Origin of the sequence: Pseudomonas sp. KnCO4 (assembly GCF_045344305.1) — a bacterium.
GTDB lineage: Bacteria > Pseudomonadota > Gammaproteobacteria > Pseudomonadales > Pseudomonadaceae > Aquipseudomonas > Aquipseudomonas anuradhapurensis.
The window spans coordinates 2,367,700-2,420,914 of sequence record NZ_CP174199.1 but is presented as its reverse complement, the minus strand read 5'-3'; the positions used below and the strand labels follow the sequence as shown (position 1 = coordinate 2,420,914).

59 protein-coding genes and 2 pseudogenes (2 of these 61 running past the window's edge) are annotated in these 53,215 nt (G+C 64.2%); 23 read left to right on the top strand and 38 right to left on the bottom strand.

All coding sequences use genetic code 11. From position 1 onward, the window contains the following. The 10 genes from ACJA3S_RS11440 to ACJA3S_RS11395 form a co-directional block, all read right to left on the bottom strand. Positions 1–100, bottom strand: partial view of a DUF6482 family protein gene (locus ACJA3S_RS11440; protein ID WP_170029598.1) — the start only. 206 nt of this gene lie to the left of the window's left edge; 100 of the gene's 306 nt are visible here — the first part of the coding sequence; the start codon lies at positions 98–100; the stop codon falls past the left edge of the window. Beyond that, positions 97–633, bottom strand: a complete 537-nt coding sequence (locus ACJA3S_RS11435) for a DUF3833 domain-containing protein (RefSeq protein ID WP_406821914.1) — start codon at positions 631–633, stop codon at positions 97–99. The genes ACJA3S_RS11440 and ACJA3S_RS11435 overlap by 4 nt, the downstream gene beginning before the upstream one ends. A gap of 14 nt (positions 634–647) precedes the next feature. Continuing rightward, positions 648–1,163 (bottom strand): chalcone isomerase family protein, encoded by a 516-nt coding sequence (locus ACJA3S_RS11430; protein WP_406821913.1) that lies wholly within the window; start codon positions 1,161–1,163, stop codon positions 648–650. 108 nt (positions 1,164–1,271) lie between these two features. Next, complete coding sequence (locus ACJA3S_RS11425; protein WP_406821912.1) at positions 1,272–3,710, bottom strand: TonB-dependent siderophore receptor; 2,439 nt, start codon at positions 3,708–3,710, stop codon at positions 1,272–1,274. A 76-nt stretch (positions 3,711–3,786) separates the two neighbouring features. Beyond that, the gene (locus tag ACJA3S_RS11420; RefSeq protein WP_406821911.1) at positions 3,787–4,614 is read right to left on the bottom strand and encodes a FecR family protein; all 828 of its coding nucleotides are present in this window, start codon (positions 4,612–4,614) and stop codon (positions 3,787–3,789) included. Beyond that, positions 4,611–5,135 carry an RNA polymerase sigma factor gene (locus ACJA3S_RS11415; RefSeq protein ID WP_406821910.1) on the bottom strand — a complete coding sequence of 175 codons (525 nt, stop codon included), beginning with the start codon at positions 5,133–5,135 and terminating at the stop codon, positions 4,611–4,613. The genes ACJA3S_RS11420 and ACJA3S_RS11415 overlap by 4 nt, the downstream gene beginning before the upstream one ends. A 93-nt stretch (positions 5,136–5,228) precedes the next feature. Continuing rightward, positions 5,229–5,900, bottom strand: a complete 672-nt coding sequence (locus ACJA3S_RS11410) for a DUF2238 domain-containing protein (RefSeq protein WP_406821909.1) — start codon at positions 5,898–5,900, stop codon at positions 5,229–5,231. Positions 5,901–5,964: 64 nt separating this feature from the next. Beyond that, positions 5,965–6,189, bottom strand: coding sequence for a DUF2188 domain-containing protein (locus tag ACJA3S_RS11405; RefSeq protein ID WP_406821908.1), 225 nt, complete (start codon positions 6,187–6,189; stop codon positions 5,965–5,967). Between the two features lie 14 nt (positions 6,190–6,203). After that, positions 6,204–6,362, bottom strand: coding sequence for a hypothetical protein (locus ACJA3S_RS11400; protein ID WP_406821907.1), 159 nt, complete (start codon positions 6,360–6,362; stop codon positions 6,204–6,206). 65 nt (positions 6,363–6,427) lie between these two features. Then, a complete protein-coding gene (locus ACJA3S_RS11395; RefSeq protein WP_406821906.1) occupies positions 6,428–7,180 on the bottom strand; it encodes a gamma-glutamyl-gamma-aminobutyrate hydrolase family protein in 753 nt (250 codons plus the stop codon). Positions 7,181–7,333: 153 nt separating this feature from the next. Here ACJA3S_RS11395 and ACJA3S_RS11390 point away from each other — a divergent pair, with 153 nt between their 5' ends. After that, positions 7,334–8,029, top strand: coding sequence for a type 1 glutamine amidotransferase domain-containing protein (locus tag ACJA3S_RS11390; RefSeq protein WP_406821905.1), 696 nt, complete (start codon positions 7,334–7,336; stop codon positions 8,027–8,029). 197 nt (positions 8,030–8,226) lie between these two features. After that, entirely contained in the window at positions 8,227–8,637 is a 411-nt protein-coding gene (locus ACJA3S_RS11385; protein WP_406821904.1) for a response regulator, read from the top strand. A gap of 59 nt (positions 8,638–8,696) precedes the next feature. On the opposite strand, the gene ACJA3S_RS11380 is transcribed toward ACJA3S_RS11385, so the two are convergent. The 4 genes from ACJA3S_RS11380 to ACJA3S_RS11365 form a co-directional block, all read right to left on the bottom strand. Then, positions 8,697–9,503 carry a DUF3618 domain-containing protein gene (locus ACJA3S_RS11380; protein ID WP_406821903.1) on the bottom strand — a complete coding sequence of 269 codons (807 nt, stop codon included), beginning with the start codon at positions 9,501–9,503 and terminating at the stop codon, positions 8,697–8,699. Next, on the bottom strand, positions 9,500–9,928 hold the full coding sequence (locus ACJA3S_RS11375) for a phage holin family protein (RefSeq protein ID WP_406821902.1): 429 nt from the start codon (positions 9,926–9,928) through the stop codon (positions 9,500–9,502). The genes ACJA3S_RS11380 and ACJA3S_RS11375 overlap by 4 nt, the downstream gene beginning before the upstream one ends. Then, on the bottom strand, positions 9,928–10,527 hold the full coding sequence (locus ACJA3S_RS11370; protein WP_406821901.1) for a hypothetical protein: 600 nt from the start codon (positions 10,525–10,527) through the stop codon (positions 9,928–9,930). The genes ACJA3S_RS11375 and ACJA3S_RS11370 overlap by 1 nt, the downstream gene beginning before the upstream one ends. 175 nt (positions 10,528–10,702) lie before the next feature. Then, complete coding sequence (locus tag ACJA3S_RS11365) at positions 10,703–10,951, bottom strand: hypothetical protein (protein ID WP_406821900.1); 249 nt, start codon at positions 10,949–10,951, stop codon at positions 10,703–10,705. A 179-nt stretch (positions 10,952–11,130) separates the two neighbouring features. Between ACJA3S_RS11365 and ACJA3S_RS11360 the strand changes: the two genes are divergently transcribed. Beyond that, complete coding sequence (locus ACJA3S_RS11360; protein ID WP_406821899.1) at positions 11,131–12,351, top strand: zinc-dependent alcohol dehydrogenase; 1,221 nt, start codon at positions 11,131–11,133, stop codon at positions 12,349–12,351. Continuing rightward, a pseudogene (locus ACJA3S_RS11355) lies at positions 12,348–12,632 on the top strand (short chain dehydrogenase); the annotation flags it as partial. The gene ACJA3S_RS11360 and the pseudogene ACJA3S_RS11355, both read left to right, overlap by 4 nt. A 182-nt stretch (positions 12,633–12,814) precedes the next feature. Here ACJA3S_RS11355 and ACJA3S_RS11350 read toward each other — a convergent pair. Further along, positions 12,815–13,339 carry a hypothetical protein gene (locus ACJA3S_RS11350; protein ID WP_406821898.1) on the bottom strand — a complete coding sequence of 175 codons (525 nt, stop codon included), beginning with the start codon at positions 13,337–13,339 and terminating at the stop codon, positions 12,815–12,817. Positions 13,340–13,479: 140 nt separating this feature from the next. After that, the gene (locus ACJA3S_RS11345; protein ID WP_406821897.1) at positions 13,480–13,713 is read right to left on the bottom strand and encodes a PLDc N-terminal domain-containing protein; all 234 of its coding nucleotides are present in this window, start codon (positions 13,711–13,713) and stop codon (positions 13,480–13,482) included. Between the two features lie 188 nt (positions 13,714–13,901). Between ACJA3S_RS11345 and ACJA3S_RS11340 the strand changes: the two genes are divergently transcribed. Genes ACJA3S_RS11340 through ACJA3S_RS11330 form a run of 3 tightly spaced genes read left to right on the top strand, consistent with a single transcriptional unit; the run spans position 13,902 to position 15,379 of the window. Next, on the top strand, positions 13,902–14,405 hold the full coding sequence (locus ACJA3S_RS11340) for a CinA family protein (RefSeq protein ID WP_406821896.1): 504 nt from the start codon (positions 13,902–13,904) through the stop codon (positions 14,403–14,405). Between the two features lie 11 nt (positions 14,406–14,416). Next, positions 14,417–14,923 (top strand): hypothetical protein, encoded by a 507-nt coding sequence (locus tag ACJA3S_RS11335; RefSeq protein ID WP_406821895.1) that lies wholly within the window; start codon positions 14,417–14,419, stop codon positions 14,921–14,923. 12 nt (positions 14,924–14,935) lie between these two features. Beyond that, positions 14,936–15,379 carry a DUF421 domain-containing protein gene (locus tag ACJA3S_RS11330; RefSeq protein WP_170029576.1) on the top strand — a complete coding sequence of 148 codons (444 nt, stop codon included), beginning with the start codon at positions 14,936–14,938 and terminating at the stop codon, positions 15,377–15,379. Here ACJA3S_RS11330 and ACJA3S_RS11325 read toward each other — a convergent pair. Together ACJA3S_RS11325 and ACJA3S_RS11320 are read right to left on the bottom strand one after the other, a co-directional pair. Further along, on the bottom strand, positions 15,363–16,433 hold the full coding sequence (locus ACJA3S_RS11325) for a M28 family peptidase (RefSeq protein ID WP_406821894.1): 1,071 nt from the start codon (positions 16,431–16,433) through the stop codon (positions 15,363–15,365). The two genes, ACJA3S_RS11330 and ACJA3S_RS11325, sit on opposite strands and share 17 nt — an antisense overlap. 69 nt (positions 16,434–16,502) lie before the next feature. Continuing rightward, a complete protein-coding gene (locus ACJA3S_RS11320; protein WP_170029574.1) occupies positions 16,503–16,799 on the bottom strand; it encodes a DUF6555 family protein in 297 nt (98 codons plus the stop codon). 192 nt (positions 16,800–16,991) lie between these two features. On the opposite strand from ACJA3S_RS11320, the gene ACJA3S_RS11315 reads away from it, so the two are divergent. Together ACJA3S_RS11315 and ACJA3S_RS11310 are read left to right on the top strand one after the other, a co-directional pair. After that, the gene (locus ACJA3S_RS11315; protein ID WP_170029573.1) at positions 16,992–17,456 is read left to right on the top strand and encodes a hemerythrin domain-containing protein; all 465 of its coding nucleotides are present in this window, start codon (positions 16,992–16,994) and stop codon (positions 17,454–17,456) included. Between the two features lie 51 nt (positions 17,457–17,507). Further along, complete coding sequence (locus tag ACJA3S_RS11310) at positions 17,508–17,753, top strand: hypothetical protein (RefSeq protein ID WP_406821893.1); 246 nt, start codon at positions 17,508–17,510, stop codon at positions 17,751–17,753. Between the two features lie 11 nt (positions 17,754–17,764). Here the strand turns inward: ACJA3S_RS11310 and ACJA3S_RS11305 are convergent, their stop codons facing one another. After that, positions 17,765–18,493, bottom strand: a complete 729-nt coding sequence (locus ACJA3S_RS11305) for a DUF72 domain-containing protein (protein ID WP_406822238.1) — start codon at positions 18,491–18,493, stop codon at positions 17,765–17,767. A gap of 146 nt (positions 18,494–18,639) precedes the next feature. Between ACJA3S_RS11305 and ACJA3S_RS11300 the strand changes: the two genes are divergently transcribed. Beyond that, positions 18,640–18,783: a hypothetical protein gene (locus ACJA3S_RS11300; protein WP_406821892.1), complete on the top strand. Its 144-nt coding sequence runs from the start codon at positions 18,640–18,642 to the stop codon at positions 18,781–18,783. A 3-nt stretch (positions 18,784–18,786) separates the two neighbouring features. On the opposite strand, the gene ACJA3S_RS11295 is transcribed toward ACJA3S_RS11300, so the two are convergent. Further along, positions 18,787–19,083 carry a hypothetical protein gene (locus ACJA3S_RS11295; RefSeq protein ID WP_406821891.1) on the bottom strand — a complete coding sequence of 99 codons (297 nt, stop codon included), beginning with the start codon at positions 19,081–19,083 and terminating at the stop codon, positions 18,787–18,789. Positions 19,084–19,387: 304 nt separating this feature from the next. On the opposite strand from ACJA3S_RS11295, the gene cyoA reads away from it, so the two are divergent. From cyoA to ACJA3S_RS11270, 5 genes are read left to right on the top strand one after another with little or no spacing between them, the layout of a single operon-like run. Further along, positions 19,388–20,227, top strand: coding sequence for a ubiquinol oxidase subunit II (gene cyoA, locus ACJA3S_RS11290; RefSeq protein ID WP_406822237.1), 840 nt, complete (start codon positions 19,388–19,390; stop codon positions 20,225–20,227). Between the two features lie 5 nt (positions 20,228–20,232). After that, positions 20,233–22,206, top strand: coding sequence for a cytochrome o ubiquinol oxidase subunit I (gene cyoB, locus ACJA3S_RS11285; RefSeq protein WP_170029567.1), 1,974 nt, complete (start codon positions 20,233–20,235; stop codon positions 22,204–22,206). 3 nt (positions 22,207–22,209) lie between these two features. After that, positions 22,210–22,821 (top strand): cytochrome o ubiquinol oxidase subunit III, encoded by a 612-nt coding sequence (gene cyoC, locus ACJA3S_RS11280; RefSeq protein ID WP_170029566.1) that lies wholly within the window; start codon positions 22,210–22,212, stop codon positions 22,819–22,821. Further along, positions 22,821–23,159: a cytochrome o ubiquinol oxidase subunit IV gene (cyoD, locus tag ACJA3S_RS11275; protein WP_170029565.1), complete on the top strand. Its 339-nt coding sequence runs from the start codon at positions 22,821–22,823 to the stop codon at positions 23,157–23,159. Before cyoC ends, cyoD begins: the two co-directional genes overlap by 1 nt. Positions 23,160–23,204: 45 nt before the next feature. Beyond that, entirely contained in the window at positions 23,205–24,329 is a 1,125-nt protein-coding gene (locus tag ACJA3S_RS11270; protein WP_406821890.1) for a mechanosensitive ion channel family protein, read from the top strand. 34 nt (positions 24,330–24,363) lie between these two features. On the opposite strand, the gene ACJA3S_RS11265 is transcribed toward ACJA3S_RS11270, so the two are convergent. After that, positions 24,364–24,582 carry a hypothetical protein gene (locus ACJA3S_RS11265; RefSeq protein WP_406821889.1) on the bottom strand — a complete coding sequence of 73 codons (219 nt, stop codon included), beginning with the start codon at positions 24,580–24,582 and terminating at the stop codon, positions 24,364–24,366. Positions 24,583–24,965: 383 nt separating this feature from the next. Between ACJA3S_RS11265 and ACJA3S_RS11260 the strand changes: the two genes are divergently transcribed. After that, the gene (locus ACJA3S_RS11260; protein ID WP_170029562.1) at positions 24,966–25,475 is read left to right on the top strand and encodes a ferritin-like domain-containing protein; all 510 of its coding nucleotides are present in this window, start codon (positions 24,966–24,968) and stop codon (positions 25,473–25,475) included. A 42-nt stretch (positions 25,476–25,517) separates the two neighbouring features. Here the strand turns inward: ACJA3S_RS11260 and ACJA3S_RS11255 are convergent, their stop codons facing one another. From ACJA3S_RS11255 to ACJA3S_RS11235, 5 genes and pseudogenes are all read right to left on the bottom strand, one after another. After that, positions 25,518–26,396 carry a manganese catalase family protein gene (locus ACJA3S_RS11255; protein ID WP_289131267.1) on the bottom strand — a complete coding sequence of 293 codons (879 nt, stop codon included), beginning with the start codon at positions 26,394–26,396 and terminating at the stop codon, positions 25,518–25,520. Positions 26,397–26,456: 60 nt separating this feature from the next. Next, complete coding sequence (locus tag ACJA3S_RS11250) at positions 26,457–26,876, bottom strand: general stress protein (RefSeq protein ID WP_170029560.1); 420 nt, start codon at positions 26,874–26,876, stop codon at positions 26,457–26,459. Positions 26,877–27,102: 226 nt separating this feature from the next. After that, positions 27,103–31,235: pseudogene (locus ACJA3S_RS11245) on the bottom strand (CheR family methyltransferase). A 307-nt stretch (positions 31,236–31,542) separates the two neighbouring features. Further along, on the bottom strand, positions 31,543–32,340 hold the full coding sequence (xth, locus tag ACJA3S_RS11240) for an exodeoxyribonuclease III (RefSeq protein WP_406821888.1): 798 nt from the start codon (positions 32,338–32,340) through the stop codon (positions 31,543–31,545). Continuing rightward, positions 32,337–32,579, bottom strand: coding sequence for a hypothetical protein (locus ACJA3S_RS11235; protein WP_186674449.1), 243 nt, complete (start codon positions 32,577–32,579; stop codon positions 32,337–32,339). The genes xth and ACJA3S_RS11235 overlap by 4 nt, the downstream gene beginning before the upstream one ends. Positions 32,580–32,735: 156 nt before the next feature. Here ACJA3S_RS11235 and ACJA3S_RS11230 point away from each other — a divergent pair, with 156 nt between their 5' ends. Both ACJA3S_RS11230 and ACJA3S_RS11225 read left to right on the top strand, forming a co-directional pair. Continuing rightward, the gene (locus tag ACJA3S_RS11230) at positions 32,736–33,155 is read left to right on the top strand and encodes a low affinity iron permease family protein (RefSeq protein WP_406821887.1); all 420 of its coding nucleotides are present in this window, start codon (positions 32,736–32,738) and stop codon (positions 33,153–33,155) included. 78 nt (positions 33,156–33,233) lie between these two features. Next, complete coding sequence (locus ACJA3S_RS11225) at positions 33,234–35,021, top strand: thiamine pyrophosphate-requiring protein (protein ID WP_406821886.1); 1,788 nt, start codon at positions 33,234–33,236, stop codon at positions 35,019–35,021. A 146-nt stretch (positions 35,022–35,167) separates the two neighbouring features. On the opposite strand, the gene ACJA3S_RS11220 is transcribed toward ACJA3S_RS11225, so the two are convergent. From ACJA3S_RS11220 to pedF, 10 genes are all read right to left on the bottom strand, one after another. Continuing rightward, the gene (locus ACJA3S_RS11220) at positions 35,168–36,892 is read right to left on the bottom strand and encodes a NahK/ErcS family hybrid sensor histidine kinase/response regulator (RefSeq protein WP_406821885.1); all 1,725 of its coding nucleotides are present in this window, start codon (positions 36,890–36,892) and stop codon (positions 35,168–35,170) included. Further along, entirely contained in the window at positions 36,876–38,039 is a 1,164-nt protein-coding gene (gene ercA, locus ACJA3S_RS11215; protein ID WP_170029553.1) for an alcohol dehydrogenase-like regulatory protein ErcA, read from the bottom strand. Before ercA ends, ACJA3S_RS11220 begins: the two co-directional genes overlap by 17 nt. Positions 38,040–38,128: 89 nt before the next feature. Next, positions 38,129–38,401: a pyrroloquinoline quinone biosynthesis peptide chaperone PqqD gene (pqqD, locus tag ACJA3S_RS11210; protein ID WP_406821884.1), complete on the bottom strand. Its 273-nt coding sequence runs from the start codon at positions 38,399–38,401 to the stop codon at positions 38,129–38,131. 50 nt (positions 38,402–38,451) lie between these two features. Further along, positions 38,452–38,523 carry a pyrroloquinoline quinone precursor peptide PqqA gene (gene pqqA, locus ACJA3S_RS11205; RefSeq protein ID WP_003243383.1) on the bottom strand — a complete coding sequence of 24 codons (72 nt, stop codon included), beginning with the start codon at positions 38,521–38,523 and terminating at the stop codon, positions 38,452–38,454. Positions 38,524–38,794: 271 nt separating this feature from the next. Then, on the bottom strand, positions 38,795–40,315 hold the full coding sequence (locus ACJA3S_RS11200; protein WP_406821883.1) for an aldehyde dehydrogenase family protein: 1,521 nt from the start codon (positions 40,313–40,315) through the stop codon (positions 38,795–38,797). A gap of 161 nt (positions 40,316–40,476) precedes the next feature. Next, positions 40,477–42,261: a PQQ-dependent alcohol dehydrogenase PedH gene (gene pedH / locus ACJA3S_RS11195; protein WP_170029550.1), complete on the bottom strand. Its 1,785-nt coding sequence runs from the start codon at positions 42,259–42,261 to the stop codon at positions 40,477–40,479. Between the two features lie 272 nt (positions 42,262–42,533). After that, the gene (locus tag ACJA3S_RS11190; protein ID WP_406821882.1) at positions 42,534–43,466 is read right to left on the bottom strand and encodes a quinoprotein relay system zinc metallohydrolase 1; all 933 of its coding nucleotides are present in this window, start codon (positions 43,464–43,466) and stop codon (positions 42,534–42,536) included. Positions 43,467–43,507: 41 nt separating this feature from the next. Beyond that, complete coding sequence (locus ACJA3S_RS11185; protein ID WP_406821881.1) at positions 43,508–44,269, bottom strand: quinoprotein dehydrogenase-associated SoxYZ-like carrier; 762 nt, start codon at positions 44,267–44,269, stop codon at positions 43,508–43,510. An 81-nt stretch (positions 44,270–44,350) separates the two neighbouring features. Continuing rightward, on the bottom strand, positions 44,351–45,226 hold the full coding sequence (locus tag ACJA3S_RS11180; protein WP_406821880.1) for a substrate-binding periplasmic protein: 876 nt from the start codon (positions 45,224–45,226) through the stop codon (positions 44,351–44,353). A 5-nt stretch (positions 45,227–45,231) separates the two neighbouring features. Then, positions 45,232–45,693, bottom strand: a complete 462-nt coding sequence (pedF, locus tag ACJA3S_RS11175) for a cytochrome c-550 PedF (protein WP_170029546.1) — start codon at positions 45,691–45,693, stop codon at positions 45,232–45,234. A gap of 253 nt (positions 45,694–45,946) precedes the next feature. Here pedF and exaA point away from each other — a divergent pair, with 253 nt between their 5' ends. Both exaA and ACJA3S_RS11165 read left to right on the top strand, forming a co-directional pair. Beyond that, positions 45,947–47,827, top strand: a complete 1,881-nt coding sequence (gene exaA, locus ACJA3S_RS11170; RefSeq protein ID WP_406821879.1) for a quinoprotein ethanol dehydrogenase — start codon at positions 45,947–45,949, stop codon at positions 47,825–47,827. A 64-nt stretch (positions 47,828–47,891) separates the two neighbouring features. Further along, positions 47,892–48,551, top strand: coding sequence for a pentapeptide repeat-containing protein (locus tag ACJA3S_RS11165; RefSeq protein ID WP_406821878.1), 660 nt, complete (start codon positions 47,892–47,894; stop codon positions 48,549–48,551). Between the two features lie 66 nt (positions 48,552–48,617). Here ACJA3S_RS11165 and ACJA3S_RS11160 read toward each other — a convergent pair whose 3' ends face one another. Together ACJA3S_RS11160 and ACJA3S_RS11155 are read right to left on the bottom strand one after the other, a co-directional pair. Beyond that, the gene (locus tag ACJA3S_RS11160; protein ID WP_406821877.1) at positions 48,618–49,256 is read right to left on the bottom strand and encodes a response regulator; all 639 of its coding nucleotides are present in this window, start codon (positions 49,254–49,256) and stop codon (positions 48,618–48,620) included. Next, positions 49,253–50,530: a histidine kinase gene (locus tag ACJA3S_RS11155; protein WP_406821876.1), complete on the bottom strand. Its 1,278-nt coding sequence runs from the start codon at positions 50,528–50,530 to the stop codon at positions 49,253–49,255. Before ACJA3S_RS11155 ends, ACJA3S_RS11160 begins: the two co-directional genes overlap by 4 nt. 157 nt (positions 50,531–50,687) lie before the next feature. Between ACJA3S_RS11155 and ACJA3S_RS11150 the strand changes: the two genes are divergently transcribed. The 3 genes in view from ACJA3S_RS11150 to ACJA3S_RS11140 are tightly spaced (at most 32 nt apart) and all read left to right on the top strand, a layout consistent with a single transcriptional unit that may run on beyond the window. After that, positions 50,688–51,881: an ABC transporter substrate-binding protein gene (locus ACJA3S_RS11150; RefSeq protein WP_406821875.1), complete on the top strand. Its 1,194-nt coding sequence runs from the start codon at positions 50,688–50,690 to the stop codon at positions 51,879–51,881. 32 nt (positions 51,882–51,913) lie between these two features. Continuing rightward, a complete protein-coding gene (locus ACJA3S_RS11145) occupies positions 51,914–52,903 on the top strand; it encodes a YVTN family beta-propeller repeat protein (protein ID WP_406821874.1) in 990 nt (329 codons plus the stop codon). After that, a protein-coding gene (locus tag ACJA3S_RS11140) for an ABC transporter ATP-binding protein (RefSeq protein ID WP_406821873.1) crosses the window boundary here: on the top strand, positions 52,900–53,215 show its 5' portion. Its footprint extends 425 nt past the window's final position; the window shows 316 of its 741 coding nt (coding positions 1–316); its start codon is at positions 52,900–52,902; its stop codon lies off the right edge, out of view. The genes ACJA3S_RS11145 and ACJA3S_RS11140 overlap by 4 nt, the downstream gene beginning before the upstream one ends.

Sequence of the window (53,215 nt, the reverse complement as noted above, 5' to 3'; positions counted from 1 at the left end):
TCAGGGCCCGCAGCACATAGAAACCGCCCTCCAGGGACAGCAGCTCGAGTTCGTTGACGGCGCCGGCGGCAGCCAGCTCGGTAAGGCGTTGCAGGTTCATGGTGTGGCCTCCGGCATGCGGCGAAAGAACAAGGTAACCTGGCCAACCTCCACGCCCAGCTTGCTCATGCTGGAGCGGTTGATCAGCGTGTCTTCATCCATCAGGTACATCCAGTCGTCCAGCTCCACTTCCCAGTGCCTGCCGTCTACCGGCAGGTCCAGGCGGTAGCGCCAGCGCAACGCGTTGCCCGCCACCTGCCCGCGAGCCTCACCGATCACGTCGCCCGCCGTGCCCCGCCACTGGCCGCGGCCGTCCGGCACCAAGGTCCAGGTGCGCTGTTGTCGGGTACCATCGCTGTAGGTGAAGTGCTCGTCGAGGATCAGCCGCTCACCGTCGCGTCGGCTGTCGATGCGCACATGAAAGCGTTTCACCACTTCGCCGGAACGCTTCTGGAACATGCCCCAGGCATGTACCGGCCGCGAGAAGAAGGCCGCCAGGTCGAGGGCTGGCGTTTCCCGGGCGTAGTGATCCACGTCGACATTGCCGCAGCTGGCCAGCAGCAGGCAGGCGGTCATCAGCAGCACCTTGTACATGTTCACCCCCATGGTTAACGGCCCAATAGGCGGGCGCGCAATTGCTGGTCCCTGGCACCCTCGCCCAGCCAGATGGCGAAAAAAGCCTTGGCGAAGGCGGTGTCGCCGATTTCGTGGTGCAACCTGTCATCCACGTAGAAGCGACAGCCGAGGCCTGGCAGGTACACGCCAGTGATACGCTGGCCTGGGCGAACATCGACAAACGCCGCCTCCAGCCAGCCACGCCAGGCATCCAGTTGCTGCGGGGCAGCGCCAAGCCTGCGCATTTCCTTGAGGCTGGCCTGCACCAAGGTGTCGCGGGACAATTCGACGTGGTAGCGCAGTTCCAGCGCGAACGGCTGCTGGCCACCCTGTACAGGCCCGCTGGACCAAAGCCGGGCGCTGTACAGGCGCACTCCAAACCAGGTGAAATCACCGCTGCCGGACAGCTGGGCAGCAGGGACTGCCGAGCGCCAGTCGGCGGCCACCGGCCCGGCGAGCAGGAGCAACAGGGCCAGCCAGGCCCAACGCGCTGCGGTTGACGTCGCCATCGCTTCGACTCAAATACTATACAAAATAAAATTATTGTACAGGTATAGCCGAATTTCTATACAAGGCGACTACCATCGGTCTCCACCCGCCTGGGCCAGCGCTGCGGATTACCAATTGTGCGTATAGCTGGCGGTCACCACCGCGCCTGGGGCTGGCAAGTGGCTGGTATTGTTGTTGTTGCGCAACAACTGGCTGTAGAGCGGGTAGTAGTCCCGGTTGAACAGGTTCTGGATGCCGACGCTGACCTTGTCGTCAGCAGAGACCTGGTACTGGCTGATCAGGTCGACGGTCGTATAGCTGCTCACCTCATGTCGGCCAAAGCTGTCCAGGCCATCGAGCCTGTAGTCCTTGCCATCGAAGAACGTGGCTTGCAGGCGGTTGCTCCAGTCCAGGGTCGGCTTGTACTGCACATAGGCAGTCAGCTTCAGCGGCGGCACCCGGTAGCCGGTCATGTCCTGCCAGCCTTTGCCGTCCGGCTTCTCGCGCCCGCGCATCCAGCTCGCACTGCCGCCGGCCCCCCACACCGCATCGTCCGACAGCCAGTCGGCGCTGGCTTCGACCCCATAGATGCGCTCTTTGGTGCGGGTGAGAATCAGGCCATTGTTGAAGCTCTGCACGTCGCCCAGCTTGGAGGTGGTGTAGAACAGCGCCAACGTGCCGAGCGTGTTGCCACCCAGCTCACCGCGCCAGCCGAGCTCATAGTTGTTGGTCTTGACCGGCTCCAGGTTCGAGGCGCCAAGGTCGAAGCCGCGCCGTGCATTGCGCAGCTGGATGCCCACGTCAGGCAGCTGGAAGCCCTGGCTGAAAGAAGCGTAGAGCTCCTGGCCGAGCACCGGCGAGTAGACGATGCCGAGGTTCGACAGCAGCGCATCGTAATGGATCTTGCCGCCCTCCACCGCCACGGGCGAAGCCGCCCTGGATTCGGACAACGGTACGAAATCATCGAACTCGGCGGTGGAGTACTCGTAGCGCAAGCCGCCGTCCACCGACCAATGCTCGTCGAAGCGATGCTGCAGCTGGGCGAACGCACCGGCGCTGCGGGTCTTGAGCGGTGGCATGTAGGTCAGCTTGCCGATCTTGTCGAAGACCAGGCCGCCGCTGGCATCGTAAGCCGCCGGGTCGAACACATCGATCGGCATGTCGCTGCGTTCCTGGTTGTAGTCGCCGCCCCATACCAGCTCGGTGCTACCGCTGTCGCCGAGCGGTGTGCGCAAGGTCAGGCGGCTGCCGAACACTTCACTGTTCTGCATGATCTGGTCGACATTGCCGCCACGGGTAGCGACGGCGCGGGCATCGAACGGCGTGAAGCGGGTGAAGTAGTCGCGGTAGTACAGCTGGGCAGAAAGCTTGCTGCCGAGGATGTCGAGGTGCTCGTACTCCAGGTTCAGCAAGGTGTTGCGGATATGGTTCTGCTCGTCCAGGTCCAGGCCCTTGATCGCGTTGGCCGGCAGGGAACCGGCCGGGTACCTGGCGACGCTGGGGTCGGTGGCATAGTCGCTGTCCTGGCGTGCCTCGTAGTGGCTGGCCGCGAGCTGGATACGCTGGTCCTCGTCGAGGTGCAGCCCCAGCTTGCCGCCAACGTTGTAGATATTCGAGTCGAACAGGTCGCCCTGGCTGGGCTCCGGGGCGATGCGGTCGCCGTGTGCGTCGTATGAAGCACCGATATGGCGGGTACCGAAATCGAAGGCATAGTCCACCGCGCCCTGCGAGCCTGCAAGGTACTGCTGGAACTGCCCACCCAGGCCATCGCTGCCCAGGCGGGTCAACGGCGAGGTAGCGCTGAGGCTGGTTTCAGCCCGCGTTTCACCACCGGCAGGCCGGGTGGTGATGGAGATGATGCCTCCCGTGGCGCCGCTGCCATAGATGGCGCTGCTGCCACGGATGACTTCGACCCGTTCGATCAGTGCCGGGTCGATGTTGGCCAGGTTGCGCGACGAGTCGCGGTTGGTGTTGAGCGGCACGCCGTCGACCATGACCAGCAGGCTGCGCCCGCGCAGGGTCTGCCCATACTCGGTGACGGTGCGGCTGGAATCGGACATCCCCGGCACCGCCTTGGCCAGTACCGTGGCCAGGCTCTCCGAGCCCTGCCGTAGCTCCTGCAATTGCTCATGCTCGATGACGGTGGACTGCCGCGTGGCGGAAACCAGGCTGCTGCTGGTACGCGAAGCGGTGATTTCCATCTGCGCCATTTCCACCGGTGCAACCTGGGTTGTCGGCATGGCTGTGGGTGAACCCTGCGGGACGATGACAAAGGTGCGTTCATCCCTGGCCTCGACTTGCAGGCCGCTGCCCTTGAGCAGCGCCTGAAGTGCTTCGTCGGCGCTGAAGCGCCCCTTCACCGCTGGGGTCTGGCGGCCTGCAGCGAGATCACTGGCGAACAGGATCTGTACCGAAGACTGCTGCGCCAGGGCGTTGATGGCCTCACCCAGCGGGGCAGCAGGCAGGTCCAGGTTGACCCTTTCACGGGCTTCGGCCGACATTGCCAGGAGCATGCTACTGGCCAGCAGTGACCGGCGCAGTTGACGATTGCAGAGCGGAAAATGCACTTCTCGAGATCCTTTGTGGGTAGGCTTTCTTGTGTAGCCGCCACGGGTATCGAGCAACCCTACCTGCGCCTGAGAATTATTTTGCTCCTGCCTTGCGCCGGATCTGCACGCTGCCATCGCCTTGCTGCTGCACGGAAACCGGCAGGATGCTGGGTAGCAGCGCCAGCAGCCGGTCGACATCGTGCGCGTCGAACACCCCGCTCAGCTTGAGCGCGGCCAGGCTCGGGTCGTCCAGGCGAATGGCTGCCTTGCGATAGTGGCGCAGCAATGCCACTGCTTCAGCCAGCGGCGTCTGCTCGAACACGATGCTCCCCTGCTTCCAGGCCATCGCCTTGGTGGCGTCAGCTTGCGTCACCGGCAGCAGTCGCCCGCCAATCGCATCAACTTGCTGCCCTGGCGTGAGCCTGACAGGCGTTTGCCCCGCAGCGGCGACTTGCACCCGCCCGCGCGCCAGTGTCACCCGCACCTGGTCGTCATCCAGGCGGCGCACATTGAACAGCGTGCCTAGCACCTCGACTTTGGTCAGCCCCGCTGACACCACGAACGGCCGGTACACCGCCGGGGACACATCGAACAGGACCTGCCCGTGCATGCTGGCTTCGCGGCTGCGCAAGCGCCAGCTGACATCGACACGGGAGCCGCTGTCGAGCAGCAGCTTGCTGCCGTCGCCCAGCAGCACGGCGCGTCGCTCACCAATGGCGGTAGCAAACCGCTCGGTCCTGTACACCGGGTTCAGCCAGGCCAGGGCTGCCACGGCGAATGCAAGCACCAGCGCAATACCCGCCGGCTTTGCCGCTTTCCCTCGTGCAGGCCTGGGCGGCGGAACGGGGAACAATTGCCGCAGCTGATCACGATGTCGCCCCAGCGCCTCGTCCAGTGGCAACTGTTCCGCTATGCGGGTCATGCACACACCCCGTCACGGCCAAGCCGCTCCTTGCACGCCGCCACCCCGAGGCGCAGGTGCTTTTGCACGGTCTTGATGGAGATACCGAGGTGTGCGGCGACCTCGGCCTGGGGCATCTGGTGGATCTTGTGCATGATGAAAACGGCCTGGCAGCGCGGTGGGAGGCTGGCGATAGCGTTGACCAGCAGCTGTAACTCGCGCTCGGCATCATACCTGCCTGCCGGCGTCGGTGCCGGGCAGACCACCTCCGGCAGTTCGGCAAACGCCTGCACCCAGGCGCCGCGGCGACGATCGCTACGATAGCGGCTGATGGCGGTGTCGTTGGAAATCTTGCGCAGCAACGCCAGTGGCGCCCGAACGTGGTCTTTTTCGTCGCGTTCGAGCAACTGCACGCACACGTCATGCACAACGTCGCGGGCCATGCCTCGGTCGCCGAAGCGTCGGCGAATGTGGTCCACCAGCTCGTCGTAGTGACGGACCAAGGTAGACAACAGCGTCGGTTTGGCGGGCTCGAATGACACGATACATCCTGCAAGAGCGCTAGGCTGCGAAGAGAGGCGCCAAGTGTAAATGAGAAATAATCGCGAATAAACACCCTGTTCGCTCCTGCACGCCTAGGCCGCCGGCCTTGGCCGTTTGAATGCTGCCAATCGCTGGAGCAACAAACACACGACAGCGCCGAACAACGCCAGCGCCATGTCCTTCTGCGCGTCCCATGGGTCTTTCTGGGTGGCCAGGAACGCTTGTGCCCGGTCTTCGCCCAGGTACTGGCCGCCCACCCATTCGAACAGCTCGTACAGGGCCGACGTCGCCAGCACCAGCGACACTGTGCCCAATGCCAGCCAGGCACCATTCAAGCCCGCCTTTCGTTGCAGCAGTTCCTTGATCGGCCAGACGAACAGCAGGCCGTAGCTCAGATGCACCAGGCGATCGAACTGATTGCGCTGCCAGCCCATGGCGGTATTCAGCGCATGGCCGGTGAACGCTTGCAGCCAAGCATCGTAGGGCACCTTGGCATAGGTGAAATGCGCACCCAGTTCGTGAATCGCCAGTAGCACGACGATGGCCAGATAGGCCGCTGGCGAAAACCGCCAGCGCCGACAGGTCAGCGCCAGGGTCAGCAGCAACGCTGCCGGCAAGACGTTTTCCACCAGCCAGTCTGCCCGATCCAAGGGTGCAACCCCGGAGGCAAGCACCATCACCGTGGCCACTGCCAGCCATGCTGCGCTCTGGCGGGGTGTGGCCGACGGGGCGCAACTGGCGGGCACCCTCACCTTCTCGTTCATGGCTTTGCGCTCGGGCCAGCACAGGTGACCGTGTCGTGCCGATCACCTGTGAGCCGTGGCCGGGTCAGCCCGTGGAGCGCCTCGGGTCGGCGGCGCGCGGGTAGGTGCGTTCTTCTTCGATGCTGCCGTCGGCCTTGTGAATTTTCACCGAGGCGGTCTGCCCGGCAAAAAGCTCAGGTAGCAGGCCCAGCAACTCGGCTTTTGTCGCACTGCGCCTGGAGGCCTTGTCGGCGCCGGTTTTTTTGAGTTCCCAGCCATCACCTGCCGGGCTGACATGATAAGTGTCCATCGCACTGCTCCTGTTCAAAGCGGCTCACCGTCGTCCTGGATATCCTGCTCGGTTTCGGCTGCGTCCGTGGCATCCGCATCGTTCAATGGGGGCGACGTAGGCTTGAGCGGGTCGTTGATGAACGGGACCTTGCCCGGCCCTTGCTCTTCAAGCCCTTCGGTTTCTGGCTGCATGATGAATCCTCCAGGTCACCTGCCATTGGAGCGGGCGCGCGCGGCAATGTTCAGTTTTACCCGCCTCACCTTGGCCGCTGTGCCGCGCGCGCCCGGCAGGCGGCGCCGAAGGCCTGGAAAATCGCCAGGTACTGCGGGTAGAACAGCACCTGCCATTCCGGGTGCCATTGCACGCCCAGGGCAAACGCCCGGCTGCCTTCCACGGAAAGCGCCTCGACCAGCCCATCCTCGGCCACGGCTTCGATACGCAGGCCCTGGCCGACCCGCTCGATACCTTGGCCATGCACCGAATTCACTTCGATCTGCTCCGGAAACCCCAGCCGTTGCAGCACGCCCCCCGGCCGGACCGCCAACAGGTGGGCCGGTGCGTACTGGTCTTCGACCGGTTCATTGCTGGGCGGCTCATGTTTGGCACCGGGCTGATGCAACTGTTGCACCAGGGTGCCGCCGAAGGCCACGTTCATTTCCTGAAAACCCCGGCAAATGCCCAGCACCGGCAAACCCGCCGCAACCGCTGCCCGCCACAAAGGCAGCGCGAGGTGGTCGCGGGCGGCATCGTGCTGGGTGCCTGGCGGGCTGGGCGGCCCATCGTAGTGGTGCGGTTCGATGTTCGAAGGCGAGCCGGTGAACAACAGCCCATCCAGGGCCGCGATGATCTCGGCACGGTCGAGCAGTTCGGGGAACATCGGCAGGATCAAGGGCAGCCCTTGGGCCGCGCAGGCCACCGCTCGCGCATTCTTGTCGTCGTTCAGCTGCACCGCATGCGGGCCGACCGTGTAGGAACAGGCGGTGACCCCGATGATCGGAAGACGTGACATTGCAACCCCCGGTAGACGCTCACGCTACATTCGGCAACGCCACCGATGCTGCGGTTCCTGCAACGTCATGGAACGCTTTGCTGTGCGTAACCCTCCCAGAGTAATGCAGGGCGAGCCGCGCACTGCCCATTCACCCTCGGAGGACATGCTTGCATGAAGAACATCCTGATGGTCCTGACCTCTCACGACCAACTGGGCGACACCGGCAAGAAAACCGGCTTCTGGCTGGAGGAATTCGCCGCGCCCTACTACGTGTTCATCGACGCCGGTGCCGATGTCACGCTCGCCTCGCCCAAGGGCGGCCAGCCGCCACTGGACCCGAAAAGCGACGAGCCCGACGCGCAGACCGAGGCGACCCGGCGTTTCGCCCACGACACCGAAGGGCAAATGGCCCTGGCCGACACCGTACCGCTCGGGGAAATCGACCCCTACCACTTCGATGCGGTGTTCTACCCCGGCGGGCACGGGCCATTATGGGACCTGGCGGAGGACGCAGATTCACGGACCTTGCTCGAAGCGTTCTATGCCGCTAACAAGCCGATTGCCGCGGTGTGTCATGCACCGGGCGTGCTGAAGGAGGTAAAGGCACCGGACGGGCACCCGGTGGTCAAGGGCAAGCGAGTGACCGGCTTCGCCAACAGCGAAGAACAGGCGGTGGGGCTGAGCACGGTGGTGCCGTTCCTGGTGGAAGACATGCTCAAGGCCAACGGTGGTGAATACTCCAAGGCTGCCGACTGGGCCAGCCATGTGGTCGAGGACGGCCATTTGATCACTGGCCAGAATCCCGCGTCATCCGAGGCGGTGGCCCGGGCCCTGCTCAAGCGCCTGGGTCAGGAACCCGGCGCCTGACCTGGCCGGTTACCCCGGGCAATGCCAACGCGTGGTGCTGCCCGGTGTGCATGACTGCACAAAACCTGTCAGCAAAAAGGAATTTTTGGCAATCAGATGCTGTCGCATGATAGCGCACTGCCACCGCCTGCATTGATCTTCGCAAGCTGACCCGGACGTCCCTTCTTTCCACCCGTGCGCGATGTTTGAGTATTGCCATGAACACCTACGAGTCATCCGCTGTTCACCCAACCATCCTGCTGGTGGAGGACGAGCCGATCCTGCGTGAACTACTGACCTGCGCCCTGGAAGACCTCGGCGCCTCGGTCTTCCCGGTGGGTACCGCCGAAGAGGGCCGGCGGCTCTCGCTACGGCAGACATTTTCGCTGCTGCTGACCGACGTCAGAACGCCCGGCCCGTTGAACGGGCTGGCGCTTGCGCAGGAGATCCATGAGCGCCAACCGGCGACCCGGATCATTGTCATGAGTGGTTACCACGAGGCGGCAAGCACCACGCTACCGACGGGTGCGGTGTTTCTGCCCAAGCCCTGGGCGCTTGACCAGTTGCTCGCGGTCATTGGCGACCAGCTGGAAAAGGTCAAACCGCCGATCGTCAGGCCTGCCGCCTGACGCCCGGCAGCGGCCCCTTCAGCGCATGCCGAAGGGGCTGGTGCGCAAGGTGCCGCAGGTCAGGGGTTGAAGCCCAACCCTGATGACAGGTCGGAGCCGTCAGCGCCCCGCCCCGGGCGGGCCGGCGGTTTGTCGGCCCCCTGCTCAAGCGACTGCGCAACCGACGCCTTCACCTCGCTGCCTTTGGCCTTGAGCGTGTCGGTCAGGCGGTCGCTGCTGGCGCCCATGAGCTGGTCTTCCTGGCGGGTACTCGGTAGCGCCGCTCCTAACGCAGCACCCAGGGCAATGCCCAGCGCAGCCAACACCAGCGGCTGTTCTTGCAGCAGGTGGTCGAACGAGCCCTTGAGTGCCGTTGCCTGATCGCCGACCTTGTGCGCGGAGCTGCGCAAGGTATCGGCAGAGGCACCCATCGAATCCCGCGCACCGCTGCCCAGGTCACTGGCCCGGTCACGCATGTCATGCGCCTTCATGCGCACTTTCTGGCTGGCATCGTGCATCGCCTCGCCTGCCGAAGCGAAGGCGCCCTTCACGCTATCCACCGCCTCGCCGAGCTTGTCGCCCAGCCCCGGCCCGTGGTGCGCCGGCCCCGGATTGAACGGGCGGTTCTGGTTGAGCCCGAGCCACGCCAGGCCCAGCACGGTCAAGGTGGCAGGCACTGGGTTGTTCTTGAGGGTGGTGCCCAGGTTGGTGAAGAACTCACCGCCGTTGCCCTTGGCATAAGCCAGTACCCGGTCGACCATCTGGCCCGGGCTCAGCCGCTGTTCCAAAGCATCCACCAGGTCACTGATATGCTCGCGCTTGGCATTGATTTCCTGTTCGAGCTGCTCCGGGTCCTTGTGCGCCTCATGTTCGAAGGAAGTAGTCATGGCAGTTTCCTCGTCAGCGTGTCCTTGTCCTGTTGCATGGCATGCAGGGTACGGTCAGGGGCCAGGTGGCCAGGCTCGAACTGTTTCTTGCCCGACTGCAGCATGATGAAGCCGATCACCACCGTGACCGCGCCCACGATCAGCGCCGCCAGCCAGGGCTGAACCACCAGGGCCAAGGCGTAGACTGCCGCCAGCAACAGCATGATGAACCCCGCCAGGACCACGATTGCCCCAGCCGCCACGGCTGCAGTGCCGGCTTTCAGGGTGGCCAGGTTGTGCTGCAGTTCAGCCTTGGCCAGGGCCAGCTCCTTGGTGAACAGCTCCGGTACTTCGCGCATCAGCTGACGCAGCAGGCCACCGACGCCGACCGGGTCATCAGCCGCAGTGTGCAGCCCTGGGGTAGTGTGCAAAGGATCTTTGTTCATCATTCGCCTCCTTTGAGCGGATCGCGTTCGAATGGGCTGCCACTGACCGGCGTGCCGGCACCGGGCCCGATCGGGTCGACCGGGGTATAGGGTTCACGGGTGGATACGTCACTGCCCCGATCAGGCACCATTGGCTGCGTGGCCTGTGGCACGGTGAAGCCATGCGCGGCCGTATCGGAGGGTGTGCCCGCATGGGTTTCGCTGGCGCGCATGAAGCGCGAAATGGCAAAGCCGACGGCCACGCTGCCGGCCAGGAACAAGGCCGGATTGCTGCGCGCCAGTTGCGTGCCGCGTTGCAACAGGCTTTCGGCGCTTTCGTGGCGCACCTGCTCGGCAAACTCGCCCATGCACTCCGCCGCCTGGGTCAGGTACCGCGACAGGCCGAGGCTGTCATTGCCTTCCAGGGCCGCTGCGGCCGAACGTGCGCCTTCCTGGAGGGAGTCGAGCTGGTCGGCCGCACTGTCGCGGTAATGCTCCAGCTGCTCACCACCTTTCTGCCTGGCCTCGCCCAGCAAGGCCCCGGCTTCTTCACCAATGGCATGTACGTGGTCCGGGTTGCGGTTGGGCGGAGAGGTCGAGCTTTGGTCGGTCTTTTCCATCATTACGTCCTCGAAGCGGATTGTTGGAAAAATGCCGGATTTCTGCAGGCATCCATTCGAGGGACGTAACCACGGCTCGCCGAGTTCAGTCGTGATGATCTGTGACATTTACCCAGCGGGCCAATGAACCGCGCACCGACAACCCGCGGGGCGTGCATCTGGTGCAAGGGTTTCATCAACCATGGTAATCAGCGCCGGCAATGGCCTTGAGGAACGCGCGGTCGGCCAACCGTCGCAGGTCGCGCCATTGCTCCCAGGACACCAGGCCGAGGCGGTCCATCTCGTCGACCTGACGGAGCAGTTCCTCGTGATGGCTGCTGGGGCACTCGCGCCGTCGCTCAAGATCATCGAACAGGCAGAACCAGCGGTTGATGGCCTCGAGCCGGCGCTGCTCGATGCTGATCTGCCCGGTAAGCGCATTCATGTTGGCCGCCCTCCATTGTTTGTCAGTCGAGCCCTGACGACGGAACAAGGTTCACTCGATCGCGTTCACCGAAGCGCCTGGCTCGCCACTGAATGATTCCACCTGAACTTTCCCTCTCCCCCTGGCTTCCCCTGCATAGAGCAGCATCAACACCATCCGCCACTGCAGGAGCTGAACCCATGAGAGCATTGACATACCACGGGGCCCAGGACGTCCGGGTCGACAATGTCCCTGACCCGGCCATCCAGGACGAGGACGACATCATCCTGCGGGTCACCGCCACCGCTATCTGCGGCTCCGACCTGCACCTGTACCACGGCAAGATTCCGCAGACCGAGCCCGGCGATATCTTCGGCCACGAGTTCATGGGCATCGTCGAGGAGACCGGCCGCGGCGTCACCAACCTGCAGGTTGGCGACCGTGTGGTGATCCCCTTCGTGATTGCCTGTGGCAGCTGCTTCTTCTGCCAGCTCGAACAGTTCGCCGCTTGCGAAACCACCAACACCGGGCGTGGCGCGATCCTCAACAAGAAGAGCATCCCGCCAGGTGCGGCGCTGTTCGGCTACAGCCACCTGTACGGCGGCGTACCCGGTGGCCAGGCCGATTTCGTGCGGGTGCCCAAGGCCAACGTCGGCCCGTTCAAGGTGCCCACCGCCCTGCCCGACGACAAGGTGCTGTTCCTCTCGGACATCCTGCCCACCGCCTGGCAGGCCGTGACCAATGCCCAGGTCGGCCAGGGTTCGACCGTGGCCATCTATGGTGCCGGCCCGGTCGGCCTGCTGAGCGCGGCCTGCGCACGCATGCTTGGCGCGCAGACGATCTTCATGGTCGATGACAACGACTACCGCCTGGCATTCGCCCGCGATGCCTACGGCGTGGTACCGATCAACTTCGAGCAGGATGACGACCCGGCCGACAGCATCATCCGTCTGACCCCAGGCATGCGCGGCGTGGATGCAGTCATCGATGCGGTCGGCTTCGAGGCCAAGGGCAGCACCACCGAAACGCTGCTGACCACGCTGAAGATCGAGGGCAGCAGTGGCAAGGCGCTGCGCCAGAGCATCGCCGCCGTGCGCCGTGGCGGTGTGGTCAGCGTACCGGGGGTGTACGCCGGTTTCATCCACGCCTTCATGTTTGGCGATGCCTTCGACAAGGGCCTGACCTTCAAGATGGGCCAGACCCATGTGCAGAAGTTTCTACCCGAGCTGCTCGAACATATCGAGGCCGGGCGCCTGTCGCCTGAGCTGATCGTCACCCACCGCCTGGCCCTGGAAGAAGCGGCCATGGGCTACCGGATGTTCGACCAGAAGCAGGACGACTGCCGCAAGGTCATCCTCGTGCCGGGCGCTGCTGCCGGCACCTTGGGGCCGGACCACGCATTCGCGGGGAGCCAGCCATGATCGATCCGGCAACCGGCATGCGGCCGGGCGAGCGGTACAGTGTGGAAAGCCTGGAGCGGGCGCATCAGTTTCCCGGCTTCTTCCTCGACGGCAAATACTACCTGGGGCCCGAGCTGCTGACCGCAGTCGGCTGGCTCGAAGGGCAACGGTTCATCTACGACGCGCTCGATGCCACCGGCGAACCGGTGTTCCCAGGGCGTGCGGCCGGTGATATCAAGGACCTGACCCTGACCTTGGTCGACGGCACGCGGCTCGCGCTGACGCCCATCGATGCCTGGGCTCCCGGGGAAGCCCTGCCCAGGCCACCAGACGAGCGTCGCAAGCGGCACGGCAAACCTGGTGTGCTGGCGGTTGCGGCCATGCTGCTGTTGGGTGGCTGTTGCCTGGCAGCACTGCGTCGCGCACGACGGTGAGCCCGCACAGGGGGCTCGTCAGGCCCCCTTCGCCGCGAGGCGCTGGCGGCTCATGCCAGCTGGATGAACACCGCATAACCGCCCAGGACGATCCAGAAAAGCAGAAAGATCCAGGGCGTACGCAGCGAGAACAACAACGACTTGCGGTGCCCCGCCTGGGAGGTTTCGGCCTCGCTGAACAGCGGTGACTCATCATAGGCCAGGCCCATCAACGGCTCGCTGCGCAGCAGGTGGCTCTGCTTCAACTGCCAGTGCTCGATGATCTTGTAGGCGGCTCGAATGCCAGGCCAGGCATTGAGTGTGCTGAGCACCCCGAGCAAGGCGAGGAACGGCGGCACGATCAGGGTGAACATCTCGCCCCAGCTCTGGTTCAGGTTGCCCATCGACGATACGAAGGCAATGACCAGAAACGACTGTGCCGTCAGGTAGGCATCGGTGCGATTGGCCAGGATGCTGGTTTCGTACTGGATTTCATGGCGGTAGAAATCCAGCCGCTCCTTTGGCGAGCCGAACATGCGGGCGTTGTGTTCGTCGATTTCGTGTTCAGGGGTAGCGGGAGTGATGATGCGTGGCACGTGGGCTCCTGGAAAATGAAAGTGAGGTGGACTGCACAGGATTGATCCGGCACAGCACGTGTGGGAGCGGCTTCACCCACGCCAAGCGGCGAAGTCGCTGCCATGCAGCGCCTCCCACAACGACCGTACTGCCCCGCCGTCTAGCCCTTGCTGTGTTCAGGTGAAGACGGCCCGCTGCCGCGCTTGATGCCGCGTGGCCCGAGCACACCCCAGATGGCCAGGCCGACCACCGGCAAGGCCAGCAACAGCAGCGCCCACATGGCCTTGGTTGCATCGCGCTTGTCGCTGCGGAACACACTGACAATGGCCCACAAATCGACCAGCAGAATGATCGCCGCCACCGCGATCCAGAAATACGTCACAGGCTCGGTCATGATTGCCTCTCCTCTGGTTGGACCGGCAGCAGTGCACTGCTGCGCACCACCACCCTCGTACTAAGAGGAAGCCACCAGGCCGGGCAAAGTTCAGCGGGCTTTGCCCGGCATTGATGGGCGGCTCACCTGCACTGAACCAACCGCGCAAGAAACACGTCCACCACAAAACAACGCATGAGTGACCTGCCATGGCGACCGACCCCGTACTCGAGGCCATCGATTACCTGAAAACCCACAAGCTGGTGCTGACCACTGCCGAATCCTGCACGGCGGGCGCCATGGTGGCGCTGCTGGCGGCAGTCCCCGGCACCGGCGAGGTACTGGAGAGCGGCTACGTGGTGTACGCGCCCAGCGCCAAGAAACGCCTGCTCGGCGTCAACCCGCAGACCATCGAACGCTACGGCCTGACCAGCGAAGCAGTGGCCTGGGAGATGGCCCTGGGCGCCCTGAAAGACAGCGATGCCACGGTCGCCATTGCCTGCACCGGTGTTGCCGGGCCAGAGCCGCAGGATGCCATCGCGCCTGGCACCCTGTGTTTCGCCTGGGCCTTCATCGGCGAACCGCTGGCCGTGTTCACGCGTACACAGCGCTTCTTTGGCGAGCGGGCAGATGTCATGCGCCAGGGCGCCCTGTACGGCTTGTCGCAACTGGCCCATTACCACCAGCGCTGGTTGCGCGGCGAACGCGCCTGAGGGCTACACGCATGAGCGACGACGAGCTGCGTTCAAGGCATCACCCGGTCGAGGAAGACATGCGCATGCAGCAGCGTGTGTGGCGCTTCGAACGGGTGGGCTGGTACGTGCTGCTAGTGATCGTGCTGCTGGCCCTGGCCGGCCTGTTTGGCAACGGCCCGCTCAGTGACGCCCAGGTGGCCAGTGATGACGGCCGCGTGCAGGTCGACTATCAGCGGCTCAGCCGCAGCGGCACCACCGACAACCTGCGCATCACCGTGCGCGGTACACCGGGTGAACCGGTGCAAGTGGTGCTCGGCGGCAGCCTGCTGCGCGAAGCCAGCATCGAAACGATGCAGCCGCAGCCGCAGGTGTCGCGTTCCCATGGCCAGTCGCTGCTGTTGCAGCTCGGCACCAGCCACGACGGCATGGCCACCCTGTACCTGACCTTGCGCAGCGAACATGTCGGCAGGCTCGAAGGTGTGGTCAGGGCCGGGCAGGACAGCACCGTGCAGTTCGCCACCTTCCTCTACCCCTAGGAGTTCGACGACATGGACTCGATCCTGCGCGCCACAGCCATGTACATCGCCCTGATGCTGCTGTTTCGGGTGGCCGGCAGGCGCTCGTTGGCCGACCTGACCACCTTCGACTTCGTCTTGCTGCTGATTATCGGCGAGGCCACCCAACAGGCATTGCTGGGGGAGGATTTCTCCTTCATCAATGCCATGCTGGTGATTGCCACGCTGATCGTGCTGGATGTCGGCCTGTCACTGGCCAAGCTCAATTCCAGGCGCCTGGCACGCCTGCTCGACGGCCACGCCACGCTGGTGGTGGAACAGGGACGCTTCCTCCATCAGCGCATGCGGCGGGCACGCCTGACCGAAGACGACATCCTCGAATCGGCCCGTGACAGCCAAGGCCTCGAGCGCGTCGAGCAGATCAAGTTCGCCATCGTCGAACGCAACGGCAAGATCTCGATCATTCCCCAGGAGTGAGCACCGCGTGCGGTTGCAGCACATACTCCAGCAGGCTGGCGGCACAGGCGCTGATCCCCTCCAGCAGCACCATCTCGAAACCGTGGGTGTTCTCGGTGGGGATGGCGATGCATCCGGCGCGAGCATCGGTCCCGGTGCTGAGCACTGCGCTGGCATCGGAAGCGAAATCCACCAGCAACGCTGGCTGCGGTGTGTAGCCTGCCCGGCGGGTGGCGGCCATCAGCGCCTGCACCACGCTGCGGCTGTAATAGCCCTTCTGGTCGCCGGTATTGATGATCGGGTCGGCTGACAGGCGAGTGCCGTATTCATCCAGCACCGGCCCCACCTCCACCGCAATGGTCGTGTCGCCTGGCAGCCTGGCGGCAGCGTACATGGCACCAGCGTTGGACTCTTCTTCATGGCTGGTCAGCACGAACCAGACATCCTGGCGCAGTTCGCTGCGCCGCTGTTGCAGCAGGTGCGCGCAATGAATCACCGCCGCCAGCGGTGCGCGGTCATCGAGAAAATGCGCGGCAATGCAGTCCTCGACCTGGTACGGCTGGCGCCAATGCTGGCTCAGTACCACCCGCGTGCCCGGACGCACACCGGCCTGCTCGAGTGCCTGGGGGGTCATGCGGGTAACGACATACACATCCTTCCACTGCACGGCGCCGGACAACACATCCTTCCCGCTGCCGGACTGCCCGCTGTTGTGCATCGAACCATAGGACAGCACACCCCGGAGCAGCTGATGGTCAGCCATGATGTCGACCGGGCATACGCCAAAACTGATCGGCTGCGCGCCACCAAGCGCCAGCACTTCGAGGTTGCCATCCGGGCGGACTTTCTTGACGATCATGGCAATTTCATCAAGATGGGCCATCACCCGTATCGCCGCAGCAGGGTCGGCAGGGGCCGCTGCGCGAATGACGCCGATCAGGTTGCCGGCACCATCGCCGTGCACCTCCTCGCAGCAAGCGGCCAGCGCCCGCTGCGCTACAACCCGGACCTCATCTTCCTGGCCACCGGGGCCACGCGCCAGCAACAAGCTATTGAGTAACGGCAGAATCTCCACGAACTTTCCCCTTCGATCAAGGGCCGCTGGTGCGGCCCTGATTTCCCACGTCACAGCCGGCAAAGCGCTTCACGCTTCCCCGGAAGACCCACTCGAGAACTTCTTCACGTCGATGGGCGGCGCGACGAACTCAGGCCCCTGGCCCGACGCGCGCCAGCGCACATTGGCCAGCCCGTAACGCTCGGCCATCGGCCGGCTGACCTTCTTGATCTTGTGCTGGCCAAACCTGGGGATGATCCCCACGCCGGCATCGCAACTTGCCCAGTGCCAGGCCTCGGCATTGTCCATGCGTTCCTGGCGGATGATGAACGTGCGAAATTCCCCGTGAAGCTCGTACTCAATTACAAACAACTGCGGTCCTGCCATTGGACTCTCCTCCATCGATTCAGGCTAATTGAGCCCGCGCTCGGCAAAAAGATTCATTTATTCTGACTTGCTGGTCATCACCCGCGCGTGCCGCGGCCGACCGGTGCGTTTATCAACCGCTTTGAACCTTGCGCCCAGCGCTTCACTCCATCGAAGGCAACCGTGATTTTTCCGAGCCCGAAGAGGTGATTCATGAACGCAATCGATCTGTTGGTCCAGGACCATGAGTTGGTGAAGAAGCTGCTGGAGGAGCTGTCCTCCACTACCGAGCGTGCAGTGAAAAAACGCACCGAGCTGCTCGAACGCATCAAGCAGGAGGTGACCATCCATACCGCCCTCGAAGAGGAAATCCTCTACCCGGCGATCAAGCAGGCCGGCGGCAAGGAAGAGGCGAAGATGTACTACGAGGCCAAGGAAGAGCACCGTGCCGTCGATTCCCTGGTGCTGCCGGACCTGCTGCAGACCGACACCGGCACCCTCGAGTTCGCCGGCCGGGTCAAGGTCATGAAGGAGCTGCTGGAGCACCATATCGAGGAAGAGGAAAGCGAGCTGTTCCCGACTGCCCGCAAGCTGCTGGGTAACCAGGCGCTGGAAGAGATGGGCCAGGCCATGCAAGCCCAGAAGAAACTGCTCAAGGGCGAGCTGAACGCCGCCTGACAACCGCCTGCGCGCCCCGCCGGGCGCGCAGGCGCGCCGTGGAAGCGTGTGATGGAAGATTGGATCGACTGGTTGCAATGGCCCGCCATGGCCCTGACGGTACTGGCCGCCTGGTGCATTGGCTCGCGCCGCCCTGGCCGGCGCAAGCTGGGTTTTTGCTGTTTCATTGCCAGCAACCTGCTGTGGGCGATCTGGGGTTGGCAGGCCCAGGCCTGGGCCCTGATCATGCTGCAGGTTTGCCTGTGCGCGATGAACCTGCGGGGCTGGAAAAAGAACACCGCAATGGAAGCGGGCTGAGCGCCTGGCGATCAGCTTTGCCTCGCTCCGCGCAGATAACGCTGCAGCCTCAGGGCATCCCCCAGTGCAGCGCCGGAGGCAGTATTGTCGAAGATGCACCAGCTCGGCACGCCAGCGGCGCGGCTGCGTTGTAGCTGCTCGGCCAGGCGTTGCAGATAATCGTCGGCGTAGGCGCTGTGATAGATGCGCGGTTCGCCATGCAGGCGCCAGTAGACCAGGCCCGGCCAGCCGGCTGGCTGGGCGTCGCTGGCGAAACGTGCAGGGCTGGCGGCCACCTGGGCGATGTGCAGATCGACCAGCATCGACTGTGCGCCTTGCCAGCTGGCGTGCCTGGGTTCCAGCGCTACTGGCCCGGCATAGCGGGCGCGCAAGTCGGCAAAGAATTGCCAGGCGGTTTCGCGGGTGTAGTCCAGCGAAGGGGGCAATTGCACCAGCAGGCAGCCGAGCTGCTCGCCCAGCTGGCCGCACTGGGCGAGGAACGCTTCCAACGCTGGCATGGCCCCATGCAGGCGCTGCTCGGGGGTGATGCGCTTCGGCAGCTTCACGGCAAAGCGAAACTCCGCCGAAACGGACGCAGCCCAGCGGGCATAGGTATCAGGCCGATGCGGCCGGTAGAACGAACTGTTGATCTCGACTGCGTTCAAGCCCGTGGCGTAGCGCTGCAAGTGGCTGCCAGGGGCTGGAAACTCATCAGCGTACTGGCGAGGCAGGCTCCAACCTGCGCAACCCAGATGAATCATCACGTCGCCTCCCTGATCTTCCCCCGTGACGGGGTCCTTCAATGGAACACTCCAGCGGGCACGACGTTCCCTTGGCGACATCCAGTTGAACAGCTTGCGCCCCAGGGCGACCTAAGCCAGGTAACCAACCTGCAAGGAGCCACGCCATGATCGACCCCAACCACCCCGATCCGTATGTCGACGAGGTGCCGCACAACCCCGGCGAACCTGTACCCAAGCCGGAGCCGGACCAAGACGCGCCCGACTGGCCGGAGGGCCAGGTGCCACCCGAGGAACAGTCCGACGGTTGAGCCTCAACCGCCGAGCGACTCGGCGCTGAACGCCCGGCGCTCGGCCGCTACCCGCCGGGCGCGCCCTACTCCCCACACCAGCGCCCGGCTCATGGTTTCGCCGGGGCGCCGGGCATAGGCGCGTTCGTATAGCGCCGTGCCATCGGCCAGATACACGCCGATGAACAGCTGGGTTGCCCCGGTACGTGACAGGCGCGTCTGTACCTCCAGGCGGGTGCCGTCGTCGAGGGTTTCCTCGTGGACCTGATGGTGCAGGATCGGATCGCACCAGTTGCGGTACGTCTCGCCTCTCTTCTTCATGGGGCAGCCCTCGTTGGTGGTGTCTTCGATAGATCGTCGGGTTGCGCTGCCCAGTGCAAAAACAATCTGAACCTTCAGACAGCCGGCCAGGCCGGCCAACGTCGCACCTGGCCAACCACCGCTCGTCGCCTCTGCGCAGATTCCATACAACCTTCCCCCGCCTGCCCTTCTTCTAACTCAACAAGCCTGAACATTCGGTAACACAATACGGGACATACACATGGCAAAGGCATATACGGAAGCCGCCAGGCTGCTCGGCCTGCTGGTGCTCGGGGGCATCGCACTGCAGCTGTCGGGTTGCGACATGGTGCTGTTCAACCCCAAGGGCCAGGTCGGCCTGGAGCAGCGCAACCTGATCATCCTCGCCACGCTGCTGATGCTGATCGTGGTCCTCCCGGTGATGGTCATGGCACTGGTGTTCTCGGTGCATTACCGGGCCTCCAACGTCAAAGCGCGGTATACACCGGAGTGGAGCCACTCGCGCGCTATCGAGCTGGTGGTCTGGGGTGTGCCGCTGCTCATCATCATCGTCCTCGGTATCGTCACCTGGCGCTCCACCCACGCGCTGGACCCCTACCGCCCGCTGCAGTCCGAGGCCCGCCCGATCAAGGTGCAGGTGATCGCCACCGACTGGAAGTGGCTGTTCGTCTACCCCGAGCTGGGCATTGCCTCGGTCAACGAACTGGCCATGCCGGTGGATACACCGGTGGACTTCCGGGTGACCTCGGATGGCGCCATCACCTCGTTCTTCATCCCCGCCCTGGGCGGGCAGATCTACGCCATGGCCGGCATGCAGACGCAGCTGCACCTGATCGCCAACCATGCCGGCAGCTATACCGGCATCGCCGCCAACTACAACGGCCCCGGTTTTTCCGACATGCACTTCAAGGCCCTTGCCCTCGACCCGGCCGGCTTCGACGCCTGGGTGGCAAAGGTGCGTGGTTCGCAGCGCCGCCTCGACCAGGCCAGCTACACGCAGCTGGCCAAACCCAGTGTCGCCCACCCGGTGGAGCACTACGCCGCGGTCGACACGCAATTGTTCCAGTCACTGATCGACAAGTACCAGGGCGTCAAGCGCTCGCGCGAGGTCGAGCGACGCCTGAGCGACCCCCAAGGTGATGCGCCACAACCCGGCAAGGAGTAACGCACATGTTCGGAAAACTGACCTGGGATGCCATCCCTCTCGGCGAGCCCATCATCATGTACACCCTGGCGGTGGTCGGGCTGATCGGTATCGGCGGCGTGGGGGCAATCAGCTACAAGCGCAAGTGGACGTACCTGTGGCGGGAATGGTTCACCTCGGTGGACCACAAGCGCATCGGCGTGATGTACATCGTGGTCGCCCTGGTGATGCTGCTGCGCGGTTTCGCCGACGCGCTGATGATGCGCACCCAGCAGGCCATGGCCGCCGACGGTTCGCCGGGCTACCTGCCACCGGAGCACTACGACCAGATCTTCACCGCCCACGGGGTGATCATGATCTTCTTCATGGCCATGCCGTTCGTGGTCGGCCTGATGAACATCGTGGTGCCGTTGCAGATCGGTGCGCGCGACGTGGCCTATCCGTTCCTCAACGCGGTCAGCTTCTGGCTGTTCGTTGCCGGTGCCCTGCTGGTCAACATTTCCCTCGGTGTCGGCGAGTTCGCCCGCACCGGCTGGGTCGCCTACCCGCCATTGTCCGGCATCGGCTACAGCCCAGGCGTCGGCGTGGACTACTACATCTGGTCGCTACAGATATCCGGCATCGGCACCTTGCTCACGGGCCTGAACTTCTTCGTCACCATCCTCAAGATGCGCACCACCGGCATGACCCTGTTCCGCATGCCGGTGTTCACCTGGACCGTGCTGTGCACCTCGATCCTGATCCTGGCGGCCTTCCCCATCCTCACCGCGACGCTGTTCATGCTCAGCCTGGACCGCTACCTGGGGATGCACTTCTTCACCAACGAGCTGGGCGGCAACCCGATGATGTACATCAACCTCATCTGGGCCTGGGGCCACCCCGAGGTGTACATCCTGATTCTGCCGGCCTTCGGCATCTTCTCCGAAGTGGCATCGACCTTCTCGCGCAAGCGCCTGTTCGGCTACTACTCGCTGGTATGGGCGACCATCGTCATCACCGTGCTGTCGTTCATCGTCTGGGTGCACCATTTCTTCACCATGGGCGCCGGGCCCAACGTCAACGCGTTCTTCGGCATCATGACCATGATCATTGCCGTGCCGACCGGGGTGAAGATCTTCACCTGGCTGTTCACCATGTACCGTGGGCGGGTGCGCTTCGAGACACCGATGCTGTGGACCGTGGGCTTCATCGTCACCTTCAGCATCGGTGGCATGACCGGGGTACTGCTGGCGGTACCAGGTGCGGACTTCCTGCTGCACAACAGCCTGTTCCTGATCGCGCACTTCCATAACGTGATCATTGGCGGCGCGGTGTTCGGCTACCTGTGCGGCCTCACCTACTGGTTCCCCAAGGCCTTCGGCTTCAAGCTCTACGACCCGCTGGGCCGCGCGGCGTTCTGGTGCTGGCTGGTCGGCTTCTACTGCGCCTTCATGCCGTCCTACTTCCTTGGCTTCATGGGCATGACCCGGCGCCTGAACCACTTCGACGTGCCGGAGTGGCGGCCGTTGCTGCTGCTGGAGATGCTCGGCGTGCTGATCATCCTGTGCGGCGTGGCCTGCCAGGTCATGCAACTGGTGGTGAGCATCCGCAAGCGCCACGAAAACCGCGACCATACCGGCGACCCGTGGGACGGCCGGACCCTGGAATGGGCCACCGCCTCGCCGCCGCCGTTCTACAACTTCGCCGAGCAGCCCGTGGTACATGGCATCGATGCCTATTGGGGGATGAAGGAGAAAGGTGTGAAAACCCTGGTGGAAGCGGACTTCCGCAAGATCCACATGCCTTGCAACACCAGCCTCGGCGTGGTGCTTGGGGCACTCTCGACAGTGATGGGCTTTGCCCTGGTCTGGCACATCTGGTGGCTGGTGATCGCCAGCTTGCTGGCCACGGTGGCGACGCTGGTGGTGCGCAGCTATGACCAGCACACCGAATACTACGTGTCGGCCGAGGAAGTCGAGCGCGTGGAAACCGAACGGCGACAACTGCTGGCGGAGGCCTGAACCATGTCCCATATCGTGCTGAACGAAACTGCCCACCAGCAAGAGCAAGGCTACGAGGATGCCGGTTCCCTGAGCCTGTTCGGCTTCTGGATCTACCTGATGACCGACTGCATCCTGTTCGCCACCCTGTTCGCCACCTATGCCGTGCTGGGCCAGGCGGTGGCCGGCGGGCCGAGCGCGGCGGACATCTTCGAGCTGCCGTATGTACTGGTCGAAACCTTCCTGCTGCTGTTCAGCAGCATCAGCTACGGCTACGCCATGTTGGCCAATCACCGCAAGGACAAACGCCGGGTGCTGCAGTGGCTGGGGGTGACCTTCCTGCTCGGCCTGGGCTTCATCGCCATGGAACTCAACGAATTCCACCACCTGATCGCCGAAGGTGCCGGCCCGCAGCGTAGCGCGTTCCTCACCGGCTTCTTCACCCTGGTCGGCACCCATGGCCTGCATGTGCTGGTCGGCCTGGTGTGGATGGCCTTGCTGATGATCCAGGTGCAGCAACGCGGCCTGTGCTGCGTCAATTCCACACGCCTGAGCTGCCTGAGCCTGTTCTGGCACTTCCTCGACATCGTGTGGGTGTGCGTGTTTACCGTCGTCTACCTGTTCGGGGTGATCTGATGTCCAGTGAAAGCCAGGTCCACAGCAGTGCCGGTGCCAGCCAGAGCAGCCACCAATCCTACAACGTGGGTTTCCTGCTGGCCGCCATCCTTACCCTCGTGCCCTTCGGGCTGGCCATGTACCCGAGCCTGCCACGCCACCTGACGTTCCTGCTGGTGCTGGTCTGCGCGGTGGTGCAGATCCTCGTGCACATGCTGTTCTTCCTGCACCTGACCACCGCACGGGAACAGCGCTGGAGCCTGGTGGCGCTGGTGTTCACGGTGGTGATCATCGTGCTGCTGGTGGGGCTGTCGTTGTGGATCATGTACTACGTGCACGCCAACATGCTGGGTCTGTAGGCCCGGCCCCTGTCACCCGACCCTGACGGAAGGAGGCAAGCCCTCATGAGTGACCGCATCATCGCATTGTTCGCCGAGACCACGCTGTTCGGCATTTCCATCCTCAACCTGTTGCTGGCATTGGCCGTTGCCATCCTCACCTTCCTGGTCGCGCGGGCGGCCATCAGCTTCGTGCTGCGCCGGGTCCGGCGCTGGTCCGAACACGACGGCGTACTCAGCCAGGTGCTGGCCAAGGTGCTTGCGGGCACCAGCAATTTCCTCTTGTTGCTCGCCTCGCTGCTGGTGGGCTTGAGCATGCTCGACCTGCCCGAGCGTTGGCTGACGCGGGTCGGCAGCCTGTGGTTCGTGGTCGCGGCGTTGCAGATCGGGTTGTGGGCCAACCGTGCCATTGGCCTGGGCCTGAGCCGCTACTTCGCACGCCATGGCAACAGTGGCTTGAACCAGGGCAGCGCGCTGGCCACCCTGTCGGCCTGGGGCGCAAGGGTATTGCTGTGGTCCGTGGTGCTGCTGGCGATGTTGTCCAACCTCGGCGTCAATATCACCGCCTTCGTCGCCAGCCTGGGCGTGGGCGGTATCGCCGTCGCGCTGGCGGTGCAGAATATCCTCGGCGACCTGTTCGCCTCGTTGTCGATCGCCGTGGACAAGCCCTTCGAAGTGGGCGACTTCATCGTCATCGGCCCGCTGGCCGGTACGGTGGAACACGTCGGGCTGAAGACCACGCGCATCCGCAGCCTGGGTGGCGAACAGATCGTGATGGCCAACGCCAGCATGATCAGCAGCACCATCCAGAACTACAAACGCCTGCAGGAGCGGCGCATCGTGTTCGAGTTCGGCCTGTCGTACGACACGCCCACCGAGGCGGTGAAGAAGGCGCCGGCGATCGTCGAAGAAGCCATCAAGGCGCAGGGCCAGGTGCGCTTCGACCGCGCCCACCTGCGTGGCTTCGGCAAGGAGGCGCTGGAGTTCGAATGCGTGTACATCGTCGAGGACCCGGGCTACAACCTGTACATGGACATACAGCAGGCCATCAACTTCCGCCTGCTCGAGCGCTTCTCGAACATCGGCGCCAAGTTTGCCGTACCGGTGCGCGCGATCAAGGTCACTGCCCTGCCAGAAGAAGCCCGTACCCAGGAGCAAGGCCGCGGGAGCCTGGGTATCCGCGGAGCATGAAGGGGCGTCCTGCCCCGTTCATGCCGCGTGAGGTTCAGGGCTGCTGATAATGGCCCGGCGAGGTGCCGGGCTGATGATCGTGTTCCAGGCGCTGCACCTGCACATCGGTGAACGACGTTGCCTCGTTACGGTGCAGGCCCTGCAGGTAGTCACGCGCAGCCTCCCTGCTCAGGTCTTCTTCGTCACTGCGCAACTCACAGGTGCCCGGTTGGTTGTCGAGAATGTAGCTGATCAGGTACAGGTACTTGGCCATCGAAAAGCTCCTACTTGGCTGGATGGAAACGGACGACGCACTGGGTTGATCCGGGTGCGGACGATTCCGTTCAACAGCGATGACGGCTGGCTGCAGAACATCCGTTGCGGCGCATGAAGGCACCGGCTGCGCCGGTGATCGCGGCTGAAGCCGCTCCTACCGGTACAGCGTCAACCCGAAGCCGGCGCGGTTCACACCTGTAGGAGCGGATTTATCCGCGATGCAGGCGACGCGGTGGCTGGCACCGGCCATGCCCGCTGCCACCTGGATTGCCCATGCCTTCAGCTCCACAGCACCTGCTGCCATCCGTCGAGTGGTTCGACCGTTCCAGCCCTTACGGGCCTCACAACAGTACCTATCACTGGAACGGAGAGGTACTTGAAATGGCAACGGTACAAGACAACCTGCTGGACTGGCTGCGCGACGCCCATGCCATGGAGCAACAGGCCGAAAGCATGCTCAAGGGCCAGGCCGAACGCCTCGAGCACTACCCGCAGCTCAAGGGCCGTATCGTGCAGCACATCGAAGAAACCCAGGGCCAGCAACGCCTGCTGCTGGAATGCATCGAGCGGCTGGGTGGCAGCACATCCACCCTCAAGGACCTGGCCGGCAAGCTCATGGCGTTCGGCCAGGCTGTCGGGGGCATGGTCATGAGTGATGAAGTGGTCAAGGGCGCGATGTCTGGCTACGTGTTCGAGAACATGGAGATCGCCTCGTATACGGTACTGATCGAAGCGGCCGAGGCGGCGGGCGACAGCGCCACCGCCGAGGCGTGCAGGTCAATTCTGAAAGAAGAGGAAGCCATGGCGCAGTGGCTGAAGGAGCACCTGCCGGAGATCACCCGGGCGTTCCTGGCGCGCTCCGCTGACCCGGATGCCGAAGCCAAACGCTAGGAAGGGCCCGCAGCGGATCGCATGATCCGTTGCGGGGTTTCACTACAGTGGCTCGTCGCCGTTGACTTTGCCCAGTTCTGCCCCGGTCAGGGGCTGCAACTCGGGGTTGGACAGAGTTCTGGCCTTCATCGCTTCGGCCGCAGCCGCCGACTGTTCGTCGAGCTGTACCGTCGCCATGCCGTCGCCGCCGTCCACCGCCGGCTCGGGCTGGTCGACATAGATCCAGTCCTGGCCCTCGTTCCATGAGCCACGCATCTCACCGCCATGGGACATGTTGAAATAGGTGCGGTTGACTTCCGGGTCGCCCGGCAGCTTGCCCTGCGGGAAGTTCGGCTGGATCGAGTGCAAGGCTTTTTCGAACGACAGCTGGTGAGCGATTTCACGGCTCATCAGGAACCCCAACGCATCCTTGATACCCGGGTCGTCGGTGACGTTGATCAAGCGTTCATAGACGATTTTCGCCCTGGCCTCTGCGGCAATATTGGAACGCAGGTCCGCCGTCGGCTCGCCGATGGTGTCGATGTAGGCTGCGGTCCAGGGTATGCCACCGGAGTTGACCAGCGCCGCACCACCGCCATACAACAGGCTGGTGACATGCGAGTCGTTGCCAGCCCCGGTCAACGACCGGTACAACTCCCCTTCGGCTTCCACCCCTTCGGCCAGGCGCCCCTTGGCGCCCTTGTTCAGCATCACCACGATCGAGCCGATGATCTCCAGGTGGCTCAGCTCTTCGGTGGCAATGTCGAACAGCATGTCCTTGCGCCCCGGGTCATCCTCGGTCACCGCCTGGGTGAAGTAGCGCATCGCTGCGGCCAGTTCGCCCTGCGGGCCGCCGAACTGTTCCAGCAGCAGGTTCGCCAGCCCCGGGTTGGGCTGCGCGACGCGAACCGTATACTGCAGTCGCTTGTTGTGCATGAACATTGGCAAATCCTCATCAGCGTGCCGAGGCGGCCATGGCCGCCTCGGTCGGTTCAACGGTGCTCAGCGGTTGTCATCGCTGTTGCGGCCGCCGCCATGGCTGTGCTGGCCACCTTTGCGGCCGGCCTCGGAGGCCTTCTCGCGGTCGTTGGCAAAGTTGCCACCGGAAGCCTGCCCACCTTTCTGGCCTGCCTCGGAGGCGCGCTCAGGATCGTTCTTGAAGTTGCCACCGGACATCTGCCCGCCTTTATGGCCGGCCTCCGCAGCACGTTCAGGATCGTTCTTGAAATTGCCGCCCGACATCTGCCCGCCCTTGTGCCCGGCTTCAGCGGCGCGTTCAGGATCGTTCTTGAAGTTGCCACCCGATGCCTGGCCACCCTTGTGGCCGGCCTCCGATGCCTTCTCGCGATCGTTGGCGAAGTTGCCGGGGTTGGTGTTGGCGCTGCCGCCCTGGTTGCTGCGTTTGTCGTCGTTGCTAGCCATGATCGTTCACCTCATGTGGTTAACACAGGTTGGTCTGTGTTCACTAATGACCGAAGGCAAACGCTGCGGGATGAAAGTGATTTCGCTATCGCTGACGAAATGCTTTAAGCACTTGGACACAAGATATTCGGGCTAACAAACCCCCGACGCGGTATTGCTGGGATTTTGCATCCGCGGCACCAATTGCTGGCAAGCGGCCTTGTGTTGCACAAGGCCGCCCAAGGTTTCAAGCCTGGCCGATGCGGCAGACCGCTTCGATGGCTTCGACCAGCTCGTCGTACTGCACCGGCTTGGTCAGCCGACGATCGAACAGCGTTGCCTCGTCTGCCCGCTTGGCCTGGTTGGTGCCATAACCGCTCAGCGCGATCGTCGGGGTGAGACGGTGCTGTTTTTTCTCGCGCAAGGCGCTGACGAACTCATGCCCGTCCATTTCCGGCATGCCGATATCCGTCAGGATCACATCGAAACGTTTCTCGGCGGCTTCCTGCAGCGCCTGGCGTGGGTCGAGGTAGCTGCTGACCAGTGCGTCTTCCATTTCCAGCAGCATGCGCATCACGTCGACCACTTCCGGCGAATCGTCCACCAGCAGCACTCGCAACCCTTTCAACCGGCCATCACCATCCTCGGAGGGGTCGGCTGGTGGTAACTCGGGCTGAGCCTGGTTCGACAGCGGCAACTCGACGCTGAAGGTCGAGCCATGCCCCAACCCGGCCGACCGGGCGACCACGGTACCGCCATGGGCTTCGACCAACTGCCTGACCAAGGCCAGGCCGATACCCAGGCCATCGCGGCGGTGGCTGGCATGTTTGGCCTGTTTGAACAGGTCGAAGTGCTGGACAGGTCGGCAGCCGACAACCCCGGCCCGTTGTCGCTCACGTCCAGACGCGCGCAGTTTTCCGTGCGGCTCAGCATCACCCGCACGCGGGCTCTCTCGCCACTGAACTTCAGGGCATTGTTGAGCAGGTTCCACACCACCTGCTCGATCCGCGTCGGGTCACCATCGACCACCAGCGAGGTGCCCGGCTGGGGCAGCTCGAGGGTGATACGTGCCGACGGGTACTCCTCCGCAGCGATGGCATGGATCGACTTGACCAGGCCGACCAGGTCCAGCAACTGCTTCTTCAGTTTCAACTTGCCGGTGCGCAGGCGGGCCGTGTCGAGCAGGTCGTCGATGATGCGCGCCTGGCTGGTCACCGCGTCGTTGATGGTAGCGATGGCCTTGCTCGCCTGGACGGTGTTGCGTACCGCCGGTAGCCGACGAAGAATTTCGGCGTTGAGCTGAATCAGGTTGAGCGGATGCTTCAGTTCATGCGACATCACCGCAAAGAACTCGTCCTTGAGCATGCTGTCGCTCTGCGTCTCGGCCAGCTGTTTGCTTTGCTCGTCCTGCAGGCGCTTGTGCCCGGTGAGGTCGCGGGCAATCTTGACGAAGCCTGCGGTCTCGCCGCGCAACCGGGCTGTTTCGCCACTGCAATAGAAGCGGCTGCCGTCCTGGCGCACGTGCCAACGCTCGTCCTCCGCCCGGCCATGCTCCTGCGCGCGGCGCAATTCTGCTTCGGGCACGTCGGCGGCCTGGTCCTCGGCAGTGAACAGCACGCTGAAGTGGCTGCCGACAATCTCCTCGGGGCTGTAGCCGAAAATATACTCGGCGCCCCGGTTCCAGTCGCAGACAAGGCCGTTGCCGTCGAGGATGATGATGGCAAAATCCTGCGTGCTTTCCGCCACCAGGCGCATGCGTTCCTGGCCCAGGCGCAGGTCTTCTTCCGCTTCACGGCGCTTGGTGATGTCGATGAAGGTCAGCACCGTGCCGTCGATATGGTCTTCGCTGGAGCGGTAAGGCAGCAGCCGGGCAATGTACCAGCGCTGGTCGCTGCTGCTGACCTCGCGCTCCATCATGGTCAGCGACTCGTAGACGGCAGTGGCATCATCGGCCAGTTGCGGGTAGTCAAGCCGGTGCGTGATGTCCAGCAGCGAACGGCCAGTGTCCACCGGCAGCATGCTGAAAATATCCTTGGCCCGGGGGGTGAACCAGCGGATGTGCATGTTGCGGTCGACGAACACCGTGGCGATATCGGTGGAGGCGATCAGGTTGGCCAGGTAATCGTTGATCTTGTCGGTTTCCTCGACCTTGCTCTTGAGTTCGTAGTTGACCGTCAGCAGCTCTTCGTTGATCGACTGCAATTCTTCCTTGCTGGTTTCCAGCTCTTCGGTGGCGGAACGCAGCTCTTCGTTGATTGCCTGCATCTCTTCGTTCGAAGCCTTCAGCTCTTCGCTGGAAACCTCCGACTGCTCGATGGTTTCCTGCAGGTGCAACTTGGTGCGCTGCAGCTCGCTTTCGAGGCTGGCCATTACCTTGTTCTCGGTCAGCTGGTCGAACTCCAGCATCTGCTCGCCGATACTCACCGGCGCCGCGTTGAAGACAATGGTGCAGACTTCCTGCGCGGTTACATCGTCCTTGTAGGGCCGTACGGCGATGTCGAGCCAGTAGTCGGCATCGCCTTCACTGAAGCGTACCTTGCGCGACAGGGTAGCCTTGCCGCTCTGCTGCGCCTGGAACAGCGTGGTGCGCAACTCGAGCCGCAACTCGGGCATGATCAGCACCATCACGTTGCGCGCGACTTCGCCAGTCACGTAGCGCAGGAAACGCCCTGCCCCTTCGTTCATGTGCAGGATGTCGCCATTGCTGTCGACAATCATGCTGGGCGGCATCTGCTGGGCCATGGCCCGGTTATGGATGTCGGCGTAGGAAAACTTGCGCTGCACCTGTACCAGCGGCGCGGGCATCGCCAGGCTGGACAGGGTGAAGCCGCCCCTGGGCATGGTCGGGGCGCGGCGGTTCACGCTGGCGCCGACCTTGGCGCGGAAGATGCGGTTACGCTTGTCTACCGGGGTGAACAGTTCAGGGCAGGCATCGGCGGATTCCGACGAACCCATGAACAGATAGCCACCAGGCCGCAGCGCAAAGTGGAACATCTGCAGCATCTCCTTCTGGATATCGCGGTCCAGGTAGATGAGCAGGTTGCGGCAGACAATCAGGTCGATCTGCGAGAATGGCGGGTCGGACAGCAGGCTGTGCTTGGCGAACAAGACCTTTTCACGAACTTCCTTGCGCACCCGGTAATGCTCGTTTTCCTTGACGAAATACTGCCGCAGGCGCATCGGCGGCACGTCGGTGACGATGGCTTCCGAATACAGCCCGGCGCGGCCAACGGCAATCGCGCGCTCATCGATGTCGGTGGCAAACACCTGCAGCTTCAGCGGGTGGGATTCGAGCTTCTGGTGTTCCGCGCTCAGGATCGCCAGGCTGTAGGCCTCTTCGCCGGTCGAGCAGCCAGCGGACCAGATGCGCACCTCTTCACGGTTGTCTTCCTCGTCCCTGGCGCTGAGCAGCGAACCCAGCACATGGCGTTCGAGGGCTTCGAAGGCCTCGCGGTCGCGGAAGAAGTTGGTAACTCCGATCAGCATGTCGCCAAGCAGCTTCTTGGCTTCATCCGGGGTTTCTTCCAGGTAACGCAAGTAGCTGGGCAGATCCGGCTGGGTCGTCACTTGCAGCCTGCGCTCGATGCGGCGCAACACGGTTGCACGCTTGTAATGCTTGAAATCGTGCCCGGTGCGGTTACGCAAGGTGCGCAGGATGTCCTGAATGACCCGCTCCGCGTCCTCGCGTGCATGCTCCTCGGTCTGTGCAGACACCTTCAGGTCATGCGGAGCGGGCAACTTGATGGTCTGCGTGTTACGCCACAACTCCAGCAGCTTGTGCGGTAATTCTGCCACCGGCAACACCGCATCGACCATACCGGTGGCGATCGCCGCCAGCGGCATGCCGTCGAACTCGGCATCGTCCGGGCTCTGCACGATGGTGATGCCGCCCTGCTCCTTGATCCGCGACAGGCCCACCGCGCCGTCACTGCCGGTACCGGAAAGCACCAGGCAGAAACTGTATTCCTTGTGCACGTCCGCCAGGTCGCGGAAGAACAGGTCGATGGCAATATGCTTGCCCAATGGCCGGGTCGACGGCACCACTTTCAGGTAGCCATCATTCATTGCCAATTGACTGGCGGGCGATATCACGTAGACATGATTCGGCTCGATGCGCGAAGTGCCCGTTACCTGAATGACCGGCATGGCAGTGGAGGCCTGCAGGATCTTGTCCGCCACGCTTTCGTGGTCTGGCGACAGGTGCAGGACGATGACGAACGCCATGTCGCTGTTTGCCGGCATGTGTTCAAAAAATACTTTCAGGGCGGCAAGCCCGCCAGCAGAGGCACCGATGCCTACTACCGGGAAATTGAGATGACTTGGCACAATCCCGTCCCGCTCAGGCTTGGAGCTGGGAGAAGGTTTGATCGTCCTTTTCATTGTTTGCACTCGTATTCGATGAAACCCTGGCGAGACAGTGTGTTCTCGTGAGACTGGCGCAGGAGAGTAAAGCGTCAATGATAACAAGTATTGATCTGCCGGGCGGTCATGGGTGGCGGATTCGCAGATTTGCGATACAGGGCAGATCCAGCGGGGTTAGTTGCGCCTTAAGGTCTACAGAAATTCAACTTTGTATAAGTTAACAGGCGCTTGTGCAGTCCTCGTGCACCGGCCAGGAAGCCACGGCAGCGGCCGCGCCGGGGTCCGCGCGCCCTCGCTACTAAAATGGGCGTGCAAGCTGGAGCGACTATGGGTGCCGGCGCCGCGTGCCCAGTTCGATCCAGGTTGGCGCATGGTCGCTGGCCTTGGCTTCGTTACGCACCCAGGCATCGACGCCCGCGCGCTTCAGGTAGGGCGCCAGGTCAGAGTTGAGCAACAAATGGTCGATACGAAGGCCGGCGTTGCGTGCCCAGTGGTTGCGGAAATAATCCCAGAATGTATAGATACGTTCGTCGGGGTAGAGATGGCGGATCGCATCGACCCAGCCCTGCCCAAGCAGCCGGGCGAAGCACGCCCGCGACTCGGGTTGCAGCAAGGCATCCTTCAACCAGGAGCGCGGGTTGTAGATATCCATGTCGGTGGGTACCACATTGAAATCACCCGCCATCACCGTCGGGTGGCCGCTGCCGTACAAACCCTGCGCGTGCTGGATCAGGCATTCGAACCAACGCAGCTTGTAGTCGAATTTCGGCCCCGGTTGCGGGTTGCCGTTCGGCAGGTACAGGCATGCCACCAGCACGCCATGCACTGCCGCTTCCAGATAGCGGCTTTGCGTATCGTCCTCCATGCCTGGCAGGCCACGACGCACCTCCAGCGGCTCGCTGCCCCGCGCCAGGATGGCCACGCCGTTCCACGATGGCTGGCCCTGGTAGACGCAACCGTAACCCGCCGCTTCGAGTGCCTGGCGGGGAAATTGCTGATCCGCCGCCTTGAGTTCCTGCAGGCAGGCGATGTCCGGCTGCTCCCGTTCCAGCCAGGCCAGCAAGGCCGGCAGGCGGCTGCGGATGCCATTGATGTTGAACGTGGCGATCTTCAGCGCTTTCATGCGTCAGGGTCGCTGACATGGGCCTGCACGGCGTCTTCCAGGGCATGCACATGGGCATCGTCGGCCAGTGCCTTGAGGGCCAGCCAGTCGTCCCAGTCAATGGCGCCGTCGTCGCGCAGGGCTTCAGCGGTGCGCACCAGCTCGTGGTGGTAGGCGTCCGGTGACTCGCGCCGGTAACTGATGTCGTCGTACTGGGCATACCAGGCCGCAAGCTCGGGGATGCTGCGTTCAATGCTCATCAAGAAGCCCTCACTGTACCCTTTGCAGGTAAGAGCGCCGTGATCGTGCGACGTTCAACTTCAACGCGACCGACCGTGCGTCCCGGGCCTGCGAAAAAAACAACTTCCCGACCATTGCCAGGGTCACAAGCTACAGGCGCACCTGGAGACGAGATCATGAAATTCGCCCAATTCTGCCAATGGTTGTCCAACCACGCCGGACGACCGCAGACCTTCCTCATCGCCTTGCTGCTCATCGTGGTATGGGGCCTCACCGGGCCGTGGTTCCATTACAACGATACCTGGCAGCTGATCATCAACACCTCCACCACCATTATTACCTTCCTCATGGTGTTCCTGATCCAGAACACCCAGAACCGCGACAACGACATCATTCATGTCAAGCTAGACGAGCTGATCCGTGCAACCAAGCATACCGAGATGTCAGTCCTCGACCTGGAAGACATGGACAGCAAGAAGCTGCAGGCGCTACGCAAGGAATACCGGGCCCTGGCTGAAGGCAAGCAAGCCGCAGGCGGGCCACCCGGCGTTGAGCAGCAACAGCCGGAGCAACGGCTGGGCGACCAGCAGCGCTAGGTCGCGGGCAACACAGGTGAAACTTTCCCGAGCTGTGCCAAGTCCAGACCCCTATCGATGACAGCCCAGGAGAACAGCATGACTGGCACGGTAGGCGACTTTCTGGTGGAACGCTTGTACCAATGGGGCGTAAGGCGCATCTTCGGTTACCCAGGCGATGGCATCAATGGCGTGTTCGGCGCACTGGCCAGGGCCAATGGCAAGATCCAGTTCATCCAGGCTCGCCATGAGGAGATGGCCGCCTTCATGGCCAGCGCGCATGCCAAGTTCACCGGCGAGCTGGGCGTGTGCATGGCCACCTCCGGCCCCGGCGCTTCGCACCTGCTGACCGGCCTGTACGACGCGCGCATGGACCACCAGCCGGTGCTGGCGATCGTCGGCCAGCAGGCCCGTGCGGCACTGGGCGGGCACTACCAGCAGGAACTGGACCTGTTGTCGATGTTCAAGGACGTGGCCGGTGCCTTCGTCCAGCAGGCCTCGACGCCCGCGCAGGTACGCCATCTGCTCGACCGCGCGGTACGTACCGCCGTCGGCGAACGCCGAGTCACCGCCATCATCCTGCCCAACGACCTGCAGGACCTGCCCTATCACGAACCGCCCAAGGCACACGGCACTGTGCATTCCGGCATCGGCTACAGCAGGCCCAGGGTGCTGCCCTTCGAGGCAGACCTGCAGCGCGCGGCCGAGGTGCTCAATGCCGGGCGCAAGGTGGCGATGCTGGTCGGCGCCGGTGCCCTGCAGGCAAGCGAGCAGGTCATGGCGGTAGCCGAGAAGCTCGGTGCAGGGGTGGCCAAGGCGCTGCTGGGCAAGGCCGTGCTGCCCGACGACCTGCCGTGGGTCACCGGCGCCATCGGCCTGCTCGGCACCGAACCCAGCTACCAGCTGATGAGCGAATGCGACACCCTGCTGATGATCGGCTCCGGCTTCCCCTATTCCGAATTCCTGCCGCGCGAAGGCCAGGCCCGCGGCGTACAGATCGACCTGCAGCCGGACATGCTCAGCTTGCGCTACCCGATGGAGGTGAACCTGGTTGGCGATGCCGGTGAAACCCTGGCTGCGTTGTTGCCGCTGCTTGAGCACAAGCGCGAACGGGGCTGGCGCGACAGGATCGAAAGCTGGCGTGCGCAGTGGGACAAGACCCTGGCCAAACGCGCCCAGGCCACAGCCGAGCCGCTCAACCCGCAGCGCGTGGTGTACGAGCTCTCCCCGCGCCTGCCGGACCAGGCCATTGTCACCAGTGATTCCGGTTCCTGTGCCAACTGGTTCGCCCGCGACCTGCAGGTTCGCCGGGGCATGCAATGTTCGCTGTCCGGTGGCCTGGCCAGCATGGGCGCAGCCGTGCCCTACGCCATCGCCGCCAAGCTCGCCCACCCGCAGCGCTGCGTGGTGGCGCTGGTCGGTGACGGCGCGATGCAGATGAACAACCTGGCCGAGCTGATTACCGTGGCGAAGTACTGGCAGCAATGGCAGAACCCACAGTGGATCTGCGCGGTATTCAACAACGAAGACCTCAACCAGGTTACCTGGGAACAACGGGTCATGGAGGGCGACCCGAAGTTCGAAGCCTCACAGTCGATACCGGATGTGCCCTATCACCTGTTCGCCCTGTCCATTGGCCTGCAGGGCATCTACGTGGATCGCGAGGAAGACATCATCCCCGCCTGGGAGCGGGCGTTGGCGGCGGACCGGCCGGTATTGATCGAGTTCAAGACCGACCCGAACGTGCCGCCGCTGCCGCCGCACATCAAGCTGGAGCAGGCGAAGAAATTCGCCAGCAGCTTGCTCAAGGGCGACCCTGACCAGGCCGGCGTCATCCTGCAGACGGCCAGGCAAGTCCTCAGTTCGGTATTGCCTGGCAAGAAATGAGCAACCGGGTAGCTGCAGGTGAACCCGCTCCCACAAGTAAAGCGCCGGCTCCGCGTTGACGCTGCACCGGTAGGAGCGGCTTCAGCCGCGATCACCGGCACAGCCGGTGCCAGCCAACCGCTTCGCTAGTGAATGACCAGCAATGCCTAGCCCAGCAGCTGGCTCAATACTGCACGCAGCTTTCCCGGCTTGACCGGTTTGTTCAGCAGCGGCGCACCGAGCTTGTGCAACGAGCGCCGGCACTGATCGCTGCGGTCAGCGGTGATGATCACCGCCGGAATGGCGCTGCCGAAATGCTCGCGCAAGTGCCTGACCACCTCGCAGCCAACCACGCCGTGGTCCAGGTGAAAATCTGCCAGGATCAATTCCGGTGCCTGCCCTTGCAAGGCCAGCAATGCTCCGGCCTGGTCGGTTGCCGTCACCACTTCGCAGCCCCACTGCCCAAGCAATGCGCCCATGCTTTCGAGAATGCTCACCTCATTGTCCACCACCAGCAGCCGCCGGCCCGGCAATGGGTTGCCGGTGCCAGGCTGCGGTACGGCCGGGTGGACCGGCAGCGGTACCGCTTGGCCAAGCGGTACTTCGATGCTGAACACCGAGCCACGCCCCGGCCACGAACGCACCTCGACCCGGTAGCCAAGGATCTTGGCGATCCGTTCAACGATGGCCAGCCCCAGGCCCACGCCCTTGCGATCGGCGGCACGGCCCACGTCCAGCTGGTTGAATTCAAGGAAGATCGCCTGCAGCCGATCCTCGGCGATACCCCGCCCGGTGTCCCACACCTCCAGGCGCAAATGCCTGCCACGGCGCCTAGCCCCCAGCAGGATCCGGCCTTCATCGGTATAGCGGCAGGCATTGCTGAGAAAATTGCGCAGGATGCGCGTCATCAACCGCAGGTCGGTGCTGATGGCATAGTCGCCAATGCGGGCACGCAGTTTCAGGCCTGCCGCGTCAGCCACCGTGCGAAACTCCGAAACCAGCGGCCCGAACAGTTCGTCGAGTCGATACGAGGCCACGTCCGGCTTGACCGCTGCCTGGTCAAGCCGGGAGATGTCCAACAGGTCGGTCAGCAGGTCCTCAGCGCCCTCCAGGGCTTGATGGGTGCGTTCTACCAGCACTTTTTCCGCTTCCGGCAACGGCCGTTCGCGCAAGGTCGAAATCAGCAGCCGGGCAGCATTCAGCGGCTGCAGCAGGTCATGGCTGGCAGCGGCGAGGTATTTGTCCTTGCTGCGGTTGGCGGTTTCCGCAGCGTCGCGGGCATCGCGCAGGGCGCGGGCGATCTGTTTGCGCTCGGCGATCTGCTGTTGCAGGTTGCGGTTGGCCTCCAGCAGTTCGTCGGTGCGTGCAGCCACCCGTTGCTCAAGCTCGTCGTTGAGTTGCTGCAAGCGCTGCTGGGCCAACTTGCGTTCGGTGATGTCGGCGACAAACCCTTCCACCAGGCCCTCATGGCCAGGCTTGAGCAGCAGGTTCATCAGCACATCGATATGGCTGCCATCCTTGCGGCGCAAGCGGGTTTCATAACCGTGCAGGCTGCGTTCACGGGCCAGGGTCGCGGTGATGGCGTGCAGCTCGTCGGCCTCGACGAACAGGTCGCTGGCAAAATCGGTCAGGCACTGCAGCAACGCTTGCGGGTGGTCGTAACCGAGCATGCGCGCCAACGCCGGGTTGGCCGCGCGCATGCCGTCCTGCAGGCTGGCCTGGAAAATCCCGTGCACGGCATTCTCGAACAACCACTTGTAGCGGTTGCGTTCGGCCTCCAGCTCGTCCAGGCGCGCCGCCAGCTCCGGGTAATGGCTCTTGCGTGCCGAGTGGTCGCCCAGCCCCAGCAGCCCGGCCAGGGCCCGCTGCTGGTCGTCAGAGGGCCTCGCCATACACCACCTCGACATCACGCTGGCTCGACGCACGCGGGTTGGTGAGGATGCACGGGTCATCCATGGCATGTTGCGACAGGAACGGGATATCGGCCGTGCGCACCCCATGCAGGCCCAGGGTCTCATGGAAGCCGATGGCGCGTTTCAGGGCGATCAGGTGTTCCACCAGGCGCGCGCAGATCTGCCGATGGTTGAGGCCGCGGCAGTCGATGCCCAGCACTTCGGCAATCACCTTGAAACGCTCCGGCGCCGAGCTGTAGTTGAACGCCACCACATGCTCTACCAGCACCGCGTTGCACAAGCCATGTGGCAGGTCGAGGAACCCGCCCAGGCTGTGCGACATGGCGTGCACCGCCCCCAGGATCGCGTTGGAAAACGCCAACCCTGCCTGCATGCTGCCCAGCATGATCTTCTCGCGCAGGGCGATGTCGCCGGGGTTGGCGATCATCTGCACCAGGTTGCCGTTGATCAGGCGCATGGCTTCCAGCGCATGGGGGTCGGTCAGTGGGCCGTGGCCGGTGGAAACAAACGCTTCGATCGCATGCACCAACGCGTCGATGCCGGTGCAGGCCGACAGGAACGGGTCCATGCTCAGGGTGGTTTGCGGGTCGATCAGCGACACGTCGGGGACCACCGCCTTGCTGACGATGGAGAACTTCATGCGCTCCTGCTGGTTGGAAATGATCACGAACTGCGACACGTCGGCCGAGGTACCGGCCGTGGTCGGGATCAGGATCAGCGGCGGGCTGGGCACGCGGATCATGTCCACGCCTTCGAACTCGAGGATGCTGCGCCCGTGGGCGACCACGATGCCGATGGCCTTGCCGCAATCCATCGGGCTGCCGCCACCGACCGCGACAATCACGTCACAGTGGTTCTGCCGATAGATCTCGGCACCGAGCATCACTTCCTCGACCCGTGGGTTGGGCGATACGCCGCTGTACAGGCAGTAGTCGATGCCCTGCGCCTGCAGGCTGGCCTCGACGTCGGCGACCCAACCGGCGGCGATCACACCCGGGTCGCTGACCACCAGGACCTTGCGCGCGCCGAAGGTCTTGGCGTAATTGGCCACGTTATGCCGGCAACCGGCACCGAAAATGATTTCAGGCGAAACGAACTTGCGAAGCGGGCTGAAACTCTGGCTCATCGGAAAGCCTGTTCTTATTGTTCTGGAAGGTAACCGCCAGCGTAAAGCATCCCGTGGCGAAAGCAACCAGACCAAAGCCTGGCCACGGCTCATTCGACCCAGCACTTGGCGCGGGCCACCTCCAGGAACGCCAGCACATCCTCGTCGAGCCCGGTCACCCCGGGGAAACGCTGCGCCAGCCGGGCGATGACTGCCGCCACGCTACGCTGGCCGTCCAGCAGTTCGAGCACCCAGCCGGCACTGGCGTTGAGTTCGATGACGCCCCCCGCATGCAGCAACAGCGGGCACGCCAGCTGCGGCTCCCAGCGCAGGCGGAAGCCGCGGGCCAGGGCCAGGGTCTGCTTGGGATCGATCAATTCCATAGGGGCTTGGTACACAAGGTCCGGCCATCGCGACGATGGCCGGCCAGGCATCAACGATTGGCGAAGTACATCGTTACTTCGAAACCAATGCGCAGGTCGGTGTAGGCGGGTTTAGTCCACATGGGGCGGTCCTCTTGTTATGCCGGGCGATTCCGGTAGAGGCATTAATGCATGCGCGGCGCCAGGGCCGAATGCTACTTTGGAACGAGCTTGCGAGGTGCGTTGGTAGGAGGATCGGTTGCGCGATATTTGTAGGAGCGGCCTTGTGTCGCGAAAGGGCTGCAAAGCAGCCCCCGGGAATACAGCAAGAACGCGCAAATCGCCGGGGCTGCTGCGCAGCCCTTTCGCGACACAAGGCCACTCCTACAGTCGACCGCGTCAACCGACCCGATGTCAGAAGAAGCCCAGCGGATTGATGTCGTAGCTCACCAGCAGGTTCTTGGTCTGCTGGTAGTGGTCGAGCATCATCTTGTGGGTTTCACGGCCCACACCAGACTTCTTGTAGCCACCGAACGCGGCATGCGCCGGGTACAAGTGGTAGCAGTTGGTCCATACCCGCCCCGCCTTGATCCCACGGCCCATGCGGTAGGCACGGTTGATGTCGCGGGTCCACAGGCCTGCACCCAGGCCGAACTCGCTGTCGTTGGCGATCGCCAGGGCCTCGGCCTCATCCTTGAAGGTGGTCACGCCCACCACCGGGCCGAAGATCTCCTCCTGGAACACGCGCATCTTGTTGTGGCCCTTGAGCAGGGTCGGCTGGATGTAGTAACCGCTGGCCAGGTCGCCGCTGAGCCGCTCGGCAGCACCACCGGTGAGCAGCTGGGCACCCTCCTCGCGGGCAATCTCCAGGTAGGAAAGGATCTTGTCGTACTGCTGCTCCGAAGCCTGGGCACCGACCATGGTGGTGGTGTCCAGCGGGTTGCCGCGGGTGATCTTGGCGATCTTCTTCATCACTTCGGCCATGAACGGCTCGTAGATCGATTCCTGGATCAACGCCCGCGACGGGCAGGTACACACTTCGCCCTGGTTGAAGAACGCCAGCACCAGGCCTTCGGCCGCCTTCTCGATGAACGCCGGCTCGGCCTGCATGATGTCTGCGAAGAAAATGTTCGGCGACTTGCCGCCCAGCTCGACGGTAGAGGGAATGATGTTCTCGGCGGCACATTTCATGATGTGCGAGCCCACCGGGGTGGAACCGGTGAAGGCGATCTTGGCGATGCGCTTGCTGGTGGCCAGGGCCTCGCCGGCTTCCCGACCGAAGCCCTGGACGATGTTCAGCACGCCGGCAGGCAGCAGGTCGGCGATCAGCTCGGCGAACACGGTGATCGACAGCGGCGTCTGCTCCGCCGGCTTGAGCACTACGCAGTTGCCGGCGGCCAGGGCCGGGGCGAGTTTCCAGGCAGCCATCAGCAGCGGGAAGTTCCACGGGATGATCTGCCCGACCACGCCCAGCGGCTCATGCATGTGGTAGGCCACGGTGCCTTCGTTGATTTCCGCAGCACCGCCCTCCTGGGCGCGGATGCAGCCGGCGAAATAGCGGAAGTGGTCGGCCGCCAGCGGCACGTCGGCATTGAGGGTTTCGCGTACCGCCTTGCCGTTGTCCCAGGTTTCGGTAACGGCCAGTACTTCCAGATGCTGTTCGATACGGTCGGCAATCTTCAGCAGCAGCAGGGCCCGTTCCTGCACCGAGGTCTTGCCCCAGGCGTCGGCAGCGGCATGGGCGGCGTCCAGCGCGCGCTCGATGTCCTCGGCGCCGGAGCGCGGGAACTCGGCAATCGGCTGGCCATTGACCGGCGAGCTGTTGGTGAAGTACTGGCCACCCAGAGGCGGCACGAACTCACCATTGATGAAGTTGCCGTAGCGTGGCTTGAAGGACACGATGGCGCCAGGGGTTCCGGGTTGTGCGTAGATCATGCTGAGCCTCTGTGGTCGATGCCTGTCCGGCGACAGGCGATGAACCGATGGTAAAAAGCCCCGCCTGCCGGGCGAATGCATCGTTGGCAGCGGGGCTCTCGTCATTTGGTAGTAGGGCCGCTTGCCGCCGGTTGGCTGGCGGCAAGCGGCAAGTCATGGCGTCAGCGCTTGGCGCTGGCGGTTTGCAGCTGCTTGGGCAACTTGAAGGTCCAGAGCATGCCGCCCTGGTTGAAGTCCTTGACCCGCTTGGCCACTTCGCCGCCCCACAGCGGCACCGCGCCGCCCCAGCCGGAAACCACCGAAACGTACTGCTCGCCGTCCATCTCCCAGGTGATCGGCGAACCGAGCACGCCGGAACCGGTCTGGAACTCCCAGACCTTGTCACCGGTCTTGGCGTTGAACGCCTGCAGGAAGCCTTCCGGCGTGCCGGTGAACACCAGGTTGCCCTTGGTGGTCAGTACCCCACCCCACAGCGGTGCGTAGTTCTTGTGGCGCCATACTTCCTTGCCGCTGACCGGGTCGATGGCACGCAGCACGCCGATGTAGTCTTCGTTGAGCGGCTTGATGGTGAAGCCGGCACCGAGGAACGCCGCGCCCTTCTTGTAGGCGATGCCTTCGTTCCAGATATCCATGCCCCACTCGTTGGACGGCACATAGAACAGCCCGGTGTCCTTGTTGTAGGCCATCGGCATCCAGTTCTTGGCGCCGAGGAAGGCCGGGGCGACGAACACCGAGCTACCCTTGGCTTCGCTGCCCGGTGCCCCTGGGCGGCTGGCCTCGTTGTAGATCGGCCGGCCATCCTTGTCCAGGCCGCTGGCCCAGGTGATCTTGTCGACGAACGGGAAGCCGCGGATGAACTTGCCGTTGGTGCGGTCCAGGACGTAGAAGAAGCCGTTGCGGTCGGCAGTGGCGGCCGCCTTGATCTCCTTGCCGCCGGCCTTGTAGTTGAACGAGATCAGCTCGTTGACGCCGTCGAAGTCCCAGCCGTCATGCGGCGTGCTCTGGAAGTGCCACTTGATGGTGCCGTCGTCCGGGTTCAGCGCCAGGCGCGACGAGGAGTACAGGTTGTCGCCCGGGCGCAGGTGCGAGTTCCACGGCGCCGGGTTGCCGGTACCGAACAGGATCAGGTTGGTTTCCGGGTCGTAGTAGCCGCCCAGCCAAGGTGCTGCACCGCCGGTCTTCCACAGGTCGCCAGGCCAGGTCTTGCCTGCCTCGCCGCCGGAAATGCCGTTCTCGATCGCCTTGCCGTCCTTGTAGACGTAGCCCATGTGCCCTTCCACGGTCGGGCGCATCCACAGCAGTTCGCCGTTTTCCGGGTTGTAGGCCTGGATCTTGCCCACCACGCCGAACTCGCCACCGGCAACCCCGGTGATCAGCTTGCCGTTGACGATCATGGGCGCGGCGCTGATCGAGTAGCCTTCCTTGTGGTCGGCCACTTTCTTGCTCCACACCACCTTGCCGGTGTCCTTGTTCAGGGCCACCAGCTTGGCATCCAGGGTGCCGAAGAACACCAGGTCACCGTACAGCGCCACGCCCCGGTTGATCACGTCGCAGCACGGGCGGATGTCATCGGGCAGGCGCGCATCGTATTGCCACAGTTTCTTGCCGGTGCGGGCGTCCACGGCGAACACCCGCGAGTAGGAACCGGTCAGGTACATCACCCCGTCCTTGACCAGCGGCTGGGCCTGCTGGCCACGCTGCTTCTCACCGCCGAAGGAGAACGCCCAGACCGGCCGCAGGTCCTTGACGTTGTTGCTGTTGAGCAGGTCCAGCGGGCTGTAGCGCTGGCCCTGCACACCCAGGCCGTTGGTGACGATCTGCTGCGGGTTCTTCGGGTCCTGGAGGATTTCTTCATTGCTGACAGCAGCGTGGGCCGCGCTGGCAAGCAGCATGGCGCTGAGCACCAGGCTCACGGCGAACACGGGACGACGTGGGGATCGGGTCATGACGGCTACCTTTGGTTTTTTTGTTGTGCCCGGGAAATTTTCCCGGTGTGCCGAGAATTCTTGGTCGCTGCCTGCTTGCCAACAATTGCCCGCAGTGCGGAGTTTTCTAGTTCCTTGGTATGGGCCTGGCCGCCACGGCCTGCGCGCCTTGGTAGGAGCGGCCTTGCGTCGCGATGGGCTGCGCAGCGGCCCCAGGATGTGTGCTTCTGGCAGAAATCGCCGGGGCTGCTGCGCAGCCCATCGCGACGCAAGGCCGCTCCTACAAGGGCGCGTCAGTCCCTGGCGTCGATGCGCCGCAACTGTTGGCGCTCGTAGCGCGGATACAGGTGGCTGACACTGCGGATCAGCTCATAACGGGTCAGGCTGATTCCGGCGAAGCGCTGCGGGATCGGGCTGCGGATCATCTCGGCCATGTCATCGCCACGCGCCGCGCCGTCACGCATCAGGCCATCCAGCCAGCCCAGGTAGTCACGCATCTGGGCAAACGGCCGGGCATCGCTGGCCACCGGGCCATGGCCAGGTACCAACTGTTTCCAGGGCAGCGCCTGCAGGGTATCCAGGTCTTTCAGCCAGACCTCCAGGCCCGGGCTGTTGGGCGTGGTCAGTGCCCGTTGGTAGAACACCAGGTCGCCGGCAAACAGCACGCCGGTCGTTTCATCCAGAATCGCCAGGTCGGCACCGGTATGCCCGCCCAGCGCCAGCAGCCGCAGGCGGTGCCCGCCCACTTCATGCATACCTGGCTCCAGTACCCGGGTTGGCAACACCACCTCGGTGCCGCGCATCCAGTCGCCGACCAGGCGATACATGTTCTCGGCCATCGCCTCGCCCTGCTGGCGCAGCAGCTCGCCGGTGCCAGCCAGCGCGCCGATCGGCACATCGGCAAAGGCCTGGTTGCCCAGCACATGGTCAGGGTGATGGTGGGTCAACAACACTTCGACCACCGGTTTGTCGGTGGTGGCGGCAATCGCCTGGCGCAGCGCTTCGCCGTAGCGCCTGGACGGCCCGCTGTCGATCACCACCACCCCGCTGTCGGTGACAATGAATGCAGTGTTGACGATGTTGCCACCGTTGTCCTTGGCGAAATTGGCGGTGCTGCCCTCCAGCAGCCAGGTGCCCTCGGCGATCTGCCGAGGTTCGAGACGGTAGGCCAGGTCAGCCTGGGCCGGCAGGCCCAGACACAGCAGCAGAAGCAGGATCCAACGCATGACGGGCGCCTCGGGTCGGTAAGTGAAGCCAGGCGACGCGCTCAAGGCAGCGCGGCCTCGAACTGGTTGCCGCTGTTGTCCTGCAACAGCAGCCGGGTCGGCCCGGAACCGAGGATATCGAAGCCCAGGTTGGGGTTTTCGCTGACTGCCGGATACAGCACGAGGCTGGCCAGGCGCTGGCCGTCCGCGCCTTGCAGCTCGGCATGGTTGAGGAAGAATTCCGGAATGCCGCTGACCAGGCCATTGTCCATCGGGTGGGCCACCTGCAGGCGCAAGCGGCTGCTGTCGCCGCGCGGGTAGCGCCCGCCCAGCACTTCGCCCAGGTGCTCCTCCCAGCCGGGCTGGGTGCGGACCACGCTGGGCGCGGTACAACCGCCGCCAGCGGCATCGATCAGCGTCGAGCCGACGTGCCACAGGCCGTCGCGCGTCAGCACCGCGGCGCGCAGCGGCGTGGCCTGTTCGATACGGATGCGGATCGACAACCAGGGCAATACGCGCTCGCCGGGCTCGAAGTCGACGATCCGCGGCAGCGGGTTGAGCTCGGCCCAGGCCAGGATCCGTACCACCTCGCCGCTGAATGCCCGCGCGTCGATCTCCAGCGGCACCTGGCGTGCGTCCTCGGCAAAGGGTGGCGCCAGCAGCTTGACCCGGTCATCGAAGACGAACGCTGCCTGGCCCAGCAACTGCTTGTGGTAGAAATCCCACATCACCGACGGCACCGGGTCCGACGTGGCATGCGGTTCGCCGGCCTGGGCTGCCCAGGGCAGCCAGCAGGCCAGCAACAAGGTCGCTCGCCAGTTCATAACCAACTCCTGTTGATCAACACACCACCTACTGGCTGCGACAAGGCCCCTGTGGGAGCCTGGCCAATGCGAACCCGCAAGTTACTGATACATCTCCGGCACCTCGTAGCGCAGGCCGTAACTGGCATAGATCGCTTGCATCCGCCCATCACGGATCAGCGCCTCGAGCGCCTCCTCCACCGCATAGGCCAGCTGGCGGTTGCTCTCGTGCACCGCCATGCCGATGTCCCAGGCCTGCTTGCCAAGGTTCGGGTAGGCATTTTCGGCCAGGGCCAGTTGCGGGTCGGCGGCCTGGTGCAATTGCCAGTCGACCTCGCCGCGCATGGCCATCACCGCGTCCACCTGGCCAGCCTGCATGGCACCGAAGGCCTGCTGCACGTTGGGGTAATGGTGGGTCCTGGCACTGAGCATGCCGTTGAACACCGAGGTCAGGTAGAACGACGGCACGCTGTCCACCTCGACCCCGATGGGGTGCTGCTGGAACACCGCGACACTGGCCACCGAGGCCAGGCGGCGGCGATCGTAGGCCACCTGCCAGCGCTCCTGCTGGTAGGGGCCGAACATCACCACCTGGGCGTTTTCCAGTTCGCCGACGTCATTGCGCCGCTGCGCATAGGCGTGGTCGTAAGGCACCCGCATCATCAGGTCGGCCAGCTGCTGGTTGCGCAGCGGGCTGCCGCGCCAGATGTAGTCGCGCAGGTCATCGTCAAGCTTTTCCCCGGGCGGCGCCCAGATCAGCTGCAGGTGTACCCCCAGCGCATTGGCCAGGGCCTGCGCCAGCTCCACGTCGACCCCGCGCGGCTGGCCGTGGTCCTCGAAGCTGTAGGGAGCAAAATCCTGGTACACCGCTACCTTCAGTTCGCCGGCGGCGATGATCGCGTCGTAGTTGCGTACCTGCGCCTGGGCTGCCGCGCAGCACAGCAGCAGGCCAGTCAACAGCACCGCCAACAGGCGCATGGCCGTCACTCCTCGACGTGCACGCTGTCCAGGTAGGTGCGTACCGCCCACAGGGCTTCCTGGCTCAGGTAGTCGGCCATCTTCGGCATGTACACCCGGCCGTCGCGAACCGCGCCGTGGCGTACCCGCTCGACGAACCACTCGTCACCCGCCTCACCGGCATCGAGCATGCGCAGGTCCGGGGCGATACCGCCAGACTTGGCTTCCAGGCCATGGCAGGCGGCGCAGTTCTGGTTGTAGGCCGAGGCGCCAATTTCCACCGCCTTGTCGTGCTCGGGGGACTCGCGATACGGGTTGACTGCGGCCCAGCCGTCGCCGTCCACGGCCACACCGGCATCCTTGATCGGGGTCAGGCCCTTGGTTTCCACAGCCTGGGGCACCACATTGCCATGGGCCCAGACGGTACCGGTCAGTACAGCGCCGGCCAGCAGGCCTGCAGCAAGCAAGACGTTTCGTTGTGTTGTCATTGTTATGCCCTCACCTTTGCACGCATGGCCTCAACCACAGAGGCCGTGCCGCCATCTTAGGAACAGCCCGTACAGCGCCGTATCCTGCTTTGGTGGCCGGGCCTTACTCCCTTGGTAGTAGGGCCTGTGGCGAAGGGCCAAAAGAGGGGCCTTACGGGAACTTTTCCCGGCCAGCGCGGGAAGTTTTCCGTATCCCGCGACAACCGCCCCAGCTCACCCTGTGCAGGCCAAAACTCCACAGGGAACTGCAACCATGACAACAACAACGCTACCTGCCCTTTCCCCGTTGTGCCTGAGCCTGCGGGCCGTGCTGCTGGCCGGCAGCCTGGCCCTGGGCACGGTGGCCACGGCGGCGCCTGCCAGCAACAACGTCACCTGGGAAGACATCGCCAACGATCACCTGACCACCCAGGACGTGCTGCAATACGGCATGGGCACCAACGCCCAGCGCTGGAGCCCGCTGGCCCAGGTCAATGACCAGAACGTGTTCAAGCTGACCCCGGCGTGGTCGTTCTCCTTCGGCGACGAGAAGCAACGCGGCCAGGAGTCCCAGGCCATCGTCAGCGACGGCGTGGTCTACGTCACCGGGTCCTATTCGCGGGTGTTCGCCCTCGATGCCCGCACCGGCAAGCGCCTGTGGACCTACAACCACCGCCTGCCGGAGAACATCCGCCCGTGCTGCGACGTGGTCAACCGCGGCGCGGCGATCTACGGCGACAAGATCTACTTCGGCACCCTCGATGCACGCGTGATCGCCCTCGACAAGCGCACCGGCAAGGTGGTGTGGAACAAGAAGTTCGGCGACCACAGCGCCGGCTACACCATGACCGGCGCCCCGGTGCTGATCAAGGACAAGACCAGCGGCAAGGTGTTGCTGATCCACGGCAGCTCGGGTGACGAGTTCGGCGTGGTCGGCCAGCTGTTCGCACGCGACCCGGATACCGGCGAGGAAGTGTGGATGCGGCCGTTCGTGGAAGGCCATATGGGCCGCCTGAACGGCAAGGACAGCACCCCCACCGGCAACGTCAAGGCACCGTCCTGGCCGGATGACCCGACCACCGAAACCGGCAAGGTCGAAGCCTGGAGCCACGGCGGCGGCGCCCCTTGGCAAAGCGCCAGTTTCGACCCCGAGAGCAACACCATCATCGTCGGTGCTGGCAACCCGGGCCCATGGAATACCTGGGCACGCACCGCGAAGGACGGTAACCCGCATGACTACGACAGCCTGTATACCTCTGGCCAGGTCGGCGTCGACCCGAGCACCGGCGAGGTGAAATGGTTCTACCAGCACACCCCCAACGATGCCTGGGACTTTTCCGGCAACAACGAGCTGGTGCTGTTCGACTACAAGAACAAGGACGGCAAGCTGGTCAAGGCCACCGGCCATGCCGACCGCAACGGCTTCTTCTATGTGGTCGACCGCAGCAACGGCAAGCTGCAGAACGCCTTCCCCTTCGTCGACAACATCACCTGGGCCAGCCATATCGACCTGAACACCGGGCGCCCGGTGGAAAACCCCGGCCAGCGCCCGCCCAAGCCGCTGCCGGGGGAAAGCAAAGGCAAGCCGGTGGAAGTCTCGCCGCCGTTCCTCGGTGGCAAGAACTGGAACCCCATGGCCTACAGCCAGGATACCGGCCTGTTCTATATCCCCGGCAACCAGTGGAAAGAGGAGTACTGGACCGAGGAAGTGAACTACAAGAAAGGCTCTGCCTACCTGGGCATGGGCTTCCGCATCAAGCGCATGTATGACGACCACGTCGGCACCCTGCGCGCAATGGACCCGAGCACCGGCAAGCTGGTGTGGGAGCACAAGGAACCGCTGCCACTGTGGGCCGGCGTGCTGGCGACCAAGGGCAACCTGGTGTTCACCGGCACCGGTGACGGCTTCTTCAAGGCGTTCGACGCCAAGACCGGCAAGGAGCTGTGGAAGTTCCAGACCGGCAGCGGCATCGTCTCGCCGCCAATCACCTGGGAACAGGACGGCGAGCAGTACATCGGCGTGACCGTGGGCTACGGCGGTGCGGTACCGCTGTGGGGCGGCGACATGGCCGAGCTGACCAAGCCGGTGGCCCAGGGCGGCTCGTTCTGGGTGTTCAAGATCCCCAGCTGGGACAACAAGACTGCACAACGCTGACCCACGGCGGGGAGCGGGCCTGCGCCCCTCCCCGTACTGTCACCTGCCTGCCGGGACCTTTGCCATGAACTACCTGCCATTGGCGTTGCTGTTGGTACTTTCCCCTACCTTGGCCATGAACGCCGACGACGCTGAAAGCGATACCCCCTTGACCATCAACGGCTGCCGGATCGCCGAAGCCAGCCAGTGCCCGGGGGCTGACCTGCGTGGCGCCAACCTGGCCAACCAGGACTTGCGCAAGATGAACCTGGCCGGCGCCGACCTGCGCGGTGCCGACCTGCGTCACGCCCGGCTGGACCTGGCCAACCTGGAACAGGCCCGCCTGCAAGGCGCCAACCTGACCCGCGCCAGCCTGCAGCAAAGCAACCTGCGCCTGGCCGACCTGAGCGACAGCAAGCTGGTGGCGATCCAGGGCTGGGGCTTGTTCGCCCAAGGGGCGCAGTTCGCCAAGGCCGACCTTGGCGCGGCCTACCTGGAATTCGCCAGGTTGTCCGGGGCGAAGATGCACCAGGCCAACCTGCGGGCCGCGGACCTGGAGATGGCCTGGTTGAGCAAGGCTGATTTGCAAGGGGCGAACCTGGCCGATGCCAACCTGCAGGAGGCCAAGTTCGGCCAGAGCAACCTGGAGGGTGCCGACCTGCGCGGGGCGCGGCAGCATTACGGGAATTTCCAGGATGCCAACATGCAGGGGTGCAAGGGTTGCCCCGAGACCTGGGACAAATGAGCGATGGGTCCGGCGTGACAGGTTCAGCGCCTGGGAGACCGAGCGCCGCATCTACCAGGCCGAACCTCACCCCGCCACCCGCACTACCCCCAAGTCGATCCCCAAATGCACCAGCTCGGCATGCGAGCTGACCTGCAGCTTGCTCTTGAGCAAGGTCAGGTGGTTGGACACGGTCTTGGCACTGATGCACAGCTGCTCGGCGATCACCCGCACCGGTGTGCCCTTGGCCAGCATCACGAAGATCTCCAGCTCACGCTGGGTCATGCACTGCAAGCGTGGGTCACAGGCCCCCTGAGGCGAGGTGCAGGCCAGCTGGGTGGCCAAGGGATGCTCGATATAGGCCTGCCCGGCCAACACCCGCTGCACCGCCTCGATCAATACCTCGGGCGCCGAGTTCTTGGTCAGGTAACCCGAGGCCCCGGCGTCCAGGGCCTGGCGCACCAGCGGCAGTTCATCGTGCATGCTGAAGAACAGCACGCGCAGTTGCGGCAAGCGCTGGCGCAACCGTCGGGTGGTTTCCAGGCCGCTGATACCGGGCAGGCCGAAGTCCATGATCACCAGGTTGGGCACTTTCTCCTGCACCCGCGCCAGCGCCTCCTCGCCACTGGCCGCTTCGCGCACCTGCACCGTCGGCAGCACCGCCCGCAGCAGGCTGGCATAGCCCTGGCGGACCACGGCGTGGTCATCGACCAACACGATATTCATGACACCTCCATGGCAATGTCCAGGGCCAGCGCCCAGCCGGCACCGGGGCGGCTGAGGATGCGCAATTCGCCGCCGAGGCTGCGGGCGCGCTCGGCCATCGAGTGCAGGCCGACCCCCGGGCGCAGCGGCTGTGGTGCCCCGCAACCGTTATCGCGAACCAGCAGGCGCATGCCCCTGGCGCTGCGTTGCAGGCGCACCCGCACCTGGCTGGCCGCGGCGTGTCGGGCGACGTTGGTCAACGCCTCCTGCAACAGGCGATACAGGTGCGTGCGGCTCGCCCCGGGCAACGCTGGCAGGCGCGCGCCGACCCGCAGGCGGCAATCGATGCCCTGGCTGGCCTGCCATTGGCTCACCAGCAGGGCAAACGCCTCAGCCAGCGGCATGTGCTGCAGCGCCAGCGGATACAAGTCATGCACCAACGCGCGAAAGCCCTGCTGCAGGCGCTGGCAATCGAGTTCCAGGATGCGGGTGGTCTGCGCCACCGCGGCCGGCTGGTCGGCGACCATGCGCAGCAGGCACAGCTGGGCACGGATACCTGCCAGGTATTGCCCGAGGTCGTCGTGCAGGGTTTGCGCCAGCTGGGTGCGTTCGCGCTCCTGCACGGCCAATAGCGCCTGGGTCAGCTGGGCATTGTCGGTGCGGGCCTGTTCCAGCGATGCAGCCATGTGGTTGAAATGCCTGGCCAGCTGGCGCGCCTCCGGCAGGCCGGCTTCGCGCAGGCGCGCGCTCAACTGCCCACCGGAGACCTGACGCAGGGCCTGCAGCAGTTCATCCAGCAAACCCATGCCGCGGCGCACGGCCCAGCGGATGGTCAGCAAGCTCAGCAACAGCGCCAGGCCACACAGGCCCACCAACTGTTGCAGCGAGTCGCGGACTTCGTCGATTTCATCCCGCGCATCCACGGCAATCACTACCCGGCGGCCATCACTCAGCTGCAGCAAACGGGTAGCCTGGTGGCGCTCGCCAAGCAGGTGGCGGCCAAGCCAGGCATCCACGCCGCGCTCCTGCGGCAGCGGCAGCGCTTCATCCGCCGCCAGCCAATGCACCCGCACGTGGCGCAGGCTGTGGGTCAAACGCGGCTGCAGATGGGCCGGGTCGCGCTCGGCGGTATCGCCGAGGTAAGCCACCACCGCTTCGGCCGATTGCAACTCGCGCTCGACATCGGCCACCGCCTGGTGCAACAGCACCCCGGCACAGGCCAGCATCACCAGCAGAAAAAACACCGTGACGCAAAGGTTGATCCGCCACAGGGCCGACAGGTCAAGCAGGCGCATGCGCGGTTTTCCTCAGTGTGGCGAGATTGCGGCCCATCGTAAGACCGGCGCCAGCGTGGCGAATTACTACCTTGGTACCGGCCGGGCGCTACTTTCTGCATATTTCCCCGTCGTGGTGGGCTTCCTATGCTGGCGCCATCTGCCGTGGAGTCGCTTTATGCGCCAGCCTGCCCACCTTGCCCTGACCTGCCTGCTGGCCCTCGCCGCCACCCTGTCTACGGCCCTGGCGCCCGCTGCCCGGGGCCAGGCTGCCGAGCCCTTGCAGGTCCGCATCGGCTACCTGGGCTATCGCCCCGACCCTGGCCCGCTGCTGTCCAATGTCATCCCCGAGCCCAGCGATGCCGGGCTGCAAGGCGCCAGGCTGGCGATTGTCGACAGCAACAGCAGCGGCCGCTTCCTGCAGCAGCAATTCCACCTGAGCGAGGCCCGCGTCGACAGCCCCGAAGCCCTGCTGCAGGCGGCCAAGGCCCAGCATGAACAAGGCCTGCGGCTGTTCGTGGTCAATGCCCCGGCTGCCAGCCTGCGGGCCTTGTCTGGCGCATTGCCTGACAGCCTGCTGTTCAACGCCGGCAGCCCGGACGACAGCCTGCGCAGCAGCCAGTGCCTGGGCAATGTGCTGCACAGTCTGCCCGGCCGCGCCATGCTGGCCGATGCCCTGGCGCAATTCCTGGTGCTGCGCAAATGGCAGCGGGCCTTGCTGATCGTCGGCCAGACCGATGACGACCGCGCCTATGCCGCTGCCCTGCGGCGTGCCGCGAAGCGCTTCGGCCTGCAGCTGGTGGCGGAAAAACCCTGGACCTTCGACAACGACCAGCGCCGCAGCGCCCAGGCCGACATGCCGCTGTTCACGCAAACGGCCGAGTACGATGTGGTGCTGGTGGCCGACGAACGTGGCGATTTCGGCGAGTACCTGCCCTACCAGACCTGGTACCCACGCCCGGTCGCCGGGACCCAGGGCCTGACCCCCACCGGTTGGCACAAGACCGTGGAAACCTTCGGCGCGGCGCAGTTGCAAAAGCGCTTCGAGGCCCAGGCCGGGCGCTGGATGAACGACCGCGACTTCGCCGCCTGGATGGCCGTGCGCAGTGTCGCCAGCGCAGTCAGCAAACTGCGCCAGGTCGAGCCGCACGCCGTGCAGCAGCTGCTGCTCAGCGAGCAGTTGCCGCTGGACGGTTTCAAGGGCCGCAAGCTCAGCTATCGCCCATGGAACGGCGAGCTGCGCCAGCCGATCCCGCTGGTGCAGCCACGGGCGCTGGTCAGCACTTCGCCGCAGGAAGGCTTCCTGCACCCGTCCAACGAAATGGACAGCCTGGGCTACGACAAGCCCGAGGTCAGCTGTAGCTACCCCTGAGCCGATAACCACAACAAAAAAAGGATGTCGCCATGCCTCGCCGCCTGTTCCACCGGGCCCTGCTTTACCCCAGCCTGCTGTCGGGCGCCCTGGCGCTTGCCAGCGGCCAGGCCATGGCCGCCACCGCCTGGGTGTCCAACGAGAAGGACAACAGCCTCAGCCTGATCGACCTGCAAACCCTGGAAGTCACCGACACCCTGGCGGTAGGCCAGCGCCCGCGCGGCCTGCTGCTGTCCCACGACCACAAGCTGCTGTACATCTGCGCCAGCGATTCGGACCGAGTGCAGGTGATGGACGTGGCCACCCGCAAGATCATCAAGGAGCTGCCCTCCGGCAAGGACCCCGAGCAGTTCGCCCTGCACCCCAACGACCGCTGGCTGTACGTGTCCAACGAGGACGACGCGCTGGTAACCGTGATCGACACCCAGACCGACAAGGTGCTCGGGCAGATCGATGTCGGCATCGAGCCTGAAGGCATGGCGGTGAGCCCGGATGGCAAGTGGGCGGTCAACACCAGCGAAACCACCAACATGCTGCACTGGATCGACACCAGCACCCAGACCCTGGCCGAAAGCACCCCGGTCGACCAGCGGCCGCGCTTTGTCGAATTCAGCCAGGACGGCACACGCTTGTGGGCCTCGGCGGAAATCGGCGGCACCGTGACCATTCTCGACGTGGCCACGCGCCAGGTGCTGAAGACCCTCACCTTCCAGATCAAGGGCGTGCACCCGGACAAGGTCCAGCCGGTGGGGATCAAGCTCAGCGCCGATGGCAAGTACGCCTTCGTCGCCCTGGGCCCCGCCAACCATGTGGCGGTGGTCGATGCCAAGACCTTCGAGGTGCTCGACTACCTGCTGGTGGGGCGGCGGGTATGGCAACTGGCGTTCACCCCGGACCAGAGCCAGTTATTGGCCACCAACGGCGTCAGCGGCGACGTGTCGGTGATCGATGCGAAAAACCTCAAGGTGCTCAAGTCGGTGAAGGTCGGCCGCTACCCCTGGGGCGTGGTGGTGACGCCATGAATACACTGGAAGTCAGTGACGTGAGCTTTGCCTACGGCCCACGCCAGGCGCTCAGGCAGGTCGCGTTCAGCCTGGCGCCCGGGCGCTTCGCCGCGCTGCTGGGCCCCAACGGCGCCGGCAAGTCGACCTTGATCGCCCTGCTCACGCGGCTTTACGACCTGCAGCAGGGCGACATCCGCGTGTGCGGCTGTTCCTTGCGCAATGCCGCACGCCCGGCCTTGCGCCAGTTGGGCGTGGTGTTCCAGCAAAGCACCCTGGACCTGGACCTGAGTGTCGAACAGAACCTGCGCTACCACGCCTCGCTGCATGGCC

What these genes read in the sequence shown, in the direction of transcription:
- ACJA3S_RS11435 (WP_406821914.1), bottom strand. Translation starts at nt 633, where the DNA reads ATGTACAAGGTGCTGCTGATGACCGCCTGCCTGCTGCTGGCCAGCTGC.
- ACJA3S_RS11430 (WP_406821913.1), bottom strand. Translation starts at nt 1,163, where the DNA reads ATGGCGACGTCAACCGCAGCGCGTTGGGCCTGGCTGGCCCTGTTGCTC.
- ACJA3S_RS11420 (WP_406821911.1), bottom strand. Translation starts at nt 4,614, where the DNA reads ATGACCCGCATAGCGGAACAGTTGCCACTGGACGAGGCGCTGGGGCGA.
- ACJA3S_RS11410 (WP_406821909.1), bottom strand. Translation starts at nt 5,900, where the DNA reads ATGAACGAGAAGGTGAGGGTGCCCGCCAGTTGCGCCCCGTCGGCCACA.
- ACJA3S_RS11405 (WP_406821908.1), bottom strand. Translation starts at nt 6,189, where the DNA reads ATGGACACTTATCATGTCAGCCCGGCAGGTGATGGCTGGGAACTCAAA.
- ACJA3S_RS11400 (WP_406821907.1), bottom strand. Translation starts at nt 6,362, where the DNA reads ATGCAGCCAGAAACCGAAGGGCTTGAAGAGCAAGGGCCGGGCAAGGTC.
- ACJA3S_RS11395 (WP_406821906.1), bottom strand. Translation starts at nt 7,180, where the DNA reads ATGTCACGTCTTCCGATCATCGGGGTCACCGCCTGTTCCTACACGGTC.
- ACJA3S_RS11390 (WP_406821905.1), top strand. Translation starts at nt 7,334, where the DNA reads ATGAAGAACATCCTGATGGTCCTGACCTCTCACGACCAACTGGGCGAC.
- ACJA3S_RS11385 (WP_406821904.1), top strand. Translation starts at nt 8,227, where the DNA reads ATGAACACCTACGAGTCATCCGCTGTTCACCCAACCATCCTGCTGGTG.
- ACJA3S_RS11380 (WP_406821903.1), bottom strand. Translation starts at nt 9,503, where the DNA reads ATGACTACTTCCTTCGAACATGAGGCGCACAAGGACCCGGAGCAGCTC.
- ACJA3S_RS11375 (WP_406821902.1), bottom strand. Translation starts at nt 9,928, where the DNA reads ATGAACAAAGATCCTTTGCACACTACCCCAGGGCTGCACACTGCGGCT.
- ACJA3S_RS11370 (WP_406821901.1), bottom strand. Translation starts at nt 10,527, where the DNA reads ATGGAAAAGACCGACCAAAGCTCGACCTCTCCGCCCAACCGCAACCCG.
- ACJA3S_RS11365 (WP_406821900.1), bottom strand. Translation starts at nt 10,951, where the DNA reads ATGAATGCGCTTACCGGGCAGATCAGCATCGAGCAGCGCCGGCTCGAG.
- ACJA3S_RS11360 (WP_406821899.1), top strand. Translation starts at nt 11,131, where the DNA reads ATGAGAGCATTGACATACCACGGGGCCCAGGACGTCCGGGTCGACAAT.
- ACJA3S_RS11345 (WP_406821897.1), bottom strand. Translation starts at nt 13,713, where the DNA reads ATGACCGAGCCTGTGACGTATTTCTGGATCGCGGTGGCGGCGATCATT.
- ACJA3S_RS11340 (WP_406821896.1), top strand. Translation starts at nt 13,902, where the DNA reads ATGGCGACCGACCCCGTACTCGAGGCCATCGATTACCTGAAAACCCAC.
- ACJA3S_RS11335 (WP_406821895.1), top strand. Translation starts at nt 14,417, where the DNA reads ATGAGCGACGACGAGCTGCGTTCAAGGCATCACCCGGTCGAGGAAGAC.
- ACJA3S_RS11330 (WP_170029576.1), top strand. Translation starts at nt 14,936, where the DNA reads ATGGACTCGATCCTGCGCGCCACAGCCATGTACATCGCCCTGATGCTG.
- ACJA3S_RS11320 (WP_170029574.1), bottom strand. Translation starts at nt 16,799, where the DNA reads ATGGCAGGACCGCAGTTGTTTGTAATTGAGTACGAGCTTCACGGGGAA.
- ACJA3S_RS11315 (WP_170029573.1), top strand. Translation starts at nt 16,992, where the DNA reads ATGAACGCAATCGATCTGTTGGTCCAGGACCATGAGTTGGTGAAGAAG.
- ACJA3S_RS11310 (WP_406821893.1), top strand. Translation starts at nt 17,508, where the DNA reads ATGGAAGATTGGATCGACTGGTTGCAATGGCCCGCCATGGCCCTGACG.
- ACJA3S_RS11305 (WP_406822238.1), bottom strand. Translation starts at nt 18,493, where the DNA reads ATGATTCATCTGGGTTGCGCAGGTTGGAGCCTGCCTCGCCAGTACGCT.
- ACJA3S_RS11300 (WP_406821892.1), top strand. Translation starts at nt 18,640, where the DNA reads ATGATCGACCCCAACCACCCCGATCCGTATGTCGACGAGGTGCCGCAC.
- ACJA3S_RS11295 (WP_406821891.1), bottom strand. Translation starts at nt 19,083, where the DNA reads ATGAAGAAGAGAGGCGAGACGTACCGCAACTGGTGCGATCCGATCCTG.
- cyoA (WP_406822237.1), top strand. Translation starts at nt 19,388, where the DNA reads ATGGTGCTGTTCAACCCCAAGGGCCAGGTCGGCCTGGAGCAGCGCAAC.
- cyoB (WP_170029567.1), top strand. Translation starts at nt 20,233, where the DNA reads ATGTTCGGAAAACTGACCTGGGATGCCATCCCTCTCGGCGAGCCCATC.
- cyoC (WP_170029566.1), top strand. Translation starts at nt 22,210, where the DNA reads ATGTCCCATATCGTGCTGAACGAAACTGCCCACCAGCAAGAGCAAGGC.
- cyoD (WP_170029565.1), top strand. Translation starts at nt 22,821, where the DNA reads ATGTCCAGTGAAAGCCAGGTCCACAGCAGTGCCGGTGCCAGCCAGAGC.
- ACJA3S_RS11270 (WP_406821890.1), top strand. Translation starts at nt 23,205, where the DNA reads ATGAGTGACCGCATCATCGCATTGTTCGCCGAGACCACGCTGTTCGGC.
- ACJA3S_RS11265 (WP_406821889.1), bottom strand. Translation starts at nt 24,582, where the DNA reads ATGGCCAAGTACCTGTACCTGATCAGCTACATTCTCGACAACCAACCG.
- ACJA3S_RS11260 (WP_170029562.1), top strand. Translation starts at nt 24,966, where the DNA reads ATGGCAACGGTACAAGACAACCTGCTGGACTGGCTGCGCGACGCCCAT.
- ACJA3S_RS11255 (WP_289131267.1), bottom strand. Translation starts at nt 26,396, where the DNA reads ATGTTCATGCACAACAAGCGACTGCAGTATACGGTTCGCGTCGCGCAG.
- ACJA3S_RS11250 (WP_170029560.1), bottom strand. Translation starts at nt 26,876, where the DNA reads ATGGCTAGCAACGACGACAAACGCAGCAACCAGGGCGGCAGCGCCAAC.
- xth (WP_406821888.1), bottom strand. Translation starts at nt 32,340, where the DNA reads ATGAAAGCGCTGAAGATCGCCACGTTCAACATCAATGGCATCCGCAGC.
- ACJA3S_RS11235 (WP_186674449.1), bottom strand. Translation starts at nt 32,579, where the DNA reads ATGAGCATTGAACGCAGCATCCCCGAGCTTGCGGCCTGGTATGCCCAG.
- ACJA3S_RS11230 (WP_406821887.1), top strand. Translation starts at nt 32,736, where the DNA reads ATGAAATTCGCCCAATTCTGCCAATGGTTGTCCAACCACGCCGGACGA.
- ACJA3S_RS11225 (WP_406821886.1), top strand. Translation starts at nt 33,234, where the DNA reads ATGACTGGCACGGTAGGCGACTTTCTGGTGGAACGCTTGTACCAATGG.
- ACJA3S_RS11220 (WP_406821885.1), bottom strand. Translation starts at nt 36,892, where the DNA reads ATGGCGAGGCCCTCTGACGACCAGCAGCGGGCCCTGGCCGGGCTGCTG.
- ercA (WP_170029553.1), bottom strand. Translation starts at nt 38,039, where the DNA reads ATGAGCCAGAGTTTCAGCCCGCTTCGCAAGTTCGTTTCGCCTGAAATC.
- pqqD (WP_406821884.1), bottom strand. Translation starts at nt 38,401, where the DNA reads ATGGAATTGATCGATCCCAAGCAGACCCTGGCCCTGGCCCGCGGCTTC.
- ACJA3S_RS11200 (WP_406821883.1), bottom strand. Translation starts at nt 40,315, where the DNA reads ATGATCTACGCACAACCCGGAACCCCTGGCGCCATCGTGTCCTTCAAG.
- pedH (WP_170029550.1), bottom strand. Translation starts at nt 42,261, where the DNA reads ATGACCCGATCCCCACGTCGTCCCGTGTTCGCCGTGAGCCTGGTGCTC.
- ACJA3S_RS11190 (WP_406821882.1), bottom strand. Translation starts at nt 43,466, where the DNA reads ATGCGTTGGATCCTGCTTCTGCTGCTGTGTCTGGGCCTGCCGGCCCAG.
- ACJA3S_RS11185 (WP_406821881.1), bottom strand. Translation starts at nt 44,269, where the DNA reads ATGAACTGGCGAGCGACCTTGTTGCTGGCCTGCTGGCTGCCCTGGGCA.
- ACJA3S_RS11180 (WP_406821880.1), bottom strand. Translation starts at nt 45,226, where the DNA reads ATGCGCCTGTTGGCGGTGCTGTTGACTGGCCTGCTGCTGTGCTGCGCG.
- pedF (WP_170029546.1), bottom strand. Translation starts at nt 45,693, where the DNA reads ATGACAACACAACGAAACGTCTTGCTTGCTGCAGGCCTGCTGGCCGGC.
- exaA (WP_406821879.1), top strand. Translation starts at nt 45,947, where the DNA reads ATGACAACAACAACGCTACCTGCCCTTTCCCCGTTGTGCCTGAGCCTG.
- ACJA3S_RS11165 (WP_406821878.1), top strand. Translation starts at nt 47,892, where the DNA reads ATGAACTACCTGCCATTGGCGTTGCTGTTGGTACTTTCCCCTACCTTG.
- ACJA3S_RS11160 (WP_406821877.1), bottom strand. Translation starts at nt 49,256, where the DNA reads ATGAATATCGTGTTGGTCGATGACCACGCCGTGGTCCGCCAGGGCTAT.
- ACJA3S_RS11155 (WP_406821876.1), bottom strand. Translation starts at nt 50,530, where the DNA reads ATGCGCCTGCTTGACCTGTCGGCCCTGTGGCGGATCAACCTTTGCGTC.
- ACJA3S_RS11150 (WP_406821875.1), top strand. Translation starts at nt 50,688, where the DNA reads ATGCGCCAGCCTGCCCACCTTGCCCTGACCTGCCTGCTGGCCCTCGCC.
- ACJA3S_RS11145 (WP_406821874.1), top strand. Translation starts at nt 51,914, where the DNA reads ATGCCTCGCCGCCTGTTCCACCGGGCCCTGCTTTACCCCAGCCTGCTG.